The organism is Arthrobacter sp. NPDC056691 (assembly GCF_042791415.1).
In the GTDB taxonomy this organism is placed as follows: Bacteria; Actinomycetota; Actinomycetes; order Actinomycetales; family Micrococcaceae; genus Arthrobacter.
In genome coordinates this window covers 169,754-226,892 of record NZ_JBHTXX010000003.1, presented here as the reverse complement: position 1 = coordinate 226,892, position 57,139 = coordinate 169,754, and the positions used below count along the sequence as shown (strand labels likewise).

The following is a 57,139-nucleotide window of genomic DNA, read 5'->3' as shown; positions in this document are numbered from 1 at the left end:
TCGAGCGGTTCTCGACCCTCACCTCGGCCCGGACGAGGCAGCACTCAACCGTCAGCGCCGGGCCGTCGATGACGTTCAGCGTGACAAGTCAGCCCGTCCGGATTTGCGGGCACTGCTCCTCGATCCAGGCATTAATGCCGCACCCAAAGCCGTCTCAGTCTCCACTTGGAAGCGTGAGCTTGATGACAGCAAGAAAGACGCGATCGAAACCGCCTTGGGATCGCCCGATATCTTTGTTGTACAGGGCCCACCAGGGACGGGTAAGACCAGCTTCATTGCCGAGCTCGTCGAGCAGACCCTGAGCACAAACCCGGACGCACGGGTTCTTATCGCTTCGCAGACCAACGTTGCAGTGGACAACGCACTGCAGCGTCTGTCCGACGCCGGGCAGGCAAACATGGTCAGACTGGCAAGCGCTGACCGGAACCGTGTCGATGAGTCCGTGCGTCACCTCCTCCTTGATGCCCAGATGAAACGCTGGGCACGCGAAGTTCGAAAGAATGCGGAAGGCTACCTGGGAGCACGGGCGACCGAAGCCGGACTCTCACCATCGCATCTTCGTGCAGCTCTCGCCCTTCAGCAACTCTCAGCAAGCCTGTCCCAGCTCGACTACCTCCAGAATCTCCGACCGGAAGATGATGAGAAGCAGCGGTCTGAAATTGCAACCTCGCTGGGTGAACCGGTGTCTTTGACCTCAGTTCAGGAAAAGGTCGACGCCCTCGCTGACCTTCGAGACGAGCTACTCAAAGAGGCGCAGTCCGAGTTGGGAAGCGATCTGACTCTACTGGCTGACATGAGTGCCCGGGATGCCCTCAACGCAGTAGATGTCCTTATCGGTGAAAGCGTCGATGCGCAGCAGCTGCTTACGCGCCTGCAACTACAGGGCGAGTGGCTACAACGAATTTCGTCCGACTCAGGTCTCGCCAACGCGTTTCTCGACCAAACAAGTGTCATTGCGGGAACGTGCGTGGGCTATCTAAGGCACCCAGCGGTTCGCGACCTCGACATCGACCTGTGCATCGTCGACGAGGCCTCGCGGGCAACCTTGACCGAAGCACTGGTTCCGGTATCCCGGGCCAAGCGTTGGGTGGTCGTCGGTGATACTAACCAGTTGCCTCCGATCGATGAGGACATACTGCGCAACAAGGACCTGATGACCGACCATCAGCTCCTTCCTGAGGACGTGCGGGAGACGCTATTCCAGCGGCTGACGGACCGCCTACCGGACCATTCCCAAGTCATGCTAAGCCAGCAGTACAGGATGATCCGACCAATCGGAGACATGATTTCGACCTGTTTCTACAACGAGAAACTTCGATCGCCAAACGACCGCGGACTTGAGGGGTATCTCCTCGGATACGGCAAACCTGTCCTATGGCTTGATACCTCCTCCCATGGTCAGGACCGACGTGAAGCCGCCCCTCATGGCAAAGGCAGGAGCTTCGCAAACCGTGCGGAGGCTCGTATCGTCATTGGTCGGCTGGAAGTACTAAATGGCTCCGTTGACAAGAAGGTCGTCCAGCTGCCGAAGGGTAAGCAGCAACTTGATGTGCTCGTTATTGCGCCCTACGTCGCCCAGGTCGCCGACCTCAAGCAGCAGCTCGCGCCCCTACGCGACCGGCTGAAGCATCTTTCAATCACGGTAATGAGTGTGGACGCAGTTCAAGGCCGTGAATCAGACGTGGCTATCTTCTCAGTGACCCGGAGCAACTCAAATGCCGAACTCGGGTTTATTGGGCCGGACTACTGGCGGCGCATCAACGTTGCACTATCCCGCGCCCGGTTTGGCCTCACTATTGTCGGCGATGCAGGATTTATCCGAGGCACAACCGGCGCCCTGAAGAAAGTGCTGACATACATCCAGTCTCATCCGGATGACTGTGAACTTAGGACGGCGGAACGATGAGCCTAGCTACAGCAGATACGATTCGGCGCCGGTTCGGTGATCACCGCCCTGGTTTGCAGTTGATCAGCGTGGTCGACGCTGCCTTGCCAGTCACGATACTCCGCGTAGATGTCTTGGCGCAGGAGCTCAAGTCATTTCCCCTTCTCGAAGAGTTCATTCTTAGGTTTGTGCACGCGGGAGTCCGCGAGATCGACGAGATCGCAGGGCTCCTCGGACTGCAACGCGACCAGGTAGTGAAGACGGTTGCAGACCAGATCAGTTCGAACAACCTTACGCGAGCGGGCAACGGGCACCTCGGTCTTACTGCGCTGGGCCTCGAGGCTGCTCGCAATCTTGCCGCCGTCCAGCCCGTTCTAACTCAGCTCAACGTTCCCTTCGATAGACTCGTTTGGAACGCCCAGGATTATGCACGAGCAAGCCTGATCAGGAAGCGGGATGCCCAAGAGGCCGGCCTCGAAATCCTCCCTGCCAAGAAGACCTCACGGGTCGACCTCAATGATCTCTCCACCGAGCGCTTTAACGAGCTCGTCGAGTCACGCGACGACCGCACACGGCATGTCGAAGTCCTGCGGGTCCGGAAAATCGCGTCCCAGAACCAACACCTGTACATGCCGGCACAGCTGCTCATCTACGGCGACTCAGATTCTGGCGAGGTACAGCTGGGCCTTTGTATCGATGGTGATCTCCAGCCTGCGCATGGGCTGGAGCTTGCGGCCACTGACGCCATCATGAAGCTCGGCATCTCGGTCGCTCCTCCCGAACCCCGCCCTACCCTTGCGCCCGAGCTCGAGGAGCAGCGAGTAGCGATCGACCAGGTGGAGGTTATCAGGGTCGCTGGCGAACAGGGTGCCAAGAGCGACGAAGAATCCGCGCAGAGGCCGCTACGTGTGGAGGACATGGCGGTGCGCAGTGTCGACGTCCACGAGCATCCGCAGCTACTCAATGAAGCGCTCAACGGCGCGAAGAAGCGACTGCTGATCATCGCGCCGTGGGTGAAAGGTGGAGTGGTAAACACTGACTTCGTCGCTGCCCTTGAGCGGCGCCTACGCGCTGGCGTCGAGGTCCATATCGGTCACGGCTATGGTCATGACGACAGCGGGTCCGATGACTTCGCCCTTCGTAAGCTCAACAACCTTGCTGCCCGCTTCGACAAGCTGCGGGTCGTACGCCTTGAAAACACTCACGCCAAGATCTTGATCTACGACAATTTATGGGTCACTACAAGCTTCAACTGGCTCTCCTTTAAGGGTGATCCGGACCGGACTTACCGCATGGAAGAGGGCACGCTGGTCCGAATACAGAGCGAAGTCGACAAAGCGTTCAAGCGTTATACCGACGTGCTCGACTCGGACGGGGCGGACCCGCGTAGGCGAGCCTGACCGGATGCCGTGAGGTGCACCCTCCATGTCTGCTCGCTACGTCTGGCTAGACTCACCGCGATGAGAGCCGCCTAGTTGATTCTGCTCTGCCGACTTGCCAGTAGCTGGGACACTTCGGCGAGGGCTGCCCCGTCTGGCCCGTCCGGTCATATCCCGGGTTGCCTGGTGTGCAGGACCACCTGAGGGACTTCTCGCGTCCGCGACGTGGACTGTTGGGAGCCGGGGTCGGCATGGGGATTCCCGTTCGCCGCCCAGCCCCGTGGGTCAGAATCCGTCGGCGTACGCGTAGGAAACCAGGCCACGCCCTTGCCGCCGCACTGGACGCACTGCTGCGGAGCCCGGACGGTGGTCCGCACCAATGAGCACTTCATCGGGTGTTAATAGTGATGAGTCCGATTGAGAAACGCTAATGGCGCGGGCAGAGTAACTGCCTGGGCCAGGTTTTCGCTTTCCTACGCACGCCTTAGGCACCGAGGGCAGGACGGACCGAAGTCACTGCCGTATCCAAAGCAACCGCATATTACATAGCGATCCCCGCACTCAGGGTCCCGCTTCGTCACTGAGACGAACCATTCGCCCCTGGATATCCGAGTGCAGGAGCTTGGCGATTCTCTTTCGCATGTGGAGCCCAGGCCACACCACAGACACCACCCAAAACGGGCCGGGTCTACTCCTGGTGAATAACGCAGGGCGGAGACGGGGGCTGCGGGCTTTTTTGGGGAAGGGCTACTCCCCTAGAAGTAGCCTCCTCTGGGAGTCAATGCCTTCTACAGGGCTCTGGCAAGAGTATTAGCGTCCAAATAAAGCAAGGTTCTGAGTACAGTAGGGACTCATTGGGGGCTGATGCCCGCTGTAAGTAGCAATGCCGAAACGGGGCGGGATGAGCATCAATTGGACGCGGGACGAAATAATCCTTGCATGCGACCTGACCAGGACAAACAACTGGAACGGCTTAGACGAGAAGGACCGCCGCGTAGTGGATCTGTCCTTACTGTTAAATGAAAGCCCCCTCCATCCGGTGGAACTTCGGGATGACAAGTTTCGCAACCCTGCCGGAGTGGCCCGCAAGACATGGGACATCGCAACCCAGCATCCGGACTACACCGGCCAAAAGACCAAGGGCAACAAGCTCGACGCAATCGTATTGAACGACTTCCTCTCAGCACCCGCTAAGATGCAGACCGTGGCCGCTGCGATCCGAGCGGAAATACTTCGGGGCGATACTACACTCCCCAACCAGGACGATCCTGATACCGACATAGAGGCATCAGAGGGGCGCCTGCTGCTGGCCCGACACCTGAAGCGGGAGCGGAACCGCGGCTTGCGGAACCGAAAAGTCGAAAGCGTTAAAAAAGCAGGCCTACCTGTCGCCTGCGAAGTATGCTCGTTCAACTTTGGAGAAACATACGGCCAGCGAGGCCGGGACTACATCGAAGTTCACCACGTACTGCCGCTCCACGCTTCCGGCCCCACGACCACGCGCCTTTCCGATCTCGTTCTGCTCTGCGCCAACTGCCACCGCATGATCCACCGCGGCAATCCGTGGCTGCCACCGAAGGACCTCAAGTCGTTGGTTGGTGCGAACGCCATAGCTGCAGAACCTGCACCACTGCCTGCATGAGGCGGCTATAAGATTTGGGAACCCAGGCAGGACGAGGACGGAACACGCCATGAAGTATACGAACGAAGATCAGATTAAGCGCAAGCTCGGAATCGAGTCATGGAGGAATCTCTCCAAAAGCAACGTAATCAAGTTCGCAGCCATGATGCCTGACATGGACAGGGAGGTGGCTCTAAGAATCATTCAGCAATTCCCCGCGTTCACGAGGTTTGCCCTAGATATTGTGGATGCGATGGGGAAAGCACACGAAAAAACGCTCGTAGCCAACAAGCAGAGCACGGACCATGTCTATCAGGCACTTCAGGACACCAGAGAAATCCTGAAGGGGGAACTCGACAAGGACGGGTTGAGCCCGGAGGACAGAGAGAAGATTTTCGACCGACTCATGGAACTTGCAAGGATGGCATCCCAAAAGAACACTGAAGATAAGCAGTTCTTGGCAGATGCTCTGAATAAGATGGCAATCGTCGGTGGTGCTGCAGCAGCCCTAGCCGTAGCATTTGTCGGCGGCAAATTTATGGCTGAAAGCGGAGACAGGCCCGAAAGTTCCTCGAGCGACCCCGAAGTTCTCTGAAAGCTTGAGATTCAGGCGCAGATCGGCTTGCTGCTTCAGGACGTTCCCATGTGCGTCGGCCGAAGCGGTTCTGCCGCCACACGGTTTCTAGTCCAGCAGCAACCCGGGCGGCCTGTCGCCCCACCGGACCGGGCGGCGCTTCGGCTGGCGATAGTGCACCTCCGCGGCAGGCCCGAGATTAAGGCAGTCAGCGCGGCCATCGCTGGCACGAGTTACAGAGAGGCACGCCCGGCCATTGCCCGACGTGCCCTCTGCTGGCTCAAGTCAGAAATAGTTCAAGCACTTGGTTCAGTCGACGAGAACCCGCTGCTTGCAGGCATCCGAAGTATCAACAGCGGGCGCAGCCTTTCGGTTCCGGTGGTTCACCCAATTCGCCACAGCCAGAAGCGCCACGAGCCCGAACGTGCTCAGGAGCTGGGGACGGGAATCCTCGCCTATGAATCCCACCGTGAAGATCGCGGCGAGGATGACCAGACCGAAGCCGGTGAGCCACGGGAACCCGGGCATCCGCAGCGGAAGCACCGTCCCCTCGCGGTCGGCGCGGAGGCGCAGCGCGAGCTGGGCCAGGAGCGCGGACGTCCACACCAGCAGACAGGTCGAACCCACGATGTTCAGCAGGACGGGAAGGACCTTCTCGGGGAAGGCCAGCTCCAGCACAACAGTGACAACGCCGAAGGCGACGCTGGCCAGGACTGCGATAACCGGAACCCGGGCCTTGGACACGGAGGCAAACAGGCGCGGAGCCTCACCGCGCTCCGCGAGCGAGTACGCCATCCGCGAGGCGCCGTAGAGGTTGGCGTTGAGGGCGGAGAGCAGTGCAGCTACGGCTACCAGGGTGATGGTAGTGGCCGCACCGGGCAAGCCGGCCGCATCCAACACCGCAGCGAACGGGCTCTTCAAACCTGCCGAACCGACGGGAACCACGGCCGCGATCACGAAGATGGCACCGATGTAGAACACCAGGATGCGCCACAGCACCGTGCGGACCGCCTTCTTCACGCTGCGGGCAGGCTCGGCGGTCTCAGCCGCCGCCACGGAGACAATCTCGGTGCCGCCGAATGCGAAGGCCACCACGAAGAGCGCCGTGGCAATCCCGGCGAAGCCGCTGGGCGCGAATCCGTCTCCGGTGAAGTTGGACAGGCCCGGCGACTGGACGCCCGGCAGCCAGCCGAAGAGCAGGGCAGCGCCCACCAGGAGGAATCCGACGATGGCCGCCACCTTGAGCAGGGCGAACCAGAACTCGAACTCGCCGAAGTTCTTCACACTGGTGAGGTTCACAGCGGTCAGCACCACAATGAACACGAAGGCCATCAGCCACACCGGCAGGGCCGGGAAGATGGTGGCCAGCAGCCCTGCCGCACCAAGCGCTTCGGCCGCGATGACCACCACCAGCTGCAGCCACCAGAGCCAGCCCACCGTGGCACCGGCCACCGGCCCGTAGGCCTTGGCGGTATAGACGGAGAAGGCGCCGCTGTCCGGATTGGCGGCGGCCATCTCGCCGAGGGCCGACATCACCAGGATGATGAGGGTGCCGGCCACGAGGTAGGAGATCAGCACGGCCGGGCCGGCGGCCTGGATACCGGCGCCGGAGCCGATGAACAGGCCCGCGCCGATGGCGCTTCCGAGCCCCATCATGGTGAGCTGGCGGGGTTTGAGTGCCGCACCCAGTGCGCGGCCAGACGTCTTTGTCTGTTGTTCCATGGGGAGTCCTCTGGTTGTAGGTGGAACGGATGGGTTTTCAGGTCAGTCGATTTCTGAGGCTGCGTGGGCTTCGAGGAGCCGGAGCACGCGGTCGTTGGACTCGGCGTCGGCAATGGTGATCCGCACGCCGTCGCCCTGGTAGGCCCGCACCAGGATGCCCGCGCGGTCGAACGCGGCCACCAGCCTCGCGAGCAAATGTTCATCCGCACGGATCCACAGGAAGTTGCCCTGGCTTGGCTGCACTGCCCAGCCCCAGGCTTTCAGTTGCTCCGCCATCCGCGTGCGCTCCTGCTTGACGGCGGCCACCCGGGCTTCCATCTCCTCCCCGGCGTCCAGCGACGCGATGGCCGCCCTCTGGGCCAGCGCGCTCACGGAGAAGGGAAGGGCAGTCCGGCGCAGTCCCTCAGCGATGCCCGGAGCCGCCACGGCGTAGCCGACGCGCAGGCCGGCGAGTCCGTAGGCCTTGGAGAAGGTGCGCAGGATGCAGACGTTCGGGTACTGGCGGTAGAGCGCCAGTGAATCGGGGCCGCTGCCCGCTTCGGCGTATTCCACGTAGGCCTCGTCGATCACCACGAGGATGTCGGAGCCTACGGACTGCAGGAACGCCTCGATGCGTTCATGGCTGATCGGCACGCCGGTGGGATTGTTGGGGGTGCAGAGCAGGATGACCTTCGTGCGGGCAGTGACGGACGCTGCCATGGCATCGAGGTCGTGGCCCTCAGCGCTGTCCAGCGGAATGCGGACCGGTCGGGCCCCTGCCAGCTCAACCAGGATGGGGTAAGCCTCGAACGAGCGCCACGCGAAGATCACTTCATCCCCGGCGTCGCACAGTCCGGTGATGATCTGCTGGAGAACGCCGACGCTGCCGGGTCCCACCGCCACCTCTCCGGCCGTGACGCCGAGGTGGCGAGCAATCCGTTCGCGGAGTTCGACGGCGGCACTGTCAGGGTAGCGGTTCATGGAACCGGCCGCTGCGGCCACCGCAGCGGAGGCCGCGGGCAGCGGCGCGTAGTGGCTTTCATTGCTGGCGAGGGCCGCAACGTCCATGCCGGCGCTGCGCCGGCCCGGGACGTAGGCCGGAAGTCCGGCCACCGCGCCACGAAGAGTGGGAAGCGCGGAGTCCGGTGCGGTCAGGAGCTGATCACGGGTCATGAGCAACGATCATGATTGTGACCCGCCCCACAATGCAAGCTACCCTCAACCCATTGGGACTTCTGCTCAACTTCAACTGACTGTGGTGAAAATATGACCATCCCGAACCCGCGCACCCTGGATTCCCTCGACGGCAGGATCATCCTCGCCCTCGACAAGGACCCCGAAGCCAGCGCCCTGGCACTCTCGCGGACGCTCGGCGTCGCACGGAACACTGTCCATGCCCGGCTGGCACGGCTCGAGCGCAGCGGTGCCCTGCGCTCCTTCAGCCGCAGGCTGGACCCCGCCGCGCTCGGCTATGACCTGATGGCCTTCCTTTCACTGGCCATCAGCCAGACGCGGGCGGGTTCAGTGGAGAACGGGCTCGCGACGATCCCGGAGGTCATCGAGGTGCACGCCACCACCGGGGACGCGGACCTGATGGCCAAGGTGGTGGCACGCAGCACGGCCGATCTCTACCGCATCACCAACGAGATCCTTGCCATCGAAGGAATCCAGCGCACCAGCACTGCGATATCCGTGGTCGAACTCATGCCACCCCGCTACGACGGCCTCCTGAATCGGCTAACGGAGCAGGAATCCCGCCCTTCCACCTGAGGACTGGGTGCCGCAGGCCACAAGTGGTCATATTTTCACTCATGGCTGCCATCTCCTGCCAAATATCCCAATCGAACTCCACTCTCTTGCCTACCTGTGAACCAGGTCAGAAGATTCCTGCATGACTTCACTTACCGTCTCCGGCCGCGTGGCGCAGGTTCTCAGCAGCTATCTCAGCGATGTCTTCGGCGTGATGGGCAACGGAAACGTCTACTTCCTGGACGCCGGGGAAAAGCTGGGCCTCCGCTTCTCCCCCGTCCGCCATGAAGGCGCCGCCATCGCCGCGGCCGACGCCTACTACCGGACGTCGGGACGCCTCGCAGCCGGCACCACCACCTACGGCCCCGGCTACACCAACGCACTCACCGCCCTCGCCGAAGCGGTCCAGGCGCAGATCCCCGTCGTGCTGGTCACCGGGGACGCCCCGAGCAGCGGCGCCCGGCCCCAGGACGTGGACCAGTCGGCCATCGCCGCGGGCCTCGGCGCGGCCACCTTCACCGTCACCCTCGACGCCGCGGGCTCCATCACCCAGCAGGCTGTGGAATACGCGCTGACCAAGCGCACCGCCGTCGTGATTGCCATCCCCTACGACCTCGCGGCACTGGAGGCCGGGGACGAGGAACTTCCGGCGCCAACGGCACCAAAGGTGACGGACGACGTCGACGGCGGCCTTGCGCAGGTGGCCCGCCTGCTCGACGGGGCGAAGCGGCCGCTGATCCTTGCCGGCCGCGGTGCGCATCTCGCCGGCGCCGGCCCTGAGCTCCGCGAGCTCGCCGACCGCCTGGGCGCGCTGACCGCCGGCACCGCCCTGGCGCTCAACCTCCTGCACGGCGAGGGATACCTCGGCGTCGCGGGCGGCTTCGGCACGGACACCGCGGCCGGCCTCATGGGCGAGGCCGACGTGGTCCTCGTGGCCGGGGCAAGCCTGAGCCCCTTCACCATGCGGTTCGGGCACCTGCTCGGCCCGGACAGCACCGTCATCCAGATCGACACCGCCCTGCAGCCGACACACCCCCGGGTGGATACGTTCGTCAGCGCGGACGTGAAGTCTGCCGCCGGACACATCCTGAGGATGCTGGACGGCCTGGGCTCGCCGGACGCCAGCCGTACAGACGCGTGGCGCGCGGAAGCCCGCAAACGCCTGGCCGAGGGGCCGGCCCACCACCCCGGCTCCGACGAGACGCCGGACGGCCGGCTGGACCCGCGCTCCCTTGCCACGGCACTGGGTGCGGTGCTGCCGGAGCGCCGCACCGTGGTCCAGGACGGCGGGCACTTTATCGGCTGGGCACCCATGTACTGGCACATCCCGCGGCCGCAGGACCTGGTGATGGTGGGGACCGCCTACCAGGCCATCGGGCTGGGCCTTGCCGGCGCCGTCGGGGCAGCCCGCGCGGTGGAGAACGGCCGCACCCTGGTGCTGGCCGCCGGCGACGGCGGTTTCCTGATGGGCCTTTCCGACCTGGAATCGCTGATCGGGGCGGCGGCCAGCGCCGTCGTCGTGATCTACAACGATGCCGCCTACGGCGCCGAAATCCACCAGTACGGCTCCCAGGGCCTGACCGAAAAGCCCATGCTGATCCCCGAAGTGGACTTCAGCGGCGTCGCCCGCGCGCTCGGTGCCGAGTCGGCGATCATCCGTTCACTAGCGGACCTTTCCGCGCTCCAGGACTGGATCGACGCCGGCGCGAAGGGGACCTTCGTGGCCGACTGCCGGATCACGTCGAGCGTCCGGGCCCCGTGGCTGAGCGAGTGGATGCAGGCTAAGCAGGAGGCGAAGGCGGCCGTGGCGGGTTAACCCTCGTGCCGCCGTCGGCCTTCCCCCGCCTCCCGTTGTTTCGCACTACCACCGCCGGCGGATTAGGCCATGGACTTCGCCCTGTATCTCGAGGACGGGACCGGGGTCTTCTTCGTGTGGGCATCGTAGTCCGTCTGGCCGGCCGATGAGTCCCGGGCCGCGTTCACGAACTCGCTGGCACTGGATGTGACACCCCCATGAGTAAGAACCCGTTCACAGTCCGGACAAGTATCGCTACCCGACTGTTCATGTCCCGTGTGTTGACTGTCGGAGCAAGATGAAGGGGCCGGTTCCCTGGTGCCAGGCGTCGAGCCGTTTCCTTCTCCCTAAATATTGGCAGTAAAGGCTCTCATGACAAAAGGTATGTCCCGCCGCGGAATATTGAAGACAGGTTCGGTCCTAGGACTCGGCGCTTCGCTTGCAGCGGTCACTCCGGCCCAAGCCCTCGCTGAAGGTTCCCAACGCACGAAAAAGGGCCGGTACTTCTGGCTGAACGGGGACCATCACGTACATACCCTTTTCAGCAACGACGGTAAGTACCGCGTGGTGGACCATGTACGTCAGGCCATCCGTTACGGCGTCGACTGGCTTGTCCTCACCGACCACGGCAATGTGGCCCACTCCCAGCTCAGCACCGACCAGATTGTGCCTCTCATTGATGAGGTGCGTAGGGAGTTTGGGGATTCGATTCTGATCTACCATGGCCTCGAGTGGAACATCCCCGGGGCCGAGCACGCCACAGTCTTCGTGGCACCGGGCCGTGACGACGTCGCGGTCCTCAAGGAAGTCGAATCGCGCTGGGATGCCCGAGTAAAGGGCACGCGTGACGGAACAGCCGCCAACGAAGCCCTGGCGCTGGACGGGATCCGTTTCATGGCCGACGCCCGCGCCAAAGGCACGGTGGAGGACATTCTCATGATTCCAAACCACCCTTCGCGGCAGGGCATCGACTCACCACATGAGATCCGGGCATGGATCCGGGCAGCACCGGACGTGGTCATCGGAATGGAGGGTGCTCCCGGGCACCAGGCCGGCGGACTGCCCGCCCCACACGCCGGTGATCGTGCACGCGGCCTTTACGACGGCGCACCCGGCACCTTCTCCTTCAAGGGCTACCCTGCCGAGTCGTACCGCACCTGGGGTGGGTTCGACTGGATGACAGCCACCGTCGGCGGGGTGTGGGACAGCCTGCTCGCGGAAGGAAAGTTGTTTTCCATCACCGCAACCTCGGACAGCCACAACGTCTATCTGGACACCACTACGCGCGGGCCCGGAAGCAACTTCGACGCCAAGGGCCGCACCGACGACCCGGTCTACAGCGGCACGGTGGACCTCACAGAAAACGACTTCTGGCCCGGCTATTACAGCCGCACGCATGTCGGCGCCGAGAAAGTCAGTCACACATCAGTGATGCAGGGACTCCGTGAGGGCCGTGTCTGGGTGGACCACGGCTGCCTGATCGATTCCATCGATGTGACAGTGTCGGACCAGGCAAAGTCGGTTACCCTCGGCGGGAAGCTTGCGACGAAGCGCGGCAGGAAAGTCACGCTTACCGTCTCCATCGCCCCGGCATCCAAACCAAACTTCGCAGGATTTGTTCCTGAACTGGCCCGGGTTGACGTCATCCTCGGCACCGTGACCGGTCCGGTCACGGACGCCGACTCCATGCAGGCACCCGATACGCGCGTCATCACCCAGCTACCGACCAAGGATCTGACGCTGCGGAGCGGAAGTTTGACCTGGACGCAGGAAATCGACACACCGGCCGGGCACTACTACATCCGCCTTCGCGGTACGGACGGGAAGAAGTCCCAGCCAGGCTTCCTCGGCGCAGATATCGACCCGGCCGGCCCTGCCTTGGATGAGATCGGGAATGCAGATCCGTGGCAAGACCTGTGGTTCTACACCAACCCTATCTTCGTGGAGGTCAGCAACTAACCTCAACGCCTTATCCCTGCCGGCGCTGCGGGGATAAGGCGCTGAGGGCGCCAAGTCGTCGCGGAAGACCGTCGAGATGGCCCTTGATCTCCTGCTTGCCGGGCTCCGGCCCAGCCGCTTCCCGGCCCCGTTCCGTTCACGCGAAGGAAGGTGCGGGACCGCTGGTGGCCGGTGCTGTCCTCAATGTCCGGGCCCTGGCGGAACGTCGACGCCACGACCCCGACGCCGGGGTAGCCGCGTTAGTGCCTTTGATGTACCTCCGGCCGCCTAGAGGAATTCACAGGTCCACCGCCTAGCATGTCCACAATGAAAGCTGCCCGGGACGCCCGCTCTGCCGCCGTGGTGATCAATGCCGGATCACGCCGAGGGACGGCACACGAACTTGCGGTGGACACGATGCGCCAGGCAGGCGTGCCCATCTCCGCCGTGCACCCCGTGCTGTCCGGGGGCGAGCTGGCCGGGACGCTTGACCGGGTGCTTGCGGACGGGCACGACCTGGTGGTTGTGGGCGGCGGCGACGGGACCGTGTCCTACGCTGCCGGCCGCGTTGCCGGCACCAACGTTGTGCTCGGCGTTCTTCCGCTGGGCACCGCCAACGACTTCGCCCGCACGCTGGAGATACCGAACAACCTTGCCGAGGCGTGCGCCACCGTCGCGGACGGGAAGGTGGTGGACATCGACCTCGGCCGGGCGAACGGTGAGCCCTTCCTCAACGTAGCGTCCGTGGGCCTGTCGGTGGCTGCGACGGAAGCACTGAGCCCCCGCCTGAAGCGGTTCATCGGGCCATTGGCGTACAGCATCGCCACGCTTCGGGCCTATGCCCGGCACAGGCCGTTCCGGGCCCGCCTCGAGTTCCCGGGCGGGGACCACGAGCCGCTGGAGCTGGAAGACCTGCTGCAGGTGGCCGTCGGCAACGGCCGTCACTACGGCGGCGGCAACACGGTCTCCCCCACCGCCGGGATCGATGACCACCTCCTGGACATCTACGCCATCCTGGCCGGCCCGCTTCGGGAGCACGTGAATATCGCGCGGTTACTCAAGGACGGAAGCTTCATCGAACACGACCGGGTGTACCACCTGACCAGCCGGCATGTCCGGCTGGTCACTGAGCCGCCGCTGCCGGTGAACCTCGACGGTGAGATCGCGACCATCACGCCGGCCGATTTCACTGTCCAGCGCAACGCTGTCCACGTGGTGGTGCCGCAGAGCAGTAACAGCGCGTTGTTCGACGGGCCTGGCGCCGCGGACTGGCAGTCCAGCTGAAAGCCAGCACGATGCTGTGCCGGCGGTCCCTGAAGATCCCCACCGGGCCGACAGAGCGGACCTCGTGGCGGTCTCGTGAGCCACAGGAGCTCTGACTTTGGGAACGACATATCCAGCCTGGATGTTCAACTGAAACAGGGTCTGAGAGGGCCTGCCGCACGGTGAATATATCGGGTAACTTGGACGAAGGACTCTGGCATAGGCGCCGTCCTCCTACCCACCCCTTTGAATGGATCCGCTCCCCCATGTCTTCCGCCCTGCCCCTGCCTGCGCCCAAACGCTTCCCGCTCGCCGCGATGCTGGTCTTGGCCACCACCGGCTTCATGGCCATCACCACTGAACTCCTGACCTCCGGCCTGCTGCCGCAGATCAGTGTTGGCTTGAACGTGTCCGAGCCCGTGGCAGGCTACCTCGCCGCCGCCTACGCCGCCGTCATCGTGGTCACGGTGATCCCGGCCGCACGGCTGCTGGCCAGGGTTCCGCGCAAGACCCTGCTCGTCTCACTTGTCCTCACCTTCGCCCTGAGCAACGTGCTCGTCGGCCTTGCCCCCAACTTCGCAGCGGCCATGGGCGCCCGGCTCGTCGGCGGCCTGGCCCACGGCCTGCTCTGGACCACCATGGCACCGTTCGTCTCCCGGGTGGTCCCGGCCGACAAGGTGGGCAAGGCCCTGGCCATCGTCTTCAGCGGCAACAGCCTGGGCATGGCCATCGGCGCTCCCGTCGGCACGGCCCTCGGCACACTCCTCGGCTGGCGCGCGGCGTTCCTCTTCCTCGCCGGCTTCGGGCTCCTCCTGACGGGCCTGGCTCTTTGGCTGCTGCCCCAGGTCCGCCGGATCCCCGACGCCGTCCGCCCCTCCATGCGCATGGCCATCGCCCAGCCCGGCGTGAAGTCCGTGGCCATCGCCTGGCCTTTGCTGGTCCTGGCCCACTTCGCGCTCTTCACCTACATCGCGCCGTTCATCCGCGAGGCCGGTCTGCCCGACTACGCCACCAGCCTCTCCCTCACAGTCCTCGGCGCCTCCGGCCTCATCGGAATCTGGATCGCCGGCGTCACCGTGGACTCCCGGCCTCGCCGTTCGCTGCTTATCACGACGGCGGCCATCGCCGTCGCGATGCTCCTCCTCCCGCTCGGCGGCGGAACCATCCCCGGCGCCATGGTTCTCATGACGGTCTGGGGCGCGGGCCTGGGCGCGATCGGCATCTACAACCAGGCCGCCATCCTCCGCGCCGGAGGCGAGTACCGGGATGCCGCCAACGGCCTCACCGTCCTCACCATCCAGCTGGGCATCACCATCGGCGCGCTTTACGGCTCCGCCGCCCTCGTTCTGGCCGGCCCGCTCGTGGTGCCCGTTGCCGCTGCGGTGCCGGTCGTCGTCGCCTTTGTCATCGCGCTGGCCGGCAAGCGGCACGCCTACCCGGCCGGCCGCAGGGAGCGCGGCTGGTCCGAGCCGGACCCCGCGGAGCCGGCGCTCCAGCACTAAACTGCACTGAAAGGAGGCCGGAATGCCGGCCTCCTTTTATGCTCAAATCCTTCCTTCTCGGCTCACATCCCAGGCATCAGCCCGAGCTGCCCCATCATGGATGCGACGTCCGGATGGGCGCGGAAGGAGACGATCTTTCCGTCCCTGACCGAGGCGAAGTACGTCCCGGACCCCACCACCGACTTGCCCGTGGCCGGAATTTCCTTGTCGCCCATGTGGAGCGGCCCGGTGTTGGTGCCGGTGAATTCGATTTCCGCCGCCACTTCGTCGTCGCTGATCACCCTTCTGGTGGTTCTGGCGTGCATGTCCGGAAACGCCTCGAACCATGCGTTCATGTAGGCCTGGACCTCTTCCCGGGTGCGGAAGGGTGCAGGGGCCATGACGTCCTCAAAGGTGAAATCATCGGCCAGCAGGCCGGCGAACGCCGCCGTGTCGTGCTGGTCCCAGGCCGCCATTCCGCGGTCGTCGAGCTGCTCTACTTCAGCGCGTGACATCACACATCTCCTCCTTGAAATGTCCTGATGCGCCTCATCGTAGGCCGACGGGAGCCATAGTCAACGCTCAGTTGCTAAGGCCAAGTTGGGACGGGTCACCCGCCCTGCTTCACATCACCGTCGGCCTGCTGGGACGTTCCCCGTGAGCCGCCTGCGCGGCCTCGTAGCTGCTGTCGAACGGCAGCGTGTCCATCTCCAGCAGGGGGTTGTGGTCCTGCGTCGCCACCAGCTCGCGGGCGGCTGCTTCCGAGTCCACGCTGGGCATGGAACCGGGCAGGTGCCGCTTCGCGGACTCCGGCAGGAAGTAGATGGCAACCGCGGCGATGGCCGACGTCGCCATGAGGTAGAAAGCAGGCATCAGGTCGTTGCCTGTCGCCTGGATTAGCGCGGCGATGATGAACGGGGCGGTGCCGCCGAAGATCGCCACGGCGAAGTTGTAGGCGATGCCCATCGCGGAGTAGCGGTGCGCCGTGGGGAACAGAGCCGGCAGCGCCGACGCGAGAATGGCAACGAAGAACGCCACCGGAAACGCGATCATCGCCAGGCCGGCGAGCGTGGCGGGAACGGTTCCGACGGCGATCAGCAGGAACGCGGGGAGCGCAAGCACCACCGTGCTGACGGCCCCAATCCAGAGCACAGGGCGGCGGCCGATCCTGTCCGAGAGGCGGCCCGTCAGCGGGATGCAGAGGGACATGACCACCAGCACCGGAACAGTGAGCAGCGTCCCGTGGATCTCGTCGTATCCCTTGTTGGTGGTGAGGTACGTCGGCATGTAGGACGTGAGGGCATAGCCCACCGTGTTGCCGGCGGCCACGAGGATCATGGCCAGCACGATGTGGCGCCAGTGGTCTTTGAAGATCCCGACCGGGCCGACGGGACGGAGTTCGTCTCCGGTCTCGTGGTGGGCGGCGGCCACAGCTTCGGCCTCCTGGGTGGCCTTGAAGGCGGGCGATTCCTCGATCTTCATGCGAAAGTAGATGGCGACGGCGCCGAGCGGACCGGCAATCAGAAACGGGATGCGCCAGCCCCACGCCTCCATCTGCCCTTGGCCTAGGATCAGCTGGAGGGCGGACACCATCCCGGCACCCAGCGCGAAGCCGAGGTAGCTGCCCATGTCCAGGAAGCTGACGAAGAACCCGCGGCGGTGGTCCGGCGCGTGCTCGCACACGAACGTGGTGGCGCCGGAGTACTCACCGCCGGTGGAAAAGCCCTGGATCAGCTTTGTGATCACCAGCAGCACCGCCGCCCAGATGCCCAGCACCGCGTAGCCGGGAAGCAGGCCGACGACGAACGTCGCCGCGGCCATGATCAAGAGTGTCATGGCCAGGACCTTCTGGCGGCCGATCTTGTCGCCGAGCCAGCCGAAGAAGATGCCGCCCAGGGGACGGGCGATGAACGTGGCGCCGAAGGTTCCCAGCAGGAACAGATTCTGCACTGCCCTGTCCGCTTCGGGCAGGAACACCGGGCCCATGGTGGTGATCAGGTAGCCGAACACGCCGACGTCGTACCACTCCATGGTGTTGCCCACGATGGTCCCGCCGAGCGCTTTCCGCAGCGTGCGGTGGTTGACGACGTTGACGTCGGACACGCGCAGCCGGCGCTGCTGCAGATGGGGCTCTGTCATGGCTCGGTCACCGTTCCTGTCTTTCGGACCGGGCACGCGCCGCCGTTCGGCCGGCACCCCCAATCAGTGCCCAACTCTCCGACCATCTTCCCACCGGCGTTCTGGCACAACAACGAAAACCGCAGCACATTCACATGGCCCGGCTGCCGCCGTCGTCCGTTCTCCCTGCACCTACGGGGACCTACGCGTCGCTGACGCCTGCGCGGCAGTGACTGGGATAGGCTCGCATGCGGCCTGAACAGGCATCGACATCAACCGTAAGGGGCGGGGAATTCCTTGGATTTACTGGGCGGCCTGAGCCGCGACCAACTCGGCATCTTTTCTTGGGTTGCGGCCACCGTCTTCGCGCTTGCGGTCGGTGTTTGGCGTCCGCGCAGGCTTCATTGGACTGTGCTTGGCGCCGTCCTACTCTTCGCGGCCCTCAACGCCGGTGCCGGGATCTACGTCCTGAACCATGTCGGTGATCCGCGGTGGTCTGATGGAGAACCGCCGCTGAGCGCCCCGTCATTTTCCGGGACGCCCATGGTGGGGCAGTTCCTGGGTCCCCTGGACTCCGCTCTGAACTCCGTGGTGGGCGGGGTGAACGCGTTCCTGGCATTCAAGCAGGCCCTGCCCATAGCGCTGGGCTTCCTTGGCACGTCCGGCTGGGCCCTGATGGTGTCGTTCCCGCTGGGCATTCTCGCCACCGTCATCACTTACGTCATGGACAGGCGCCGGGCGGCGGACTTCGAAAAATACCGTGCCACCGTTGACCAGCTCAAAGTTGAGCTTGAGCAGGTCAAGCGGCAGATCTCGTCAGGGAATTCCTTCGGGACGGCACTCCCCGCTGGGGAACAGCCGGCCCGGGCTGACGCGCAGGGGATGATTCAGGTACTCCCGTAGATCCCGGGGCACCGGCCTCCCCGCTGCGCGGGATAATGGAAGCATGACCGATCGGGATCACGACAAGGATCTGTGGCAGGAGTTCGACAGGCTCCCGCCCGCAGGGCCTGACCGCGTCCAGGGATTGCCTGGCGGACTGCCGCAGGGTTTTGGGTTCCGCACCGGCGTGCGCAGTGCAAAGGTGGCCCTCGGATTCGCTGTGTATGCCCTGGCCCTTGGAACCGTGCTGGTCCTCACCGGCGTTGTCGTATTCATCACCCAGGGGCACTGGCTGATGCTCGGGCTGATGGTGCTGATCGAGGTGGTCTTCATCCTTGCGTTCAGCCGGCTGGTGCGGCTGGCCCGCATCCGGCGCTCCGCCCAGTAGCGGAGTCCCCTACCCGGCACGGGAGCAACGGCCGGTTGGCGGTACGGCCGGCAACGCCTTGGCTGAGAACAGGCTTTTTGGCGAACCGTGCCCGCGTCGGATATCCTCAGCGAAAAATCGTGCGGTCACAGCTTGGCCCACACCGAGCTGGGGGAACAGCACGTGACCACAACTTCATCGGGCCTGCCGTGTGCAGGCCGCCGGGCAGTGTCCGCTCTCTGCGTACTCTTGGGCCTGCTGTCCTTTTCCGCGCCCGTCCCAGTGGCGGTGGCCGACGAAGCGGCCAGCCCCGTCATTGAAGCGCCTGCCCCTGCTCCGGCGGTCAGCCTGGAGGGCAGCCCGACTGTCGGGTCCGGGCTTCGGGCCGTGTTTTCGGGCCCCCAGCCAGCCGGCACCCTGAGCTACCAGTTCCTGCGTGACGGCGAAGCCCAGATACCGGCAAACCCGTGGCCGTACTACGCGCCCCAGGACGCGGACTTCGGCAAGCGCATGTCCGTCCGGGTCACCGCCACGAGTCCCGACGCTGAGCCCATAGTCCTGACGTCCGAGGAGACGGAACCTGTCCTCGGCTACCTCTCGGCGACATTGGCCACCGACGCTATGCCTGTCCTGGGCACCGAACTCGGCGTGAAGGTTTGGACGTCCACCCGGCCTGTCCTCAGCCAGGCCGACGTCACCATCGCCACGGCGTGGTTCCGGAACGGGACACCTATCCCCGACGCCCCGGCCCGCTACACCGTGGCCGAGGCTGACATGGGCGCCCAGATCACGGCGGAGACGACCCTCTCCGCACCCGGGTACCGGACCTCGACTGTGGCCACAAGCTTCGGCACGGCATACCGGGGACTGATCCAGCCGGCGTCGGCCCCCGTCATCACGGTGGGCACCAGCACCGCAGCGCCCTACGCCGCATATCCCGGGCAGGTACTGAAGGCCTCTGCTCCGGCGGTGACCAAAAGCGCTTCAACCCCGTTTGCACCCGCACCAGGATCAGTCACGTACACCTACCAGTGGCGGCTTCAGAGCCCCCGCGGCGGCGTCAGCATGATCCCGGGAGCCACCGCATCCACGTACACCGTCCGCACCGAGGACGTTGGCAGACCCATCAGCGTCTACGCCCATCCCGTCTCCGCCAACTTCATCGGCTCAGGAATGGATAGCGGCAGTCTTCAGGTCTATGGCAAGTTCGCCGCCATGAGCGCGCCCACCATCAAGGGCACTGCCCTGGCTGGCCAGCTGCTCACCGCTGTCCCCGGACCGGTCCCGACTCCGGCTCCCGATGCGGTGAGCTATTACTGGTACCGCGACGGCGGCGAGATCAGCGGCCCCAGCACGGACCCCACCTACCGGCTCACCACTGTTGACGCCGGCCACAAGATCACCGCCCGGATCCAGTACGAGAAGGCCAACTACGACGGCGGTCTGAGCCCCGCGTCCGCGGCGGTGGCCCCGCCGGGCTACTTCTACCTCGGCGCCACTCCCCTGATCATCGGCACGGCAGCGACCGGCTACACCGTGAGCGCCCGGACCAGCCCCACCACGCCCACAGCCACTTCCGTCACCTACCAGTGGTACCGCGACGGCAAGCCGATCGCCGGGGCCACCCGAACGTCCTACCGGCTCACCGCAGCAGACCAGTGGCACCAGATCACCTACAGGATGACGTTCAAGCGCGCAGGCTTCGTCAATGCCACCCAGACGTCCCGCGCCATCCGGCCGCTGGCAGTGTTCACCAGGCTCCCCACGCCGGTGGTTCAGGGCGTCATCGTCCGCGGAGCGTTTACTCCCGGACAAATCCTGAGGGCTTCCACGGCCCTGCCCTCCCCGGTCCCGACGTCGGTCAGTTGGCAGTGGCAGCGTGAGGGCCGCCCCATCGCAGGAGCGACCTCCTCGAGCTACCGGCTGACCGCAAACGACCGGGACAAGTTCATCCGCGTCGTGGTCACCTTCAAGAAGCCCAACTACCTCAACACCGCGCGCGCCTCGGCCTCCCGGTGGGTGATCGGACCAAGCACTGTCTGATGACGGGTGACGGCGTGGGGGCCGCAATCCCCACGCGGCTGCTGTCCCTAGGGCAGGGACTCTCGGCATCACAACGCGGTAAATACGGGGCCTTCCGATAGGTGCCGCTCCGGCCCGGAATCTGAGCGGGTCCGACCCCGCGTTCCGGGGCTAACCGGTCACCGCGGCCCCAGCCCCCGGATGATCCGCCGTTCAGTGGCCACGGCGATGGCCGCCGTGCGGTTGTCCACGCCGAGCTTCTCGTAGATGTGCACCAGGTGGGTCTTCACCGTGGCCTCGGAAATGAACATTTCCTTGGCGATGGCGCGGTTGGACAAGCCAGTGGCCAGCCGCTCCAGCAGCTGGACCTCCCGCGGTGTGAGCGCGGGGGCAGGGCTGCTGATCCGTCCCATGAGCAGCGCGGCCACCCTCGGGGCGAGCGCCGTCTGCCCGGCCGCGGCGGCAAGCACCGCCTGCCGGATCTGCTCCGGCGGCGCGTCCTTAAGCATGTAGCCGCTGGCGTCGGCTTCGACGGCCGCGAGGATGTCGGCGTCGGTGTCGTAGGTGGTCAGGATGAGCACCGGCGGCGCGTTGTCCAGCAGCCGGATCCTTGACGTCGCCGTCACGCCGTCCATGCCGGCGCCCATTTGCAGGTCCATCAGCACCACGTCCACCCGCCCGCCCAGGGCGCTCAGCCGGGCCAGCTCCTGCAGCGCCGCCTCCCCGTGCGCCGCTTCGGCTGCCACGGAGATCCCGTCGAACTCGGTGAGCATCGCCCGCAGGCCTGCGCGGACCACGGGGTGGTCGTCCACCAGCAGCACCTGGATGTCCTCTGTCACGCCTGGTTCTCCGAACCGTCGAGCGGCAGCCGGACCGCCACCACCGTGCCCTCACCGGCCGCGGACTCCAGGTCCAGTGAGCCGCCCAGCACGGCCACGCGATCCTGCAGCGAGCGCAGCCCGAACCCGCGTCCGTCGGGCCGCGCGGCCACGGGCGGCTGGGCCCCGACGGGATCCAGACCGGCCGGGTCAAAGCCAACGCCGTCGTCGAAAATGTCCAGCGTCACCTCGTTGCCCAGGAATGCCAGGGTCACCACGGCCGTTCCTGCGCCGGCGTGCTCCCGCACGTTGGCCAGGCTCGCCTGCGCGGCCCGCAGCAGCGCCACCGTGTACGGCTGCGGCAGCTCAGCCGGCCCGCCCTCCACCTCCAGCCGGCACCGCAACCCGGAACCCCGGGCGGCGGCGAGCGCCCCGGTTTCGTCGCAGAGCCGGCGCAGCGCGTCCACCAGCGACGATTCCTGCAGCTGCGGCGAGGCCAGGCCGCGAACGAAATGCCGCGCCTCGGCCAGGTTTTCCGCGGCGGTCTGCTGCACCAGCGCCAGCCGCTCCCCTGCGGTGGCCGAATCTCCATCGCGCAGTGACTTCTCCGCAGCCCGGGCCACCAGCAGGATGCTGGACAGCCCCTGGGCGAGGGTGTCATGGATCTCCCGGGCGAGCCGTTCCCGCTCGGCCAGCACACCGGCGTCGTGCTGGGTCCTCGCCAGGTCCGCGCGGGTACGGCGCAGCTCATCGGCCGCGCGGCGCTGGTTCTCCGCATCCCGGTACAGCGCCCGGTACGCCAGGCCCGTCACCACCGAGAAGGCCGCGCCCACCACCGGCCCCAGCACCAAGGCGACATGCGGAACGGCCTGCCCGCTGGCCGCCCACTGCGAGGCGATCACCGCCGCCGTCAGCAGTGCGATGTTCACCAGGGCCACGGGCCGCGGCAGGACGTGCAGGTGCAGGAAGAACAGCGGGAACGCCAGCCAGGAGAAGTCCGCGCTGCCGGCCAGCAGCATCACCCACAGCACCGTGACGGTTCCCAGCCACAGCACCGCGTACCGCCGCGGGTCGAAGCCGGACGTGCCCGCGGCGAAGCGCTTCTCCACCAGCGTGCCGGCCAGGTAAACACCCGCCAGCACCGCCGCGAGCGCCGCCCAGCCGTAGCGGCTGCCATTGACACCGCCGCCCGCCAGCAGCCCCAGGGTGGCCACCCCGAGCAGGACGGCGAAGCCGACATGGAGGGTGACCCTGAGGAAAAGCAGGATCGCGGTCCCGGACGGCGGAGCAGACATTGTTTCAGCATATGCCGTGGATTTCCGGGCCGGATCAACCGATCGGTTGACTCCGGAATCAACCGCCCGTCCCGCGCGAATCATCCTTCTCCCCCATGTTGGCGGCAGGCCCACACCGGAGAGTGGATGCAGCGGCCATTCCACACGGCTGCCTCCGCCAACCGAAAGAAGTGTTCCTGTGTTTCTTGCCCTCCGCGACATCCGCTTTGCCAAGGGCCGCTTCGCCCTGATGGGCGGCGTTGTCGCCCTGATTACGCTGCTCCTGGTCATGCTTTCCGGGCTGACCGCCGGCCTCGGCGACCAGTCGACGTCGGCCATTGCCAAACTGGGCACCGGCACCGGCGGATCCCGGCCGGTGGACACCATCGTCTTCGGCGCCCCCGGCGCCGGCGAGCCCAAGGCGTCCTACACCGAGAGTGCGGTGACCGCCGGGCAGCTCGACGCGTGGAAGCGCGTCCCCGGCGTGGACGCCGCCGGGGCGGTCGGAATCAGCCAGGCCCGCCTGCAGGCCGGCGGTTCCGGCTCCGCTCCCGGCGGCACCGCGAACGTTGCGGTGTTCGGCGTGGCGGCCGACGGCGGGCTGGCGCCGGCCGCCGCCGCGCCCGGCACCGTGGTGATCGGCAGCACCGTGGCCAGGGACCTCTCGCTCACCGTTGGCGACACGGCCAGCGTCGGCGGCACCGACCTGACCGTCAGCGCCGTGGTGGAGGACCAGTGGTACTCCCACACCAGCGTGGTGTGGACCGCCCTTCCCGACTGGTCCCGGCTGGCCCACATCACCGACCCGCGGCAGCTGGGCACCGTCCTCGCCGTCACTTACCGGGACGGCACCCGCGTGGACGAGTCCGCGGGCAACACCGCCGCCCGCACCGTTACCGCGTCCCGCACCGGATCCTTCCAGGCCCTGGCTTCGTTCAAGAGCGAGAACGGCTCACTGCTGCTGATGCAGGCCTTCCTCTACGGCATCTCCGCGCTGGTCATCGTGGCCTTCCTCACCGTGTGGACCGTGCAGCGCACCCGCGACGTCGCGGTGCTGAAGGCCCTGGGCGGCTCCGGCTCCTACGTCCTGCGCGACGCCCTCACGCAGGCGGCGATCGTCCTGCTGGCCGGGGCCGGCACCGGCGGCGCACTCGGCATCCTGGGCGGTTCCTCCGCCGCCAAGGCCGCGCCGTTCCTGCTGACGCCCGCCACCACGCTGCTCCCGGTGCTCGGGATCATCGCCCTGGGCCTGGCCGGCGCCGCGCTGGCCGTCCGGCGCGTCACCAGGGTGGACGCGCTGATCGCCCTCGGCGGCAACTAACACCTCCCGCCCATCCCCAGCACTCGACAAAGGAAACCACAGCATGACCTTCACGTCCCCCGCCTCCCCGGCCCCCGCCGTCGTACCTTCCCCCTCCGATCCCCTCCCCCTGAATCTGGCCAATGTCACGCTCGAGTACCCCGACGGCAGCGGCACCATCAAAGCCCTCGACGGCGTCAGCCTGGCGGTGCGGGCCGGGCAGATGGTCTCGCTCGTGGGGCCGTCGGGTTCCGGCAAGTCGAGCCTGCTGGCCGTTGCCGCCACGCTGACCCGCCCCACGGCCGGCCTGGTGGCCATCGGCGGCACCGACGTTGCCGGGATGCCGGACAGGGAGCTCACCGCGCTGCGCCGCGACAGGGTGGGCATCATCTTCCAGCAGCCCAACCTGCTCGCGTCCCTGACTGCCGCCGAACAGCTCATCATCGGCGACCATCTGCGCCGGAAGCCGCTCAGGGCCGCCCGCCGGAAGGCCGCGGACCTGCTGGACCTGGTCGGGCTCGGCCCGGACGCGGACAAGCGCCCGCACCAGCTGTCCGGCGGCCAGCGCCAGCGGGTGAACATTGCGAGGGCCCTGATGGGCAATCCCGGCGTGCTGCTGGTGGATGAGCCGACGGCGGCCCTGGACCACGAGCGCAGCGCATCGGTCGTCCGGCTGCTGCGCAGGGTCACGGACGAATTCCGGGTGGCGACGGTGATGGTCACCCACGACACCGAGTTCGTGCCGCTCACCGACGCGGTGGCCACGATGCGGGACGGCAGGCTCAGTGCGCCGGTGCCGGCGTGACAGTGTTCCCGTTCCCTACGCCGTCTTCCCCTGCAATCAGGAGCTTGAGCGGGGGTGCATGATCCGCATCTGGTCCCAGGTCCGTTCGGACGCGGCGATGTTCCTGTTTGAGCGCTCACGGTCCAGGGAGGCGAGTTCCACCGCGATGGCCTGCACCGCAGCGACGGCGCCCGTCAGCGATGGGAAGAAGCCGGCGCCTTCGGTGGGGACTACCATCCGCTGCTCGGCGTGCTCGGCGACGGGCGAGCCGGCGCTGTCAGTGATAGAGGCGATCGTGGCGCCGGCGTTATGGGCGATCTCCATGGCGCGCACGGTGCTGTCGTAAACCCTCCACAGACTGATCGCGATCACGAGGTCCTCGGAGCTGACCCGCGCGAGGGTGTTCGTCAGTGCTGCCACGTCAGCGTCGAGCAGCCGGACGTTGTAGCCGGCGATGACCGCGTTGTGCTCCAAAGCCTTGCCCGGGATCGCGTAGCTTCCGGCGGCGACAATCAGGGTCTGCCGCGCCCCCGCGATCGCTTCTGCGATGGACCGGACAGTTCCCGGATCGAGAGTGCGCTCCAGGTGAGCCAGGTTGGCCCGGTCGGTGGACACGGCGGCCTGGGCAGGGCTGCTGATGTGGCCATTGTGTTCGGCCGCAACTTCCAGGGCGCTCAGCGACGCCAGGAACCTCGAGCGGAGCTCGAACTGGAAGTCGGCCCAGCCCTTGAATTCGAGTGCCTGCGCTGTTCTGGTCACGGTGGAGGCGTTCGACGCCGCCGCTGCCGCGATGTCGCTGACTGAGCCGTAGGAGGCGAGGCGTGGCTGTGACCGGAGGATGCCGATGACCTGCATCTGCCGCGCAGCCAATTTCCGTCCCTGAACGCGGCTGTCCAGCCACTCGGTGACCGAAGAGGAGTTAATTTCTTGATTCACCTATTGACCTACCTCACACTCTGGCCTTAACTTCGATACATCGCATCTGCACAGACTTGTGCATATTCCTCAAAATGTACAACTTGGCCCACTTTGGCAGGAATCACCATGTCTCTCACCGCACGCTTGGATCGTCTGGCTCTCAGTCGTCCACACTACAAGCTTCTCCTCATCGGAGGCCTCGGGTACTCCTTTGACGGCATGGACGGGGCCGTGGTCGCCTTCCTGCTCCCGCGCATCCAGGAACTGTGGGGCCTCAGCAACGCAAGCCTGGGCTTGGTCGGCTCCGCCGCGCCGCTTGGCTTCTTCTTCGGCGCCATCCTCTCCGGATGGATGGGCGACCGGTTCGGCCGCAAGAAGGTGATGCTCTGGGCGCTTGCCTTCTACTGCCTGATGTCCGTGGTTGCCGCCATGGCCCCCAACTTCGAGGTCTTCCTGATTGCACGGATCTTTGCGGGCCTGGGTGCCGGCGCCGAAAGCGTCATCATCGCGCCGTTCCTGTCCGAGTTCATTCCGCCGAAGCGTCGCGGCTGGTTCATCGGAACGCTGGCAGGTTTCTTCTCCTTCGGCTTCGTTGGGGCGGCCCTGATTGGCCGCTTTGTAGTCCCCATGGGCGAGGACGGCTGGCGCTGGGCCCAGGTGATGACGGCCATCCCGATCCTCCTCCTGCTGTGGTGGCGCCGAAGCCTGCCTGAATCGCCCCGCTTCCTCATCAGCCGTGGCCGCATGGCTGAAGCAACAGAGGTGGTTGAGCGTTTTGAGCAGAGCGTCGTGAAGGCAACCGGCAGGCAACTCACACCGCTGACTCCGGGAAGCGAAGAGATCACCAAGCACGGGCAAAAGATCAGCATCTGGAACGCACTCAAGTTCATGTGGTCCAGGGCAATGCGCCGGCGGACCGCTGTCATCTGGCTGATCTGGTTCGTGATCACGTTCTCGTACTACGGCTTCTTCTCGTGGATCCCCACCCTGCTGGTGGGCCGCGGCATCACCGTCACCAAGAGCTTCGAGTACTCAATCATCATTTACCTCGCCCAGATTCCCGGGTATTTCTCCGCGGCATGGCTGTGTGACCGGATTGACCGCAAGAACACCATCGCCCTTTACCTGGCCGGATCGGCGCTCAGCGCGTTCTGGCTGAGCCAGTCCAACGACTCGGGGATGATCCTGGTGGCCGCGGCAACCTTGTCCTTCTTCCTGAACGGCACCTACGCCGGGGTCTACGCCTACACGCCGGAACTGTTCCCCACCTGGATGCGCGCCACCGGCGTCGGACTGGCCAGTGCCGTGGGCCGCATCGGCAGCATCCTGGCACCGTCCATCATCGGCATCTTCTCGGTGGCCCTGGGCTTCGGCGGAGTATTCGTGATGACAACGGTGGTGCTGACCATCGGCGTCCTTGGCGTGGTCATCTTCGGCGCCTCCACCGCGGGCAAATCCCTGGAGGACATCAATGCCCGGGCCGAGCATGATCCGGCACCCGCAGCGACAGGACGGCGATGAGCGCAATGACGGACTCCAGGAAAGCAGACACAGTGTTCCAGCAGACCTTCGATGCAATGCGGAAGGACCCCGGCGTCATCCTTTTCACGGCCCTCCAGTGGATCCCGGAGCGGTCCAGCCTTCGGCGGCTCTTCACCAGCCACCCGGCCGACTACCCGGTGGGCGGGGAGAAAACCGTGGAAATCTCGCCGGGCTGGTTGGGAACGGTTATCCAGGACAAGGAGCCGTTCCTGGCCGCTGACCTGAACGCCCTGCGTGAAGTCTTCGCCGATTCCGAACTCATCCAGCGGCTCGGCTGCGGCGCGGTCATCAACGCTCCTGTCCTCGACGAGGACCGCAACGTGGTGGGCGTCCTTGCCATGCTGGACGCCGAAGGCCGCTACACGCAGCAGAGCGTGGAAACCGCCGTCGCCGTCGTCACCCGGAACCTGACCGGCCTCACCGAAGCCTTTGCAGCCCATCCCACCGAAGTCCACGGGAAGGACACCATCTAAATGAGCCCCACCCCGAACACCCTGAGTCCCACCGAAGAAGCGGCCGGCAGCGCCGGGCTGGTGATCCGCAACGCCAGCGTATTGGATGTCGAGGCAGGCACCTACTCCGTTGCCGACGTCGTCAGCGTTGACGGAAAAATAAGCCGCATCGATCCTGACGCCGAAGCGCCCTCGGGAGCCCGCGTGCTGGACGGCACCGGAAAGTTCGTCATTCCCGGGCTTATCGACTGCCACGTCCACGTGGTCGCCTCCAGTGCGGATTTCCGCTCGCTAACATGGACACCGGCGTCGTACGTGTACGCGCAGACGGCCCGGATCATGGGCCAGATGCTGCGCCGCGGTTTCACCACCGTCCGGGACCTCTCCGGGGCCGACTTCGGCCTGGCGATGGCGCAGCAGGAAGGCCTGCTGGAAGGCCCCAAGATCCACTTTTGCGGACACGCACTGAGCCAGACCGGCGGCCACGGCGACATGCGCCTCCCCGGCGAAGACCATGAGCCCAACGGCCGCGGGTGCTGCGGCATCGGCCGCGTGGCCGACGGCGTGGACGCCGTCCGGGCGGCGGCGAGGGATGAACTGCGCAAGGGCGCCCACCACATCAAGATCATGGCCTCCGGCGGAGTTTCGTCACCCACGGACCGCATCGACTCCACCCAGTACTCGATGGAGGAGATGCGGGCGGCGGTGGAGGAGGCCGAGGCCGCCAACCGCTACGTCGCTGCCCACGCCTACACCGCGCGTGCCATCAACCGGGCCCTCGAGGCCGGCGTCCGTTCAATCGAGCACGGCAACCTGCTCGACGACGAGAGCCTCCGTCTGTTCCTCGAAAAGGACGCCTTCCTGGTCCCCACCCTGGTCACCTATTGGGCGCTCAAGGAGGAAGGCAGGAGCTTCGGCCTCACGGAAGAAATGTGGGGCAAGGTGGATTCAGTGCTCAGCAGCGGCCTCGAAGCCATCGCCCGTGCGCACGAAGCCGGCGTCAAGATGGCTTTCGGATCCGATCTCCTCGGCGGCATGCACCGCCACCAGAACGAACAGTTCCGGCTTCTGGGGAAGGTCCAGCCGGCTATCGACGCCATCCGCTCGGCAACCACGACGGCGGCCCGGCTGCTGAGGCGCGAAGGCCAGATCGGCGTCGTCGCACCCGGCGCGGACGCCGACATGCTGGTGCTCTCCGCTGACCCGCTTGCCGATATCGCGGTGCTGGCCGACATTGCCGACCACTTGGACGTCCTGGTCCAGAACGGGCGGGTGGTCAGCCACTAACGGGACGCGGTGGGCCGCCCCGCCGTTGGGTCGCACGGGGGCAACGAGAAAGCCGTGGATACCTTCGACAACGAGGGTATCCACGGCTTTGACGTCAGCGACGGCTACTCGCAGGCCACGCCGTCGTGATCGCGGTCCAGTCCTGCACGGTAGCCCGCTGACCCGGAGTACAGCGGGGCGGCACCTGCTGCCCGGGCGGCAGCGCAATTGGCGTAGTAAGCGGCGGCAGGAGCCGCAGGCGCCTGCTGTACGGCCGCCTGCTGTGCGGCCAGCGCATCTGCTGCGGCCTTGTCCGCCGCAGCTTTGTCCGCCGCAGCTTTGTCCGCCGCGGCCTTATCGGCGGCAGCCTTCTTGGCTGCAGCTGCTTTATCGGCGGCAGCCTTCTTGGCTGCAGCTGCTTTGTCCGCGGCGGCCTTCTTTTCTGCTGCCGCCTTGACAGCCGCAGCCTTGACGGCCGCAGCTTTGTCCGCCGCGGCCTTGTCGGCTGCCGCCTTTTCCGCCGCCAGCTTTTCCAGGGACTTGACGCCGAGGTGAACGATGGAGCCCTTTGCCACCTGTGCACCTTCCCCGGCGTCCTGGGACATCACCTGCCAGTTCTTCTTCAGGACGATCGTTTTGCCGTCAACGATGTCCACGGAGTCGACCTCGAACCCGAGATTTTCCAATTGATCCGTGGCCTCGTCCAGGGTCAGGCTCACCACGCCTGGAACAGTGACCGTCTCTGGAGTGGCCGTGGCCGTTTCTATCGGCTGCGGTGCCACCTGGCTGGCCGCCTGTTTGCCGCCACCGCACCCAGTCAGCATGAGGCCAGCCAGCACAAGTAGTGTCAATGTCTTTTTCATTTTTCCCCCTTGGAAAGTTTGAAACTGTGGAGTGATGGAATGGGTCTAGCGTTCGCAGGCCACGCCGTCGGAGTCGCGGTCCAGAGCCGGCCGGTAACCCGGTGACCCCGCGTACAGCGGCGCGGCTCCTGCGGCCCTCGCCTCCGAGCAGTTGGCGTAGTAGGCAGCTGCCGGTGCCGGCATAGCGGGAACCGGTGCCGGCACCACAGGTGCGGGAGCAACAGGAGCCGGGGCCGGCGCAGCGGCAGCCGGAGCGGGCGCTGCCGGGGCAGGCGCGGCCACCACGGGTGCAGGTTGGGCGGCGGCAGGTGCCGGTGCCGCGACGACTGGCGCCTTCGCATTTGTTGGCGCCAGCTGCCCCGAGCAGTTGGCGAGGATCCGCGCCATCGCGTCGTGTTCCGCCTGGGTGACCCACAGGCTGTAGGTCGCCTTCACCGAGATCTGCCGGGCAACGTATTCGCACCGAAAGCCCTTGTTCGGCGGCAGCCAGGTGGCGGCGTCGCCGTCGCCCTTTTGCATGTTGGTGGGGCCGTCCGTCGACTGGAGGTTCAGTGGGTCGTTGGCGAACGCAGTCCGCTGTTCCGCGGTCAGCTGCTGTGCGCCCTTCTGCCAGGCGTCGCTGAGGGCAACAACGTGGTCGATCTGCACGGCGCTGCTGGTGGCGCTCCCCCGCAGGAAGCTGATGGAGGTGCCGGTGTACGGGTCCGCCAGTGTCCCGGAGCGCACCTTACAGGGCACGCTGTTGGTGTAGCTGATGCCCGTCAGGTCGCGCTTGAGCATGTCATTGCGTGTGTCGCAGCCGTTGCGGTCAACGTCGGCCCACGCCTGCCCGAACAGGCCCCGGTCATAACCCGTCTTCGGCGCCCGACCCTTGACGGGAAGGTTGGCCAGCAGGTCGATGGCCTTGGTGGCGTAGGCAGGCTGCGACTTCGGCGCCGCCACGCTGGTGCCCTGCGCCACGACGTAGGGGCTGTCAGGATCCAGCGGTGCGCCCGTCGCCTGCACAGTTAGAGCGGACGACGGCGCCGGTGCCGCTTTGGCAGTTACGCTCGCTTCGGCGGACGCTGGCGAGGCAGCGGTCCCCGAGGGGGCGGCCTGAGGCGTCCCGGTGGTTGTCCGCGGCAACGCGACGGCACCGCCGATAAAGAGGGCAAAGGAGACGGCAAGGGCGATGGCCCCCGCCTTCCGCTTGGCCGGGAGCCACGCCCATGAACGGCGGCCGGTCACCAGGACATAGAGGCCGGTAAGGCAGGCCGTGATGGCCAGGAAGACCAGTGCGCCGCCGAGGCCGCCGCTGAACGCCCCCATGATCACGAATAGTGCAGTGATGCCCCCGACAATGAAGGTGGAAACGCGTGGCTTTTTGGGCGGTCGCGGGCCCGGTGCCGCACCGCTTGGCCCTGGCCGGAAAAGAGTCTCATAGCTCGACATTGGTATCCCCATTAAGAAAGGCCCGGCATATAGCCGGGCCTTTTGTCTAAAGCCGAAATGTTGCTAATGAAAAGCCTATTTCTCGGCATCGCGGAAAAACGAAAACTGCGTCGATCTTGGGACAACGCTGATCCGGTCTTGAGCCAATCTTGAGGGTGCGCGTCGCAATGGGTCTTCAGTGCTTAACGCTTGGAGCAGGAAGCGCCGACGTCCCGGCCCAATAGCGGCACCAGCGCCTCAGTCCAGCTCCGCACCCACGGCGATTGCCGCCGTCGTTCCCCTACGCCGCCTTCCGCTCCCGCCACAGCAGCGACACCACGAACGTCACGGCGCTCAGGGCCAGCATCACCAGCACCACGCGGCCCCAGTTCTGCTGGTTCACGCCGGTGCCGTAGAAGATGCCGATCATCACGGTGGCGCTGATGGCGCCGACATACCGGCAGGTCTGGAAGATCCCGGCAGCCACTCCCCTGTCCTCCGCCGCGGCGGAGACGTACAGGCCCTGGTTGGAGGCGATGCTGACCGACCCGTACGGGATGCCCATCAGGGCGGTCAGCAGCAGCACCAGCGGTGGGACGAACGACAGGGTCAGGAGCCAGAGTGACGCTGCCGCAATGGCAAGAAGTACGACGCCGGCGATCAGCACCCGCCGGACGCCGAACCGGTCGATCCCGCGGACGGCAAGCGGGGTGACGACGACGGACATTGCCGCCAGCGGCAGCATCAGCAGACCCACCACCCCGGGGTTGTAGCCGGCGGCCTCCTGCAGCAGCTGCGGCAGGCCGAAGAATGCGAAGTAGTAGACGCCGCTGAACACCGTGAAGCCCAGGTACACCAGCAGCAGCGGCCGGTTCCTGCCGAGCAGCCGCAGGTCCAGGAACGGCCGGTCGAAGCGCAGCTCGCGCCAGGCGAACAGCACTGCCAGGACCATGGCGCCGCCAAGCAGCCACCAGCGGTAGCCGGGCAGCGCATTCAGCAGTCCCATGAGCAGCAGCACCATGCCGCCAGTGAAGGCGAGGATGCCGGGGATGTCGGAGTCGCGGAGCAGGGTGGCGATGCTGCCCTGCTCCTTGTGCTCGTCCCATGGGGCGGCCTTCCGGACGATGAGCAGGGCGGCCAGCGCCAGGGGCACGTTGATCAGGAACAGCGCCTGCCAGCCGACCAGGCTCACGAGCAGCCCGCCGACCACCGGGCCCACCGCCGCCCCGGAGGTGGTGGCCATCTGGATGCGCCCGAGCGGCCTGGTGGAGGTCGTGTCGGCCAGCCGTGCCAGGGTGCCGACCATGACGAGGGCGCTCGGGTACGCCGTCGCCGTCCCAAGGGCCATGAGCGCCCGGGCGATGCAGACGAACACAAAATTGGGTGAGAACGGCGCCAACGCGCAGGACACGACCACCAGTGCCATACCCAGCATGAAGAGTTTCCGCGGCCCAAAGCGGTCGGCGAGGCGCCCCATCAGCGGCTGGCCGGCGGCCGAGGTGATGTAGAAGGCCGTGATCACCCAGGTAACCGTGGCGACATCGAGACGGAAGTCTTCGCGCAGCACAACCAGAGCGACCGCAATCATCGAGGAGTTCAGCGGGTTCAGCGCCGTACCCAGGCTGAGGCCGGCGACGGCGAGGCCGGTGCGCTGGTTGGTTTGCTGGCCGGTGCGGGGAGAGTTGCTCACGGCAACAGTCTTCCGCATCGTTCGGTTGCTCGCCGAACTCTAGGTCTGCCGCGCCGTGCACACCTGCGAACGCAGTTGATGTTCATAATGACCAGGTGATCAAATTTATCAGGGTCCTCCACGGCATTCTATTTGTAGCCGGTTACCTCGCCATCGCTGTGCTCGCCTCCGTTATCAGCTACTACGGCAAGCCCGAATTGGGGCTGGGCATTATCCTGAGCGCCACGCTGATGTGGGTAACGCTGGGTGTTACCTCGGCCGTCGTGAATCACCGACACAAGAGGGCGCTTCATTCAGCAAAGGCCGTCGACGCTGCCGCTGCTTCCGGTCGCATGAAAACTTATAGTGCTCATGCCTCCGAAACGTTTGAGCACGATGCCCATACCGTCTGGTCACTAATCCGGCCGGCCGAGAGCGCGGTGCTGCTGTCCGATGCGCAAAAGGCATTCACGGTTCCGGGCACGCCCCTCGGCGTTGGGGAACAACAGTGCTTCATTCGGCGGGACGGTTCGGTGTCCATCATGGAAGTCATCGGTGAGGAGAGCCCATGGTGGTCAACTACCCGATCGATCACGCCGGGTGAGACGAATAGCCGTTCCACCTACCGGATCGAACCGACAGCCTCCGGCTGCACTCTGACTGTAAGCGCCGTTGTCGAGCTCCCGATAAACGCAGAAATTGCAGGTGGTGCCGACGAATGGTGGCAGTCGCAAATAGGGCCATATCTGAAACGGGTCAAGGAAGTCTTGTCCGCCCGCGAAAGCTGAAGGATAAGGAGCCTGATCCCCTTACCGTCACGGCTCTACGAGACCGATGAGTTCGACATGGTGCTCCGTCAGTAACGGTCATGAGGCCGTGGTTATATGGACCCGGTCTTTATCGCGTCACGAAAGGGCAGCCCTGCCATGGAAGTACTGAGTCAGCTCAGCGTCGACACATTCAAAACCCTTGTTTGGGTCGCGGCCGCTGTCATTGGCGGATTGTTTGTCATTGGTCGCCCCACAATCTCTGGGCTACACATTGCTTCGAGGACGGTTAGTGCGATCTTGGCCGCGGCAGTCTCATTCGTTGCCCTTAATCTGGCAGTGGTGTTCTATATTCTGGCGCACCTCACCGACCCGCGCTGGTCGATCGGGAAAGATCCGAAAATCGACAGTCCGAAACTGTCTGCTGGACCATTTTTTGAGCCGATCACCAACACCTTGAATGACGTCCTTGGTACCGTGACTGGAAGTCTGAATAATGCAATTTCGATCAAGAATGCGCTGTTCACCATCCCTGACTTCATTGTGTTGGCAGGCTGGGGGCTGCAGCTACTCTTGCCGCTGGTGATTGCCCTTCACTTCATTGGACGGGCGATCAAAAGGAGGCAGGCTCGGCAGATCGCCCGCAACACCCAAGACCTGGCTGACATACGCTCTCAGCTGGGCCTTTCACCTTTCGATGAGAAAAAATTTGCTGCTCTGAGGTGAGGCTCCCTACCCCAGCCGCCGCTGCCGGAACATAGGAAACTGTTCCCGCACCCGCGCCACGGTGGACAGCGAAACCTCCACCGCCCGTACCCCCGGCTCCAGCCCAAGATCCGCCTCCAGGTACCCCATCGGATCCATCAGCAGGCTTCGTCCCACCGAAACCGGCGGGGCCTGGCACACGCCGGCCACGTACACGCTGTTCTCGATCGCCCGCGCAGCATTCAAAGAAAGCCACTGCTCCGTCTTGTGCGTGCCCGGCACCCACGACGAGCAGACCAGCAGCACCTGGGCACCGGCGTCGGCCAGCGACCTGGCCAGCTCCGGGAACCGCAGGTCGTAGCAGGTCATCAGGCCGAACACCGCTCCCCCGGCCTCGAACACCACGGGCTGGGTGGACGGGCCCGGCTTAATGTACGTCGACTCCCCGAAGCCCTGTGCGTCGAACAGGTGGATCTTCCGGTACACGGCCAGCCGCTCACCGGAAGGGCTAAACGCCACCAGCGTGTTGTACGCCCGCCCCTCCTCGTCGGACCTTTCCACCACGCCAGCCACCAGCGTGATGCCGTGGCGGGCCGCGGTGGCCGCAAGTTCCCGGCAAATGGGCCCGTCCAGCGGCTCGGCCATAGCCGGGAACGAGGCGTCCACGATCTTCTTCTCGTACGTGGCGTACTCCGGGAAGGCCACCAGCGTGGCGCCGTCGGCGGCGGCCGCTGCGGCGGACCGGTCGATCGCGGCCAGGTTCTCCCCGATGTCTGTTCCGGACTCCAGCTGCCCGAGCGCTATTCTCACCTCAGTTTCCTCCCGTGAGCTCCCAGAAAACCCTAGGCGGCGGCCTCCACGTTCGCCTTCTCCGTCGTCGTCATTTCCGGCGGCGCGGCCCGGAAGCCGCGCGTTATCAGCGCCAGGACCACGATGCCCAGCGCCAGCCAGGACAGTCCCAGCGTAATAGCGTTGCTGTCCAGCTGGGAAAGCAGGTAGGCACAGACGATGGCGCCCACCGCCGGGACCGCCACGTAGGAGACGGCGTTCAGCTGCTCCCCGGCACGGCGGCGGCGCACGTAGTGGAACACCACGGACACGTTGACCAGCGTGAAGGCGGTGAAGGCGCCGAAATTGATGAACGACGTCGAGGTGGCCACATCCAGGAAGATCGCAATCAGGCCGACGATGCCGGTGACCACCAGGTTCACCACGGGCGTGTGGTACTTCGCGTTGAGCCGGCCGAAGACCGCCTTCGGCAGCACCGAGTCGCGGCCCATGGCGTAGATCAGGCGCGAGGCGCTGGCCTGCGCGGCGAGGCCGGAGGCAAACTGCGCCACCACCAGGCCCGCGAGGAACACCGCGCCGAACACCTGCCCGCCGATCTGCAGCGCAATGGCGCTGGCCGCGGAGGCCGAGTCCTCGAACACGCCGCCCGGGTGCACCAGCTGCGTGACGTAGGAGACGGCCACGAAGATGCCGCCGCCGATCAGCGCGATGAGCATGATGGCGCGGGGCACGTTCCGGCGCGGGTCCACGGTTTCCTCGGTGAGGGTGGTGACGGCGTCGAACCCCAGGAACGAATACGCCGCGATGGCCGCGCCGGCAGAGATGGTGGCGAAGCTGGACGTGCCGTTGACGAACGGCTCCGTGCTCACCAGGCCGCCCCCGCCGGAGGCGGACACCACGCTGCCGACGGCCAGCGCCACGAAGATCACGATCACCAGCAGCTGGAACGCCATCAGCAGGTAGTTCGCCTTGTCCGCCACCTTGATGCCCAGGATGTTCAGCACCGTCGTGACAAGAATGAAGCCCACGATCCACAGCCACATCGGCACGCCCGGGAACTGCGCGCTCAGGTAGGAGGCGCCGATCAGCCAGATCACCATGGGCAGGAAGAGGTAGTCCAGCAGGATCGCCCAGCCCACCAGGAAGCCCACCCGGGGATCGATGGACCGGCGCACGTACGTGTAGGCAGAACCGGCCACCGGGTACGCCACCGCCATCCGGCCGTAGCTGTGGGCCGTGAACAGCATGGCCACCATCGCCACGAGGTAGGCCGACGGCGCCGCCCCGCCCGTGGTCTCGGCGATGAGGCCGAAGATGGCCAGGACAATCAGCGGGGTCAGGTACGCCAGGCCGAACAGCACCAGCGAGGGCAGCTTCAGCGTGCGGGTCAGGGTTGGTGTGGTCACGTGGTTTTCCTTAGGCGTTGAAGGACGGGGGCGTCCAGGTCGCCGGATTGATCCGGCCCTGGTAGACGGGCAGTTCGACGGCGGCCTCGCCGTCCCGGAACTGGGACCAGGGACGGTTGAGGTTCTCCGTCCCGTGCGTGCGGACGTGTTCGACGGCGGCCAGGTCCAGGTCCGCTGTGAGCAGCACCGGGGCGTCGCCGTCGGCTTCCGTGATGGTGTTGCCCTCGGGATCGACGATGATGCTGTGGCCCTTGCCGGTGGGGCCGGCGCAGTTGACGCTGACCACGAACACCTGGTTCACGATGGCGTTCGCCTTGGCCAGCACCAGCTCCTGCCGGCGGTCCGGCGTGGTGGTCTTGACGACGTTGAGGATCACCTCGGCGCCCATCCAGGCGAGCTGGCGGGACACCTCCGGGTACCAGGCGTCGTAGCAGATGTTCAGGCCCACCCGGCCGACGCCCGGCAGGTCCACGGTGGTGAACCGGTCGCCGGGGTCGTACGGCTCGAACGGGCGCCAGGGGAAGATCTTCCGGTAGTAGCCGGCCAGCTCGCCCTCCGGGGACAGCACCAGCTGCGTGTTGAACAGCTGGCCTTCGGGGCCGCGCTCGCAGACGCTGCCCGGCACCAGCCAGATACCCAGGTCCGCGGCGAGCTCTTTCAGTTCCTTGGTTCTTGGTCCGTCGAGCGGCTCGGCCGCGTCCTGCAGTGCTTCGGTGCGCTGCCGGTCCGGGTTTCCGTCGCCGAAGAGGTGGAGCTCCGGGAACACCACGAGTTTGCTGTCCGGTTTGGTTTCCAGGGCAGCTGTGATCTCGTCCGCGAAGGCCGAAACGGGGTCGCCGATGAGCCGTGGCGCGGCCTGGGCAGCGATGAGGGGAAGGATGCGTTGCATGGGTTTGTCTCCGCGTTGGGGTGTGATCTGCACTATATTAGATCAGAATGATCGAATTATGGGAAGGGGCCGCGGGTGGGCCGTAGAGTAGCGGGTATGACCCGTCAGTTGGAGGACACCTCCTCCCCCGCCGGCGCTTCCCCCATCGGCGCCGGAGCCCTGGCCGGAATCGACCGCCGCAGCGCCATCGACGCCGTCCGGCTGCGCATCGGCATGGCCATTTCGCTGGGGCTGCTGAAGCCCGGCGAGCGCCTCCCCGACCAGGAGGACGTGGCGCTGGGCCTGTCCGTCAGCCCGATCACGGCCCGCCGCGCGCTGGCGAGCCTTGCCGATCAGGGCGTGGTGGTGCGCCGCCGCGGCCGGGCCGGCGGAACGTTCGTGGCGGACGAGCCACCGCGTTCCGTGCTCGCGGAACTCACCGCGTCACCGGCAGAGTCCCAGGCCGTGAACCGACTGGTGGACCGGCGGCTGCTGTTCGAGTGCGCGGTAACCCACTACGCGGCAGTTAATGCCACCGCCGACCAGCTGGACGAACTCGAGCGGCTGACCCGGGACATGGCCGTATCCACGGACTGGTCGGCCTATCACCAGGCGGACGAGCAGTTCCACCAACTGGTGGGCACGGCGTCATGCTTGGGGACCGCCGTCGGGGTTTATCACGAGACGCTGGCCGAGCTCTACGCCTACTTCATCCCCTACCCCATCGAGCTGCTGCACAAGTCAAACTGTGACCATGTGGAGCTGGTGGCGGCGCTGCGGGCGCACGACGTTCCGGCCGCCGTCGAAATTTCACGCAAGCACGTTGACATCCTGCACCGCACCATGTTCATGGGACTGGCCGACGGCGGATCGGGACCTACGCCCGCATGATCAGCTTCCCTTAACCTGGGCCTTTTTGGCCTGCCGTGACGTCCATCCCTGCCGGTGGAGCCGCTCGAAGCCGTCCAGGAGCAGGTCGAGCGCAAACTCAAACTCGAACTGGTCGTCGCAGCCATGCCCCACCACGGAGCCTCCGTCATGGCTCGCGGCGGTGGCCACCTGAAGGATGTTCGGGTAGCGTGCCGCCATCTCCTCGAAGACTGCGGCCTGCGCCTCGGGTGACAGCTCAATGGATTCTCCCCTGCCCGGGCCGGCAGAATCGTCGAACAACTCCTGCGTGAATCCCCAGATGCGGCTGCCCATGGCGTGCATGACGTGATGGGTGAGGTCCACTGAGAAGCCGCCGGCCAGGAACATGGCGATGAAGGAATCCATGTACCCGAGGACGGCGGGGGTCTGGGTGGTTCGCGATTCCAGGACCTGCCGGGCCCACCTGTGCCGCTGGAGCACGGCCCTGGCCGAAAGCACCCTCAGCCTGACGGCGTTCTTCCAGTCCGCGCCGCCCGCCGCCGGGTCGATCTCGGAGATGATCGCTTCGACCATGCCGTCGAGGAGCTCCTCCTTGTTGGCCACATGCTTGTAGAGCGCCATCGGCACGACGCCCAGCTCCTGTCCGAGCCTGCGCATGCTGAGCTCGTCGATGCCGGCCTCATCCGCCAGCGAAACGGCGGCCTGCAGCACACGGTCCCGGTTCAGCCGCACCCGCCGCTGCCCGTCAATCTGCTGGGTCACGAACCCTCCTTTCGCTGATTCAAATTTACGCCATTGACAGGTGTACTGCGTACACCTTAACCTCCTTCCATGAGGTGTACGCCGTACACCAATGGGTACGAGGAGCTTCCCATGAAGGCAAAGCAAGCAGGCGCGGAGATCGACCCGCGTCCCACTGACTCGGGCAGCAGCGGCCACCCGGGCAGGACGATGAAGGCGGCTTCCTACCGCCGGTTCGGCGCACCCGAGGTGGTCCGAATCGAGGACATCGCCAAGCCGGCACCGCGTCCGGACGAGGTCCTCATCAAAGTCCACGCCAGCACGGTCAGCGCCGCCGACCACCGCGCCCGCAGCCGCTCCGTCCCCGCGGGCCTGAAAATCCTGACAGCCCTTGGACTCGGCATCTTCCGGCCACGGAACCGGGTTCTGGGGATGGACGTCGCCGGCGTGGTCGAGGCCACGGGCTCCGCCGTGACCAAGTTCCGGATCGGTGACGAGGTGGTCGCCATGCTCGGCGCCAGGTTCGGCGGCCATGCCGAATACGTGACGGTTCCACAGGACGCAGCCATCACGGCCAAACCACGCACCATGGGTTTCGAGGAAGCCGTCACGATCGTTTTCGGCGGCCTCACCGCCCGCGGCTTCCTGGCCCGCGCCGACGTCAAGCCGGGCGACACCGTCCTCATCAACGGCGCCTCCGGCGCGGTGGGCACAGCCGCGCTACAGCTCGCCAAGAACCTGGGTGCCCATGTCACCGCCGTCTGCAGCAACGGAAGCCGGGACCCGGTGGCCTCGCTGGGCGCCGACCGGGTGATCGACTACACCGCTGAGGACTTCGCCGCCGGGGACCGCACCTACGACGTGATCATGGACTGCGTCGGCAACGCCCCCTTCAGCCGGGTCGCCAGCAGCCTGAACCCGGGCGGGAAACTGCTTCTCGTCGTCGCCGATCTGAAGGGGATACTGCGGGCGTCTGCCAACAGCCGCAGAAGCGGAAAACTGGTCACGGCCGGGGACCTGAAGCTCGGGTACACCGCCGAGGACCTCGCATGGCTCGTCCGCCTCGCGGACGCGGGCCGGTACAGGGCCGTCATTGACCGGGCCTATCCCCTTTCCGAGATCGTCCAGGCGCACCGCTTTGTCGATGCCGGACGCAAAAAGGGAAACGTCGTCGTCCGCATCGCCGGCGAATAGGAGGTTCCCGTGAACACCATCGGAAATACCACCGCCCAAACCCCGGGTCACACCGGCAACCGCCGGCCCCTCACCCGACAACGACGGCGATACGGCTGGCTGGTGCCAGCCGGCCTGATCTTCCTCACCCTCATCCCCGTGCTCGCCGGAGCGGCACGCCTCACCGAACTGACCGGCGGTGCCGCCATCACCCCGAGGAACGAGAGGTTCTTCGCCTCGCCCATCCCGGTGGTCACGCACATCGTCAGCGTCACCGTCTACTCCCTCCTGGGAGCCTTCCAGTTCAGCCCTTCCCTTCACCGGGGCAGGCGCAGCTGGCACCGGGCAGCGGGACGCATCCTGATGCCCGCCGGTTTCCTGGTGGCACTCTCCGGACTGTGGATGGCCCTCTTCTACAAACTTCCACCCAGCGACGGGCTCCTGTTGCTCATCCTCCGGCTGGTCTTCGGCAGCGCAATGCTGGTGAGCCTGGTCCTCGGAGTCCTTGCCATCACGCGCCGGGACTTCGCCAGGCACGGCGCCTGGATGACCCGCGCCTACGCCATCGGAGTCGCGGCCGGAACACAGGGCATCATCCTCATCATCCCGGAACTCCTGACCGGGCCGCCCGACGTGACAACCCGGGCCGTCCTCATGGGGGCAGCCTGGATGATCAACCTGGCGGTGGCCGAATACGTCATCCGCCGCCGCTCCCGGTCCCGGTCCGCATCAGGCTAGTCCCCATCCCGGGACACTGTTGCAGTCCCCTGCGTCGGAGTAGGATCCGGGCACCATCACGACGTGCAAAGGGTCGGGCACTGCAATGAAGCGATCTGCGAAGCACTGGACAATATTGGTGGCGGCCAGCCTTCTGGCCCTTTGCGGGAGCGGGATTGCCAACTCCGCCGAACCTCTACCGGACCCCACTGGCAGAACGAGCCAAAGCGTTGCTTCACCGATGAGCGGGTATCCATTCCCGGGAGACGCCACCAACCGGGCCCTGCTGAACACCTTGGTCCGGAAGGCGCCGTCGGGCCCTGAATTCCAGGAGTCCGCATTCGAATACCCCGTGGTCGATGAGCAGGGGTGCACCACCCGCGAGCGCGTCCTGATCGCTTTCGCCAGCGACCGGACATTGGCCTCGCCCTGCACGGTGCTCCATCCTCAGTGGGTGTCCGTCTGGGACCGCAATGTCCTGGTGGACCCCGCCGAGGTGGACGTCGTCCATCTGGTCCCGCTGGAGGAAGCCTGGCACTCGGGCGCCTGGGCATGGACCGCGAAGCAGCGCAGAGACTTCGCGAACGATCTGTCCAACGGCCTGGCGTTAAGGGTCCTGACGGCCACCACGAATGCCGAGCGCGGCTCGTCAGACCCGGCCCACTGGTTGCCGCCCTATGACGGGGGCAACTGCAACTACGCCGCCGAATGGGTATGGATCAAGGCCCGCTGGAACCTCACGACAGATCCCGCAGAATACGAGGCGCTAAAAACGCTTATCGACACAACAGACGCGGGTACCTGCGGCGAGAAGCCGGCCTATGTTCCGCCGCTCGGGCTCAGCCCCGGAGTTGGCCCGGCGTCGATCATCGGAGGCATCGGGGCTCCCTCCGGCACCCTGTACAGCCTCATCCGCGTGCAGGCATTCAACGCGGACCATCGGGTGGTGCGGGAAACCCGGGTGCGGCCTGAGGGTTTCTACGAACTGACAGGTCTGCCGCCGGGCGGCTACACGGTCAAGTTCCTCGGCGGCACCAGCGGCACCTCTGCCCAGTGGTACAGCGACCAGGGCCCGGGCGGCCCGCCGGAGGTGATCACAGTGAAAGCGGGCAGCATTGCCAGCGGCATTACGGTTGCCATGGTCGCGGCTCCCGGCGCGGCGGCATCGGTTCCGGGCGACGGCGGCTGACCCCTTTTCCGGCCGGACCCCTGGGCGGATCATTAGCTATGGCTACGGGGACAGTGCCCTTCGACTTCAGCGGCAACGGGGAGACACCCGAGCACCCGGACGCGGAGCGGCCGCCGGACCACGTGGTGGTCTTCGTGCACGGCATGGGGAAGGCTCTGAAGGGCGGCACGCTTCAGGAATGGGCGCAGCCGCTCATGCAGAGCCTGTACGACCTCTCCGTCGACGTGGCCGGGGACAACGAGGACCCGCCGCTCACCATCGATCAGGCCCACGCCGTGGGCGAGGCGCCTGAAGTCGTGGTCAGCGTTCTCCGCGACTACACCAGCGACCGGCAGCCGGACTACGTCCGCATCCTCATGACCGAGGCCTCGTGGGCATCCGACTTCACGCCCGCCAATGCAACATCAACCTACTGGTGGGCGTTCGCCACCGCCTGGCTCGTCTATGACCGGTTCCTGGAACTGGTCTTCTGGAACCTCTACCCCGGCGGGCGCAATTGGGGCAGCCTGAAGTGGCTGGCGAAGCGGGTCATCCAGGTGGGCCTGTACGCGGCCGTTGCGGTAGTGGGCATCTTTCTCCTGGTTGCCGCGCTGCTGGTGCTGCTGGTCCTCGTCATCCTGGCCCAGGTGCCCGGCGCCCGGCGGTGGCTGGGCAAGCTCGTGACCCTGTTCGCGGATTTCCTCGGCGACCCCGAGGTCTGGAAGCGCAAGCCCCTGCAGGCGGCTGCCATGCGGCAGAGGGTGAGCGACACGTTGCTGCGCTGGGACCATTCATCCGGCGTCGATGTGACCGTCGTGGCGCACAGCCAGGGTGCTGCCATCACGGGGCAGCTGCTTTTCCAGAACGCGGGCAGGGCCCGGGCAACCAACTTCGTCAGCGTCGGCAGCGGCCTGAGCCTGCTGGGCTACGCCGAATGGGGCGGCCGCAGCGAGGATCCGGTGGCTGACTGGCTCGCCAACGCACCCGGGACCCGGTGGATCAACGTGTGGGGAAAGTTCGACTTCGTTCCGGCCGGCCCCATTGGCACAAAGGCCTTGGGAGACGACCCGGTTTTCAGGAAGATCTACGACCGGAAGAGCGCCGGCACCGGCGGTCCCGGCCCGGAGGAACATCCTGTCTACAACCGGTCCGCTTTGATCAAGGACCACATCACGTATTCGAAGAACCGCATCGAGGTGATCGACCCGCTCGCTTCGCTGGTCCTGCTTCCCGCCAGGCCCCAGGGAGAGGTCCAGTTCGGGCCCGATCCAGGCGACAGGCGCCTCCGGCCGCACCGGGTCATGGTCAAAAGCCTCGGCGTGACCAGGCTCCTTGGAGCCATCAGCGGTCTTTTGGCAGCCCCGGCCATGCTGTCCTGGCTGGGGGCCCAGCCCTGGGCAAGGACACTCGTGCAGTGCGGGCCTCCCGGCGCCGGCCTTGATCCGTGGTGGTCGTCGTGGCTGTGCTCAGGGGGCCGCTACGACTGGACGGCCGCCCCGTCGCCGGACTGGTGGATCCTGGGCCTCGTGTCACTGCTGCTTGCCGGTGCGCTGATCAGCTTTCTCAACGGTCCCGTCTGGGGGATCCTCCACGGCCTGCTGGAGCGCCGCCGTCGGCCGCCGCGCCGGCGGATCGATGACAGGGCCGCCCACCTTCGGGGGCTGCTGGATCAGATGCGGGGTCGGCAGGTCACGGAGAACACGGACGAGCGGGTCGGCCGGGCCGCCGGTAATCCCTGGGTGAAAGTAGCCGTGTACCTGGTCACGGCTTTCGTTCTTGCCGTCGCGGTTCCCGTGGCTCTTCTCCGGCCCAGTCCGTTCTGGCTCGCCGTGTATGCGTTGTCCGTAGCGCTGTGGACATTTTGCTTTACCGGCACCGGAATCAGGCCGCTCGCGGCACGATTCGGCTTCCGGGAAGAACCCCCGACGGCGGACGGCAGGACAGCGGACAGCGCCCGGGAGGGCGCACCTCCCTTACCCGAACGGTTCCGGCCCCAGACGAACCCGTGACGGCCGACGGCGGTGCTGCCGCCGGGTAACAGGCCGGGGTCCCGTTAGCCTTGGGCTACTTCCGCCGCACCGGTGCCGCGCCTGGCCGCGGCACGGCGACGATGGTCAGGGCGTACCCAAGCTTCGAGCACACCGAACCAGCGCGCGGTCACGCGCCGGGAACCGCTGTTTCCCCTGTATACGCGCGGTTTTCAGGAGTAAGCTATGGCCGTCGGCAGGAAGTCCTGCGACTCCTTGCCGCGAGGCCGGCTCTCCATCTGAAGAGCCGGTAACCAGCGTGAAAGGGAGACTAATGACTACCGCTTCACACCCCGCCCACCACCACGCGTTGGGGTTGTCCCTTCACAACACCGCCTTGGGTCTGGGTGCGGTTTTCCTGCTGGTTGGCGTACTCGGGTTCATCCCGGGAATCACCAGCAATTACGGCGCCATGAGCTTTGCCGGCTATGGGTCCGGGGCAATGCTGCTTGGAGTATTCCAGGTATCAGTGCTGCACAACATCGTGCATATGCTGTTCGGCGTGGCCGGCATTGCAATGGCCCGGACAAACCAGATGGCCCGCTGGTTCCTGCTTGGCGGCGGCGCTGTGTACGTGGTCCTGTGGATCTACGGCCTGCTGATCGACATGGACGGGGGCGCCAACTTTGTCCCGTTTAACACTGCCGACAACTGGCTGCACCTGGTCCTCGGCGTCGCCATGATCGGGCTGGGCCTCTGGCTCGGCAGGGATGCCATGGAGAGGACGAGGGGAAGCGCTACCCCATAGCGCCATCCGCGTTTCGCTACAAACCGACGACGGCGGCCGTCCCCCGGGCGGGAAACCTGCTCTGGGGGCGGCCTCCGTCATTGTCAGTTGCGCGATCCTGACCTGGGATCGCTTTTTCGGTCCAGCCACTGATCAAAGGAGATCGTGATGCTCGGAGAACAAATCGGGGAACTCACCGGCCAAACCATCAGCACGCGGGTTCTGGAAGACACCGGCCGCGGTCCGCGCACCGAAGTGACCGACCACCAGGTCGGCACCCTCTGCGGTGCCCAGGTTGACGTGACGGTCACCTACATGGGCACGATCCGTCCCACCGGCACCGTCGCCGGCAACGGAAACGGTTTCGTCGTCACCTCAAGCGGGCAGACGGCCACGTTCACCGGCCACGGGGTGGGCCGTTTCACCGGTCCGGGTCAACTCACCTGGCGCGGTGCCCTGTTCTACGAAACCACGTCGGACGAGTTGAGCAGCCTCAACGGGATCGCCGTCCTGTTCGAGTACCAGGTGGCCGACGGCAAGTCCGAAGGCCGCCTGTTCGAGTGGAAGTAGCGACGGTCCGGAAGTAACAACGTTACCGATCCCACCGGCGTCGGTATCGAAGAGGCCCGGATGCAATCCGGGCCTCTTCATTGCTCCCGCGCCGTGCCCTTGGAATACTGCCTGCATGCCTTCTCTTCCCATTGCTTCCGCCGAGGACGTCATCAACCAGCCGGCGCGGATCCAGTTCGACGCCTTCCTTGACGAGCACCGCAGCAGGCTCAATGCCTCCCTTGACGGGCTGACGGAGGAACAGGCACGCCGGTCTTTGGTGCCTTCCCGGACCACGCTGCTGGGACTGGTCAAGCACGCGACCTTCGTTGAGAAGGTCTGGTTCGACGAAGCCATCACCTGCCGTTCCCGCGCGGACATCGGCATCCCGGCAACACCGGACGAGTCCTTCATCCTCGAGGACGGGGACACAGTCGCCGGCATCCAGGCCGCCCACCGCGACGCCTGCGAGGCATCGCGGCATGCGGCGGCTTCACTGCTCCTCGACGACCTGGTCCACGGCAACCGGCGCGGCCCGCTGCCGCTGCACTGGGTGTACCTGCACATGCTGCGCGAACTCGCGCAGCACTGCGGGCACGCGGACATCCTCCGCGAACAGATCCTCAGCAGCTGAAAGCGAGCAGCAATTGAGCTGAGTGCGGCCCGCGTGGGCGCCGTTATTGTCAGGCGGGCACGCCGGCGAAACGCTTGATGACGGAGTCGAATGTGCGGTCGGGCAGGACCCGGCTGAGCCAGATCATCGGGGTCGCCCCGATGCCGACGCTGTAGCGGGTGCGGGGCTTGCGGGCCGTGGCCGCCTTCGTGATGGCGCGGCCCACGACCTCGGGCGGCGAAGCCAGCCGGTAGCCCGGCTCGGAGCTCGCGGCGAGCGTCCTGGTCATGGCCTCCGCCTGCATGCGGTAGGCGCCCTGGCCGGAGGTGGCGCGCAGATTGTCGGCGGCGATAGCACCCCACTCGGTGCGGATCCCGCCCGGTTCAATGAGGACGACGTCGATGCCGAACGGCTCGAGCTCCAGGCGCATCGCATCACTGAGGCCCTCGACCGCGTACTTACTGGCGTGGTACCAGGAGCCCAGCGGTGTCGCGAAGCGCCCGCCCATCGAGCTGATGTTGATGATCCTGCCACTCCCCTGGGTCCGCATGTATGGCAGCACCAGCTGCGTCAGCCGGGCCAGGCCGAGCACGTTGACGTCGAGCTGGGCCTGCGCCTCGGTGAGAGGTACTTCTTCCAGGGAGCCGTAGGAGCCGTAGCCGGCGTTGTTCACGAGGACATCGATGCGCCCCTCGTCCGCGATGATGCGCTCGACGGCGGCGCGTGCCGACTCTTCATCCGTGACGTCGAGGGCGATCGTCCGAATGCCGGCCTGCTCGAGGGCGGCCATCCTGTCAGTCCGCCGCGCCGCGGCGTACACCGTGAAACCGGCGTCCTTGAGGTCGCGGGCGGCGACCTCTCCGATGCCGGAGGAGCCGCCGGTGACCAGTGCAACCTTCTTGTCCATGTCGGGTTTTCCGTTCTCTCGTTCTGCTTCAGTCCAATAAAGGACCACTGGTCTCTAATCTAAGAGACCGGCAGTCTTTAGTCAAGAGACCTCTGGTCTGTAAAATGGACGCATGAGTACTTTTCAGCGCGCCAGAAGCGAGGACCAGCGGGAGGCGAGGCGCCAGGTCATCCTGCAGACGGCAGCGACGATGCTTGAGGAGATGCCGGTCTCCGCTGTCAGCCTCAACGAGCTCAGCCGCCGCGTCGGACTGGCGAAGTCGAACGTGCTGCGCTATTTCGATTCGCGCGAGGCGGTGCTGCTCGACCTGCTCATCCAGCTCGCTGAGGAGTTCTTCACCCAGATCGGGAAACAGTTGCCCCACGTCGTCAAAGCCGATGCGTCGATCCGCGCCAGAGCGGGAGGGGTCGCCACGGCCCTGGCGAGCGAGATCGCGGCAAACCCGATGCTGTGCGAACTGCTCAGCGTTCAGGCGGGCGTCCTCGAGCACAACGTCTCCGCAGAGACGGTGGCGAAGTACAAGCGGGACGGCTACGCCAGCCTTGCCGGGTTCACCGCCGCACTCCGCCAGGCCCTCCCCGAGCTCAGCGAGGAGGATGCAGCAGAAGCAACGAGAACCATCACGCTGTTGGCCGGCGCCCTCTGGACCCATGCCCACCCACCCCAGGCCGTCCAGGACGCCTACGCCGCGGACCCGTCCCTCATATTCTTGCCCGCCGGCTTCGCCTCGTCCCTGGAGCGGACAATCAGCATCGTCCTCATGGGGCTCCTGGCCGACTGACCAACAACCTCAACTGCCCAACCGACCTGAGGGTGGAGTTTTTGTACAGCTGTCGCGGGCTGGAGGCCCTTTTCCGGCCATTATCTGTACAAAAACTCCACCCTCACCCCACCGCCACAACCCGCCGTTGCTACAAATAGTCGCCGGCATGTTCGCGGGCGATTTCCAGCAAGGTGGACTGAAAAGCCACCTCCGCCGGGGCATAGACCTTGTCCTGGCGTTGGGCCAGCAGCACCCGCCGCAGGGGTGCGGCGGAGCCGAGGCTGATGACCCTGACATCGGGGTGCTGCAGGGCGACGGCGGTCTTGGGCACCATGGCCACGCCCATTCCGACGCTCACCATCGCCTGGGCTTCCTGGTAGTCGTTGGCCAGGAAGCCGATGGCTGGCTCGAACCCGGCCTCGTGGGCGGAGCGCTGCAGCACTTCCACCACCGGGTGGGCCTCGGCCCGCACGATCCACGATTCCTTCCGCAGCTCCTCCATCCGGATCTCGTCGCGGCCGGCGAGCGGGTGCCCGCGGGCCATCAGGAGGACGGTGCTTTCCTGGAAGACTTCCGTGATCCGGATGGAATCGTCGTGAAAGCGATTCCAGGGGTAGTCCCAGAGCAGGCACAGACCGGTAACTCCGGACTGCAGGTCCGCCACAAGTTCATCGAAGCGTGCACTTCGCAGGGAGAGGCCAATGGCCGGGTACCTCTTCTTGAAGGCACGGATAACTGTGGGCAGGAATGACCCGGCGAGAGTGGGAAACGTCCCCACGGTCAGGGAACCGCGTTTGAGCCCGGCGATTTGGTCCAGGTCCGACTGGGCGGCCCGCATTTGCCCGACGATCTTGCGGGCGTGGCCGGCGAGCACCTGGCCTGCCTCGGTGGGCACCACACCACGGGAGCGGCGGTTGAGGAGGGGCTGGCCGACTTCCTGTTCAAGCTTTCGCAGCTGCTGGGAGACCGCGGAGGGCGTGTACATCATCAGCTCGGCCGCGGCAGTGATCGATCCCTGCTCCACGACCTCCACCAGCAGGGCAAGCCGCCGGATATCAAATAAATCCTGGCCTTCATCGTTAAGCAATGGTTCACCCTTCTTCTGCAATGGTTCATTCTATGCAGCCGCCAGCTCCGGCGCGGGAAAATGCAGACGGTCAGAGGGTCCGGGAGGCGGTTCGGACCGACATTATCCTCCTCCAAATCAATGAATGAAGGAACACTACACCACCCAAAGGAAATCCAACATTGTCTTCATTTGTGATCTGGCTCAATCTCGAACCAGGCCCGCGAACACATTGGGCGCAGAGAAGCTAAGGAACCGACCATGAAGATCGAAGCGGAATGGATGCGCGGAGGCACCAGCAAATGCTGGGTCTTCGAAACCGGACAGTTGGGCCAGACCGGAGCCAGCCCGGATGTGCTGCTTCCCCGGCTGTTCGGCAGTCCCGACCACCGGCAGATCGACGGCGTTGGCGGGGCTACGTCGACGACGAGCAAGGCGATGATCCTCAACCGTCCCGCAGGCGACGATGTGGACGTCGAGTTCACCTTCGCCCAGGTGGGCATCGAAGAGGCCGCCGTGGACTGGGGCAGCAACTGCGGCAACTGCTCGGCGGTGGTGGGGTTGTACGCCATCGAAAAGGGCTGGGTGGTGCCCACCGGCGACGTCACGCGGATCGTCACCCGCAACACCAACACCGGCCAGATCATCATCCAGCGGGTGTCCACGCCGTCCGGTGCCCTGCCGATCGTCCCGCAGGCGGAGATGCCGGGCGTGCCGTTCCCCGGATACCAGGTGGGCCTCGGCTTCCAGGACCCGGCCGGCAAAACCACCGGCCAACTGCTTCCCACGGGATCAGCCACGGACACGATCACCGCAGGCGGAACCCGCTGGACCGTCTCCATGGTCGACGCCGGAGCACCGGTCGTAATTCTCCGCGCCGAAGACCTTGGCCTTGACCCCGAGCGCCACCAGAACTGGTCCGCCGGGGTGGAGCTGCAACTCGAGACCATGGAGCACATCCGCCGCCAGGCAGCAGTGCGCATGGGGCTCGCAGCCACCACCAGCGAAGCGGCGCGCGCCGTCCCCAAGGTGGCGATCGTGGCTCCACCGGCCCAGGCCGACCCGGAAAGCGACGTCAGCGTCATGATGCTCTCGATGGGCAGGCCCCACCCGGCGCTGGCCATCACCGGAAGCATCGCCCTGACCCTCGCCGCCCGCACCCCGGGCACCGTACTCAACGACATCACCGGCGACACGGTTCAGCCCGCCCTGCGGCTGCGCACACCGGCCGGGGTCATCGAAACCTGGAGCGAGGAACGGGACGGATCGCTGCTCGTCGGCGTCGACCGGACAGCCCGCACTCTCGCCACCACCGTCATCCACCTCCCGGAGGCCCTCGGCAGCGCCGTCGATGCCTCCCTCGCCAGCGCCTCTTAATGACCAGCGCCACTCAATGAGGAGACAGCACCATGACTAAGACCGCAGAACAAACCGCACCCCTGGACAGCGACACCCGCGACGACCGCTCCCAACGTCCCAACCGCCGCCGCCGTATCCTGCTGCTGACGGTAGCCGCCGCGACTATTCTGGGTCTGGCCGCCCTCCTGTTCGGAGGTGCCCTCTTCAACCCCGCGGCCGCCTCGGAATCGGAGCCGACCATGACCGCCACCCAGATCATCCCGCTAGTCATCTTGGTGGTGATGTTCGTCGTCGCCACCAAATGGCCGCTGAACATCGGCATCATGGGGCTGGTGGCATCCTTCGGCGTCGGCTACTTCATGCTCGGAATGACCGACAAGCAGATCCTTGAGGAGTTCCCGGCCAGCATCGTCCTGACGATCATCGGCGTCACCTACTTCTTCAGCATGGCCCAACGCAACGGGACCATCGACATCATCGTCCAGACCTGCGTCCGCCTGGTCAGGGGTAAAACTGCGCTCCTCCCCTGGGTGTTCTTCCTCATGGCTGCCGCGCTGACGGCACTGGGCACCTTCTCCCCCGCCGCCGTCGCACTGCTGGCTCCGGCAGCCCTCGGACTTGCCTACGAGTCACGCATCCACCCGGTCCTCATGGGCGCCTTCGTCATCAACGGCGCCCACGCCGGCGGCTTCTCCCCGCTGTCCGTGGCCGGCGTGCTGGTGCACGACATCGCACTGAAAAACGGCTTCCCCATCTCGCAGGGCGCGCTGTTCACGGCCAGCTTCGCCCTCAACCTCATCCTCTCGGCCCTGACCATCGCGCTGTTCGCCCTACTGGGCAAGCTGCGCGACAACCACGCCAACGAATACGCAGGCCTGGACGCAACCCGCACCGGACGTCCCCGCGGCCAGCAGATCTTTACGCTGGCGCTGATCGCTGTGATCCTCGTGTGCACCCTGGGCTTCCACATGCCCATCGGCTTCGTCGCCCTCTCGGCCGGCCTCCTCCTGGCATTCGTCAACATCAAGGAGCACAAGTCCTTCGTCGGCGGCGTGTCCTGGTCCACCGTCCTGCTGGTGGCGGGCATGATCACCTATGTCTCCCTGCTCCAGCACGTCGGCGTCATCGACACCCTCGCCGAGCAGGCCCTCGCTCTCGGTGCCCCGCTGCTGATCGCTCTGGTCCTCTGCTACGTCATCGGCGTCGGCTCCGCCTTCGCCTCCTCCACCGCCCTGCTGACGGCATTCATACCCATGGCGGGTCCACTGCTGGCCACCAGCTCATTGAGCGCCTCCGGGACCGTCGCGGCTCTGGCCATCGCGGCCACCGTCGTGGACGTCTCCCCCTTCTCCACGGACGGCGCACTGGTGGTGGCCAACGCCCGCGAAAACGACCGCCAGCGCGTGTACAAGCAGCTGATGTTGTACGCCGGCGGAGTGGTCCTCGCGGCTCCCGCCCTGGCGTGGGCCCTGCTGGTACCCACCGGCATCATGTAATCCACCCAAGGCAGAGCACTCAAAGGTTGCTGCCTGTCGGTGACCGCTGACGGGCAGGATTGCCGGATTCACCTCCGGCAAGCGGACGGGACGGCCCTGCACTCCATCGCAACAGGTAGCCCGAAAGCCGGGCGCAGGACCGAACCCGTACGCGCACCAAAGGCAGGGCGGCTTTCACAGCCGCCCTGCCTTTTTGCTTTCCAGAAGGGTCCCGGCGGTGCGCCGGGCGCACGGGCCGGGACCCCGCCGTCGGAATTTGCTAGTTACGGGATAACCGCAACCGCGTCGATCTCCACCAGGAAGTCGCCCAGGAACGAACCCACCGTGGTCCGCGCCGGGTAGGGGGCAACAACGTACTTTTCGTAGACGGCGTTGAAAACGTCGAAGTCCCGCCCGGGATGGTGCAGGTGCACGGTGGCCTTGACCACGTGGGAGAAGTCGAGTCCGTGGGCGCCCAGGACTTCGCCCAGGTTCTTCATAGCCTGGACGGTCTGTTCCTCGATGGTGCTCCCCACCCGCTCATCGGTGACGGGGTCATGTGGTGTCTGGCCCGCCGTGTAGAGGAATCCGTTGGCTTCGATGGCCTGGGAGTAGGGGCCGGCCGGGCTGGGTGCGAGGCGGGTGGTGACTTGGTGCCGTGTCATGATGTGGGCCTTTCGGTTGTGCCTAGAGAACTTTGGAGAGGAACGCCTTGGTGCGCTGGTGCCGGGGGTTGTCCAGCACTTCCTCCGGCGGACCGCTTTCCACCACCACGCCGCCGTCCATGAACACCACCTGGTCGGCCACCTGCCGGGCGAAGCCCAGCTCGTGCGTGACCACCACCATGGTCATGCCGGCTTCAGCCAGGGACTTCATGACGTCCAGGACTTCGCCCACCAGCTCGGGGTCCAGCGCGGACGTGGGCTCGTCGAAGAGCATCAGCTTCGGCTTCATGGCCAGTGCCCTGGCGATCGCGATCCGCTGCTGCTGCCCGCCGGAGAGCTCCTGGGGGTAGGAGTGCCCGCGGTTGCCCAGTCCCACCCGGTCCAGGAGGGCCTGGGCTTCCACCACCACGTCCCTGCGGGGGCGGCCCAGCACGTGCACGGGGGCTTCGATGATGTTCTCCAGCACGGTCATGTGCGGGAAGAGGTTGAAGCGCTGGAACACCATGCCGGCGTTGAGCCGCGAGCGCGCCGTCTGGTGTTCCTTCATTTCGTAGAGCTTCCCGTTCCGCTCTGCGTAGCCCACCATGTGCTCATCCACGTACAGTCGGCCGGCATCGACTTTCTCAAGGTGGTTGATGCAGCGCAGGAACGTGGTCTTGCCGGAACCGGACGGGCCGATCAGGCAGGTCACGGATCCCTTTTCAACCCTGAGGTCGATGCCCTTCAGGATTTCGATAGCGCCGAAGTTCTTCCGGACTCCCCGGGCCTCCACCATGGCGGTAGTCATTATGCTGTCCTCGTCTTGGGTTTGCGGATCCGTCGCGGCGCTGCGTCGAAGCCGCGGCCGTAACGGCGTTCAAGTTTGTCCTGGAAGAAGCTCAGGACGGTGGTCATGAGCAGGTACCAGAGGCTGGCCACAATAAGCAGCGGAATGGTCTGGTAGTTGTTCGCGTAGATGATCTGGGCCGAATACAGCAGGTCCGAGATTGCCAGGACGCTCACCAGGGACGTGCCTTTCAGCATCGAAATGACCTGGTTTCCGGTGGGAGGCAGCACCACCCGCATGGCCTGGGGCAGGATCACCCGGTTCATGAGCTTGCCGCCGCTCATCCCCACGGCGCGGGCTGCATCGTATTGGCCCTTGTCCACGGAGCCGATGCCGCCGCGGATGATCTCGGCCATGTAGGCGGCTTCATTCAGGGACAGCCCCAGCAGCGCTGCACCCACCGGCGAGATCAGCACATTCGCGGATCCCAGGACCATGGACGGGCCGCCGAACGGAAGCCCGAACGCGATCACCGGGTACAGGGCCGCAATATTGTACCAAAAGATCAGCTGGACCAGCAGCGGAGTGCCGCGGAAAAACCAGATGTAGCCACGGCTGATGGTGCTCAGGATCGGATTGTCCGAGAGCCGCATGATGGCGAGCAGCGTGCCCAGGGCAATGCCGACGGTCATGGACACCACGGTCAGCAGGAGTGTCAGTCCGGCACCGGCCAGGATCTGCGGGGCGAACACATACTGCACCACCACGTCCCAGCGGTACCGTTCGTTCACTGCCACATCCCATGCTGCACTGAGCGCCACCAGGATGAGGATAATTGCCAGGGCCAGCCGGACCGGGTGCTTCAGGGGCACCACCGGAATGTCGTCACCGGCCGCCGCTGTGGCAGGCTCCCGGGTGTCAGGTACAAGCTTTTGCATGGTTGTCACCTTCTTTGTCAGCGCATTCATTACTGGGCGAAGTTGACGCGGGCGTCGGTGATGGCGCTGGACTCCAGGCCGTACTTCCCCAGCACCTTGGCGTATGACCCGCTCCTGATCACTGCATCCAGTGCCTTGGAGACGGACTTCACCAGGCCGGATTCCTTCGGCACGCCCACGCCCACCGGGGCGAACTCGTACGTCGCGGCCACCTCGATCTGCGGGTTCTGGGTGGCGGCGTAGTTCAGGATGGGCGAGTCAGCCAGCACGGTGTCCAGGCGTCCGCTGGTGAGGGCGGAGATGGCCTGCCGGGTGTCCTGGAATTCACTGCGCTGGATGCCTTCCTTGCCGGCCGCGGCGCATTCCTTGTCGTAACCAGGCACGTCCACGGTCAGCTGGTAGGAGCCGGTGAGGAGCCCCACCTTCCTGCCGCACAGGGCGTGCTGGTCCTTAATTCCGCCGGGATTGCCCTTGGGGACGGCAATGGCGGTGCCGATCTGCATGTAGTCGACAAAATCCAGGACTTCCATGCGCTTGGTGGTGGGCGTCATGGAGGAAACGGTCATGTCGTAACGGTTGGCGGCCAGACCGGGAATGATGGAGTCGAAATTGGCCACCTGGATCTCCACTTTGACGCCCAAAGCCTCGCCGATGAGGCGGGCCACGTCCGGGTTGGTTCCAGTCATCTCCTGCGTGCCCTCGCGGTAAAACTGCGTGGGCGGTTCGTTGGTGGGAATGGCCACGCGCAGCACCTTTGATGCCTTGATGGACGCAGGCAAAAGTTCGACGGCGGCCGGGTTGGCTTCCAGCGCAGGGACGCCGGTTCCCGCCGTGGCAGGGCTGCCGGACGGGTCCGACGGCGATGCGTTGCCGGCCGGGCTGCATGCCGTCACCGTCAGCATCAGCGCTGCAGTGACGACGACGGCCGGCAGGCCTGGTTTGATGCGTTGGATTGATGCGGGCTTCCTCATCAGGGGGTCCTCATTTCTGCAAGGCCCAGGCGGGCCTCCGGGATTACGGTGGGTTGGGTACGGGCAAAGGCTTCGCTGCGGTGCCGGATCAGGTCACGGCCTTCTGCCCGCAGTTCCTCGACGCTGGACACTCCGAGGAGCATCATGGTCCGGGTGATTTCGGCGTGGAACAGGTTCAGGACGTGGGCCACGCCCGCCTGGCCGGCTGCAGCCAGCCCGTAAAGGTAGGGCCGCCCGATCGAGCAGGCATCGGCACCGAGGGCCAGCGCCTTGACCACGTCGGAACCCCTGCGGATGCCGCCGTCGACGATGATTTCCATGCGCTGGCCAGTCCTGCCGACGATGTCCTGAAGGACGTCCAGCGGTGCGGCCATGTGGTCCAGCTGCCGTCCGCCGTGGTTACTGACCTGGATGGCGTCGATTCCCATGGCAGCCGCCAGTCCGGCGTCGTTCGGGTTGACGACACCCTTCAGCACGATTGGCCCGTTCCAGCGTTCCCGCAGCTCACGGATGTCGTCCCAGTCAGTGGGCTCGTAGGATCCCGCGAGGAGCGTCCGCCACATGTCCGGCGAGCTGGCGAGCGGACCCTCGGGAATTTCCGCGTCCAGGTTGGGGAAGGCAATGGCGTCGTTCGCTAGGAACCCGAGTGCCCAGGCCGGGTGCAGCGCTCCCTCCAGAACCGTCTTGGGCTTGATGGACGGCGGCGCGGTGAACCCGTTGCGGTAATCGCGTTCGCGGTGTCCGATGGCCCGGCAGTCGACGTTGACCAAAAGGGCTTCGTAGCCGGCGGCGGAGACCCTGTCCAAGACGGCCTGCAGCAGGCCCCGGTCCGGGGTGGGCTCCAGGTTGAACCAGCGCCGAAGCCCCGGCGCGGCGGCGCTGACGTCCTCCATGGGGGTGGTGCTCAGGTGCGCCAGGCCGTACGGGATGCCGGCGGCGGAGGCGGCCCGGGCGACGGCGGATTCACCACCGGGGTGGAACAGCCTGGTTCCGCCGGTGGGCGAGAGTGTTACCGGCATCGCCACTGGGCCACCCAACAGGGTTGACCCGAGGTCAAGGTCCTCCACCGATCCCCATTTGGGCAGGAAGGACCAGTCGTCGAATGAGGACAGGTTGCGGCGCAGCGATACCTCGTCCTCACCCCCGCCCTCGATGTATTCGAAGATGCTCTTGGGCAGGCGCCTGGCCGCCAGCTTCCGCATGTCCTCAACGCTGTAGCAGCTCCTGGCGAGGCGCTCGGAGACCGACCGGGCCGGTCCCTGCACCGAGGCCAGCGCCCTGATGTCCTTCAATTTCATGATGTGTCCTTTACGTTCCTGCTGGGATAACCCGTCCAGCGGCTTCCCCAATAGTGACGCAGATCTCTCCCGGTCTATATGTAAGTTCCTCCATAAGATATGGACTTCACTTGTGATAACTTCCATAGATGGACGCAGCGCGGTTACCGGACCACCTTCAGGCAGAGCGGTCACAGGCAGGGCGATCCCAGGACAGATCCCAGCCCGACCGATCCCAGCCGGGCATGCAGCAGGCTGTAGTGCGGTTGTCCGATTGCATCCAGCTCATGCAGGCAGATCTGGTCCACGCCAACCCCACGCCCGAGAACCTCGGGCACCCCGTCTCGGACGTCCTGATGTACGACCCCTTGGACAGCTGGTCCAGCGTGGATGACCGGATCATCCTGGCCGTCGGGTGCACTTACGGCTCACCGGATTTCAACCAGCTCCTGCACCGGGCAGCCAACAGCAACGCGGCAGCCGTGATCGTCAAGGCGCACGGCGCCAGGATGGAGGAGCTTCGTTCCGCCGCGGTCCTGCACAGCCTGGCCGTGCTGGTGGCCCCGGACCATGCCGACTGGACGCGCCTGGTGGCCCTGGCCAGGGCATCGGTGATGGGAGCGGCCGCGGACTCGGTCTCCGGGGTCCGGCTGGGTGATCTCTATGCCTTCGCCAACGCCGCGGCCTCCATCACCAACGGCGCGGCCAGCATCGTGGATCCGCTCGGCCGGATCCTCGGCTACTCCACGCTTCCCGGGCAG

52 protein-coding genes (2 of these 52 cut by a window edge) are annotated in these 57,139 nt (G+C 65.7%); 31 read left to right on the top strand and 21 right to left on the bottom strand.

Features of this window, described 5'->3' with window-relative positions:
• From ACFRAU_RS04610 to ACFRAU_RS04595, 4 genes are all read left to right on the top strand, one after another.
• Nucleotides 1-1,906, top strand: the 3' portion of a protein-coding gene (locus tag ACFRAU_RS04610; RefSeq protein ID WP_377999002.1) for an AAA domain-containing protein. The gene continues 1,505 nt to the left of window position 1, outside the view; the window shows 1,906 of its 3,411 coding nt (coding positions 1,506-3,411); its start codon lies beyond the left edge, outside the window; it ends in the stop codon at nt 1,904-1,906.
• Nucleotides 1,903-3,285 (top strand): hypothetical protein, encoded by a 1,383-nt coding sequence (locus ACFRAU_RS04605; RefSeq protein ID WP_377999001.1) that lies wholly within the window; start codon nt 1,903-1,905, stop codon nt 3,283-3,285. The genes ACFRAU_RS04610 and ACFRAU_RS04605 overlap by 4 nt, the downstream gene beginning before the upstream one ends.
• Nucleotides 3,286-4,165: 880 nt before the next feature.
• Nucleotides 4,166-4,906 carry an HNH endonuclease gene (locus tag ACFRAU_RS04600; protein ID WP_377999000.1) on the top strand — a complete coding sequence of 247 codons (741 nt, stop codon included), beginning with the start codon at nt 4,166-4,168 and terminating at the stop codon, nt 4,904-4,906.
• Between the two features lie 49 nt (nt 4,907-4,955).
• The gene (locus ACFRAU_RS04595) at nt 4,956-5,480 is read left to right on the top strand and encodes a hypothetical protein (RefSeq protein ID WP_377998999.1); all 525 of its coding nucleotides are present in this window, start codon (nt 4,956-4,958) and stop codon (nt 5,478-5,480) included.
• 288 nt (nt 5,481-5,768) lie between these two features.
• On the opposite strand, the gene ACFRAU_RS04590 is transcribed toward ACFRAU_RS04595, so the two are convergent.
• Both ACFRAU_RS04590 and hisC read right to left on the bottom strand, forming a co-directional pair.
• Nucleotides 5,769-7,181 (bottom strand): amino acid permease, encoded by a 1,413-nt coding sequence (locus tag ACFRAU_RS04590; RefSeq protein WP_377998998.1) that lies wholly within the window; start codon nt 7,179-7,181, stop codon nt 5,769-5,771.
• Between the two features lie 42 nt (nt 7,182-7,223).
• Nucleotides 7,224-8,333 carry a histidinol-phosphate transaminase gene (gene hisC / locus ACFRAU_RS04585; RefSeq protein WP_377998997.1) on the bottom strand — a complete coding sequence of 370 codons (1,110 nt, stop codon included), beginning with the start codon at nt 8,331-8,333 and terminating at the stop codon, nt 7,224-7,226.
• A gap of 93 nt (nt 8,334-8,426) precedes the next feature.
• Here hisC and ACFRAU_RS04580 point away from each other — a divergent pair, with 93 nt between their 5' ends.
• From ACFRAU_RS04580 to ACFRAU_RS04560, 5 genes are all read left to right on the top strand, one after another.
• On the top strand, nt 8,427-8,930 hold the full coding sequence (locus tag ACFRAU_RS04580; protein WP_377998996.1) for an Lrp/AsnC family transcriptional regulator: 504 nt from the start codon (nt 8,427-8,429) through the stop codon (nt 8,928-8,930).
• A 121-nt stretch (nt 8,931-9,051) separates the two neighbouring features.
• Entirely contained in the window at nt 9,052-10,725 is a 1,674-nt protein-coding gene (locus ACFRAU_RS04575) for a thiamine pyrophosphate-binding protein (RefSeq protein ID WP_377998995.1), read from the top strand.
• Between the two features lie 351 nt (nt 10,726-11,076).
• Nucleotides 11,077-12,663, top strand: coding sequence for a PHP domain-containing protein (locus ACFRAU_RS04570; RefSeq protein ID WP_377998994.1), 1,587 nt, complete (start codon nt 11,077-11,079; stop codon nt 12,661-12,663).
• A gap of 306 nt (nt 12,664-12,969) precedes the next feature.
• A complete protein-coding gene (locus tag ACFRAU_RS04565) occupies nt 12,970-13,926 on the top strand; it encodes a lipid kinase (protein WP_377999080.1) in 957 nt (318 codons plus the stop codon).
• A gap of 245 nt (nt 13,927-14,171) precedes the next feature.
• Nucleotides 14,172-15,407, top strand: coding sequence for an MFS transporter (locus ACFRAU_RS04560; RefSeq protein WP_377998993.1), 1,236 nt, complete (start codon nt 14,172-14,174; stop codon nt 15,405-15,407).
• A gap of 62 nt (nt 15,408-15,469) precedes the next feature.
• On the opposite strand, the gene ACFRAU_RS04555 is transcribed toward ACFRAU_RS04560, so the two are convergent.
• Together ACFRAU_RS04555 and ACFRAU_RS04550 are read right to left on the bottom strand one after the other, a co-directional pair.
• Entirely contained in the window at nt 15,470-15,901 is a 432-nt protein-coding gene (locus ACFRAU_RS04555) for an ester cyclase (RefSeq protein ID WP_377998992.1), read from the bottom strand.
• Between the two features lie 109 nt (nt 15,902-16,010).
• On the bottom strand, nt 16,011-17,525 hold the full coding sequence (locus ACFRAU_RS04550; protein ID WP_377998991.1) for an MFS transporter: 1,515 nt from the start codon (nt 17,523-17,525) through the stop codon (nt 16,011-16,013).
• Nucleotides 17,526-17,915: 390 nt separating this feature from the next.
• Between ACFRAU_RS04550 and ACFRAU_RS04545 the strand changes: the two genes are divergently transcribed.
• The 3 genes from ACFRAU_RS04545 (at nt 17,916) to ACFRAU_RS04535 (ending at nt 20,796) form a co-directional block, all read left to right on the top strand.
• Nucleotides 17,916-18,407: a hypothetical protein gene (locus ACFRAU_RS04545; protein ID WP_377998990.1), complete on the top strand. Its 492-nt coding sequence runs from the start codon at nt 17,916-17,918 to the stop codon at nt 18,405-18,407.
• 43 nt (nt 18,408-18,450) lie between these two features.
• Nucleotides 18,451-18,774: a hypothetical protein gene (locus ACFRAU_RS04540; protein WP_377998989.1), complete on the top strand. Its 324-nt coding sequence runs from the start codon at nt 18,451-18,453 to the stop codon at nt 18,772-18,774.
• A gap of 162 nt (nt 18,775-18,936) precedes the next feature.
• A complete protein-coding gene (locus tag ACFRAU_RS04535; RefSeq protein WP_377998988.1) occupies nt 18,937-20,796 on the top strand; it encodes a hypothetical protein in 1,860 nt (619 codons plus the stop codon).
• A gap of 158 nt (nt 20,797-20,954) precedes the next feature.
• Here ACFRAU_RS04535 and ACFRAU_RS04530 read toward each other — a convergent pair whose 3' ends face one another.
• The gene (locus tag ACFRAU_RS04530) at nt 20,955-21,614 is read right to left on the bottom strand and encodes a response regulator (protein WP_377998987.1); all 660 of its coding nucleotides are present in this window, start codon (nt 21,612-21,614) and stop codon (nt 20,955-20,957) included.
• Nucleotides 21,611-22,888, bottom strand: a complete 1,278-nt coding sequence (locus tag ACFRAU_RS04525; RefSeq protein ID WP_377998986.1) for a sensor histidine kinase — start codon at nt 22,886-22,888, stop codon at nt 21,611-21,613. The genes ACFRAU_RS04530 and ACFRAU_RS04525 overlap by 4 nt, the downstream gene beginning before the upstream one ends.
• A 178-nt stretch (nt 22,889-23,066) precedes the next feature.
• Between ACFRAU_RS04525 and ACFRAU_RS04520 the strand changes: the two genes are divergently transcribed.
• The gene (locus ACFRAU_RS04520; protein WP_377994932.1) at nt 23,067-24,188 is read left to right on the top strand and encodes an ABC transporter permease; all 1,122 of its coding nucleotides are present in this window, start codon (nt 23,067-23,069) and stop codon (nt 24,186-24,188) included.
• A gap of 43 nt (nt 24,189-24,231) precedes the next feature.
• The gene (locus ACFRAU_RS04515) at nt 24,232-24,972 is read left to right on the top strand and encodes an ABC transporter ATP-binding protein (RefSeq protein WP_377998985.1); all 741 of its coding nucleotides are present in this window, start codon (nt 24,232-24,234) and stop codon (nt 24,970-24,972) included.
• A 36-nt stretch (nt 24,973-25,008) separates the two neighbouring features.
• Here ACFRAU_RS04515 and ACFRAU_RS04510 read toward each other — a convergent pair whose 3' ends face one another.
• Nucleotides 25,009-25,887 carry a MurR/RpiR family transcriptional regulator gene (locus ACFRAU_RS04510; protein WP_377994934.1) on the bottom strand — a complete coding sequence of 293 codons (879 nt, stop codon included), beginning with the start codon at nt 25,885-25,887 and terminating at the stop codon, nt 25,009-25,011.
• 108 nt (nt 25,888-25,995) lie between these two features.
• Between ACFRAU_RS04510 and ACFRAU_RS04505 the strand changes: the two genes are divergently transcribed.
• The 3 genes from ACFRAU_RS04505 to ACFRAU_RS04495 are packed head-to-tail and all read left to right on the top strand — an operon-like array spanning nt 25,996 to nt 29,150.
• Entirely contained in the window at nt 25,996-27,390 is a 1,395-nt protein-coding gene (locus ACFRAU_RS04505) for an MFS transporter (RefSeq protein ID WP_377998984.1), read from the top strand.
• Nucleotides 27,387-27,884 carry a GAF domain-containing protein gene (locus ACFRAU_RS04500; protein WP_377998983.1) on the top strand — a complete coding sequence of 166 codons (498 nt, stop codon included), beginning with the start codon at nt 27,387-27,389 and terminating at the stop codon, nt 27,882-27,884. Before ACFRAU_RS04505 ends, ACFRAU_RS04500 begins: the two co-directional genes overlap by 4 nt.
• Entirely contained in the window at nt 27,885-29,150 is a 1,266-nt protein-coding gene (locus tag ACFRAU_RS04495; protein WP_377998982.1) for an amidohydrolase family protein, read from the top strand.
• 104 nt (nt 29,151-29,254) lie between these two features.
• On the opposite strand, the gene ACFRAU_RS04490 is transcribed toward ACFRAU_RS04495, so the two are convergent.
• From ACFRAU_RS04490 to ACFRAU_RS04480, 3 genes are all read right to left on the bottom strand, one after another.
• Nucleotides 29,255-29,992, bottom strand: a complete 738-nt coding sequence (locus tag ACFRAU_RS04490) for an excalibur calcium-binding domain-containing protein (RefSeq protein ID WP_377998981.1) — start codon at nt 29,990-29,992, stop codon at nt 29,255-29,257.
• Nucleotides 29,993-30,037: 45 nt separating this feature from the next.
• On the bottom strand, nt 30,038-31,423 hold the full coding sequence (locus ACFRAU_RS04485) for a DUF1524 domain-containing protein (protein ID WP_377998980.1): 1,386 nt from the start codon (nt 31,421-31,423) through the stop codon (nt 30,038-30,040).
• 280 nt (nt 31,424-31,703) lie between these two features.
• A complete protein-coding gene (locus ACFRAU_RS04480; protein WP_377998979.1) occupies nt 31,704-33,110 on the bottom strand; it encodes an MFS transporter in 1,407 nt (468 codons plus the stop codon).
• A gap of 77 nt (nt 33,111-33,187) precedes the next feature.
• Here ACFRAU_RS04480 and ACFRAU_RS04475 point away from each other — a divergent pair, with 77 nt between their 5' ends.
• Nucleotides 33,188-33,859, top strand: a complete 672-nt coding sequence (locus tag ACFRAU_RS04475; RefSeq protein ID WP_377998978.1) for a hypothetical protein — start codon at nt 33,188-33,190, stop codon at nt 33,857-33,859.
• Nucleotides 33,860-33,997: 138 nt separating this feature from the next.
• Nucleotides 33,998-34,564, top strand: a complete 567-nt coding sequence (locus ACFRAU_RS04470; RefSeq protein WP_377998977.1) for a hypothetical protein — start codon at nt 33,998-34,000, stop codon at nt 34,562-34,564.
• Between the two features lie 6 nt (nt 34,565-34,570).
• Here ACFRAU_RS04470 and ACFRAU_RS04465 read toward each other — a convergent pair whose 3' ends face one another.
• Genes ACFRAU_RS04465 through ACFRAU_RS04455 form a run of 3 tightly spaced genes read right to left on the bottom strand, consistent with a single transcriptional unit; the run spans nt 34,571 to nt 37,627 of the window.
• Entirely contained in the window at nt 34,571-35,353 is a 783-nt protein-coding gene (locus ACFRAU_RS04465; protein ID WP_377998976.1) for a carbon-nitrogen hydrolase family protein, read from the bottom strand.
• Between the two features lie 32 nt (nt 35,354-35,385).
• Entirely contained in the window at nt 35,386-36,738 is a 1,353-nt protein-coding gene (locus tag ACFRAU_RS04460; protein WP_377998975.1) for an APC family permease, read from the bottom strand.
• A gap of 10 nt (nt 36,739-36,748) precedes the next feature.
• Entirely contained in the window at nt 36,749-37,627 is an 879-nt protein-coding gene (locus ACFRAU_RS04455) for a carbon-nitrogen hydrolase family protein (RefSeq protein ID WP_377998974.1), read from the bottom strand.
• A 96-nt stretch (nt 37,628-37,723) separates the two neighbouring features.
• Between ACFRAU_RS04455 and ACFRAU_RS04450 the strand changes: the two genes are divergently transcribed.
• Nucleotides 37,724-38,497, top strand: a complete 774-nt coding sequence (locus ACFRAU_RS04450) for a FadR/GntR family transcriptional regulator (RefSeq protein WP_377998973.1) — start codon at nt 37,724-37,726, stop codon at nt 38,495-38,497.
• Here ACFRAU_RS04450 and ACFRAU_RS04445 read toward each other — a convergent pair whose 3' ends face one another.
• Nucleotides 38,498-39,238 carry a TetR/AcrR family transcriptional regulator gene (locus tag ACFRAU_RS04445; RefSeq protein ID WP_377998972.1) on the bottom strand — a complete coding sequence of 247 codons (741 nt, stop codon included), beginning with the start codon at nt 39,236-39,238 and terminating at the stop codon, nt 38,498-38,500.
• 111 nt (nt 39,239-39,349) lie between these two features.
• Between ACFRAU_RS04445 and ACFRAU_RS04440 the strand changes: the two genes are divergently transcribed.
• The 7 genes from ACFRAU_RS04440 (at nt 39,350) to ACFRAU_RS04410 (ending at nt 46,212) form a co-directional block, all read left to right on the top strand.
• Nucleotides 39,350-40,411 (top strand): NAD(P)-dependent alcohol dehydrogenase, encoded by a 1,062-nt coding sequence (locus ACFRAU_RS04440; protein WP_377998971.1) that lies wholly within the window; start codon nt 39,350-39,352, stop codon nt 40,409-40,411.
• 9 nt (nt 40,412-40,420) lie between these two features.
• Nucleotides 40,421-41,128, top strand: coding sequence for a DUF2306 domain-containing protein (locus tag ACFRAU_RS04435; protein ID WP_377998970.1), 708 nt, complete (start codon nt 40,421-40,423; stop codon nt 41,126-41,128).
• 220 nt (nt 41,129-41,348) lie between these two features.
• Entirely contained in the window at nt 41,349-42,296 is a 948-nt protein-coding gene (locus ACFRAU_RS04430; RefSeq protein WP_377998969.1) for a DUF1524 domain-containing protein, read from the top strand.
• 38 nt (nt 42,297-42,334) lie between these two features.
• A complete protein-coding gene (locus tag ACFRAU_RS04425) occupies nt 42,335-44,284 on the top strand; it encodes a hypothetical protein (RefSeq protein WP_377998968.1) in 1,950 nt (649 codons plus the stop codon).
• A gap of 292 nt (nt 44,285-44,576) precedes the next feature.
• A complete protein-coding gene (locus ACFRAU_RS04420; protein WP_377994952.1) occupies nt 44,577-45,050 on the top strand; it encodes a DUF4383 domain-containing protein in 474 nt (157 codons plus the stop codon).
• Between the two features lie 147 nt (nt 45,051-45,197).
• Nucleotides 45,198-45,599 carry a hypothetical protein gene (locus ACFRAU_RS04415; RefSeq protein ID WP_377998967.1) on the top strand — a complete coding sequence of 134 codons (402 nt, stop codon included), beginning with the start codon at nt 45,198-45,200 and terminating at the stop codon, nt 45,597-45,599.
• Nucleotides 45,600-45,714: 115 nt separating this feature from the next.
• Nucleotides 45,715-46,212 (top strand): DinB family protein, encoded by a 498-nt coding sequence (locus ACFRAU_RS04410; RefSeq protein WP_377998966.1) that lies wholly within the window; start codon nt 45,715-45,717, stop codon nt 46,210-46,212.
• Nucleotides 46,213-46,261: 49 nt separating this feature from the next.
• On the opposite strand, the gene ACFRAU_RS04405 is transcribed toward ACFRAU_RS04410, so the two are convergent.
• A complete protein-coding gene (locus ACFRAU_RS04405; RefSeq protein ID WP_377998965.1) occupies nt 46,262-47,098 on the bottom strand; it encodes an oxidoreductase in 837 nt (278 codons plus the stop codon).
• A gap of 112 nt (nt 47,099-47,210) precedes the next feature.
• Here ACFRAU_RS04405 and ACFRAU_RS04400 point away from each other — a divergent pair, with 112 nt between their 5' ends.
• Nucleotides 47,211-47,879, top strand: a complete 669-nt coding sequence (locus ACFRAU_RS04400; protein ID WP_377998964.1) for a TetR family transcriptional regulator — start codon at nt 47,211-47,213, stop codon at nt 47,877-47,879.
• Between the two features lie 130 nt (nt 47,880-48,009).
• Here ACFRAU_RS04400 and ACFRAU_RS04395 read toward each other — a convergent pair whose 3' ends face one another.
• Entirely contained in the window at nt 48,010-48,948 is a 939-nt protein-coding gene (locus tag ACFRAU_RS04395; protein ID WP_377998963.1) for a LysR substrate-binding domain-containing protein, read from the bottom strand.
• Nucleotides 48,949-49,188: 240 nt separating this feature from the next.
• Between ACFRAU_RS04395 and ACFRAU_RS04390 the strand changes: the two genes are divergently transcribed.
• A complete protein-coding gene (locus ACFRAU_RS04390) occupies nt 49,189-50,304 on the top strand; it encodes a PrpF domain-containing protein (protein ID WP_377998962.1) in 1,116 nt (371 codons plus the stop codon).
• Nucleotides 50,305-50,336: 32 nt separating this feature from the next.
• Nucleotides 50,337-51,782: an SLC13 family permease gene (locus ACFRAU_RS04385; protein ID WP_377998961.1), complete on the top strand. Its 1,446-nt coding sequence runs from the start codon at nt 50,337-50,339 to the stop codon at nt 51,780-51,782.
• A 263-nt stretch (nt 51,783-52,045) separates the two neighbouring features.
• Here the strand turns inward: ACFRAU_RS04385 and ACFRAU_RS04380 are convergent, their stop codons facing one another.
• Genes ACFRAU_RS04380 through ACFRAU_RS04360 form a run of 5 tightly spaced genes read right to left on the bottom strand, consistent with a single transcriptional unit; the run spans nt 52,046 to nt 56,399 of the window.
• Nucleotides 52,046-52,426, bottom strand: a complete 381-nt coding sequence (locus ACFRAU_RS04380) for a RidA family protein (RefSeq protein ID WP_377998960.1) — start codon at nt 52,424-52,426, stop codon at nt 52,046-52,048.
• Nucleotides 52,427-52,448: 22 nt separating this feature from the next.
• Nucleotides 52,449-53,213, bottom strand: a complete 765-nt coding sequence (locus tag ACFRAU_RS04375; RefSeq protein ID WP_377998959.1) for an amino acid ABC transporter ATP-binding protein — start codon at nt 53,211-53,213, stop codon at nt 52,449-52,451.
• On the bottom strand, nt 53,213-54,130 hold the full coding sequence (locus ACFRAU_RS04370; protein ID WP_377998958.1) for an amino acid ABC transporter permease: 918 nt from the start codon (nt 54,128-54,130) through the stop codon (nt 53,213-53,215). The genes ACFRAU_RS04375 and ACFRAU_RS04370 overlap by 1 nt, the downstream gene beginning before the upstream one ends.
• A gap of 29 nt (nt 54,131-54,159) precedes the next feature.
• A complete protein-coding gene (locus tag ACFRAU_RS04365; protein WP_377998957.1) occupies nt 54,160-55,101 on the bottom strand; it encodes an ABC transporter substrate-binding protein in 942 nt (313 codons plus the stop codon).
• Entirely contained in the window at nt 55,101-56,399 is a 1,299-nt protein-coding gene (locus ACFRAU_RS04360; protein ID WP_377998956.1) for an alpha-hydroxy-acid oxidizing protein, read from the bottom strand. The genes ACFRAU_RS04365 and ACFRAU_RS04360 overlap by 1 nt, the downstream gene beginning before the upstream one ends.
• 239 nt (nt 56,400-56,638) lie before the next feature.
• On the opposite strand from ACFRAU_RS04360, the gene ACFRAU_RS04355 reads away from it, so the two are divergent.
• A protein-coding gene (locus tag ACFRAU_RS04355) for a PucR family transcriptional regulator (protein WP_377998955.1) crosses the window boundary here: on the top strand, nt 56,639-57,139 show its 5' end (the start). It continues 1,092 nt past the right edge of the window; 501 of the gene's 1,593 nt are visible here — the first part of the coding sequence; the start codon lies at nt 56,639-56,641; its stop codon lies off the right edge, out of view.

Bases quoted from the DNA above. Each gene is read 5' to 3' on its own strand.
- ACFRAU_RS04525 (WP_377998986.1), bottom strand. From the start codon at position 22,888: ATGTCTGCTCCGCCGTCCGGGACCGCGATCCTGCTTTTCCTCAGGGTC.
- ACFRAU_RS04540 (WP_377998989.1), top strand. From the start codon at position 18,451: ATGACCGATCGGGATCACGACAAGGATCTGTGGCAGGAGTTCGACAGG.
- ACFRAU_RS04550 (WP_377998991.1), bottom strand. From the start codon at position 17,525: ATGACAGAGCCCCATCTGCAGCAGCGCCGGCTGCGCGTGTCCGACGTC.
- ACFRAU_RS04470 (WP_377998977.1), top strand. From the start codon at position 33,998: ATGGAAGTACTGAGTCAGCTCAGCGTCGACACATTCAAAACCCTTGTT.
- ACFRAU_RS04580 (WP_377998996.1), top strand. From the start codon at position 8,427: ATGACCATCCCGAACCCGCGCACCCTGGATTCCCTCGACGGCAGGATC.
- ACFRAU_RS04440 (WP_377998971.1), top strand. From the start codon at position 39,350: ATGAAGGCAAAGCAAGCAGGCGCGGAGATCGACCCGCGTCCCACTGAC.
- ACFRAU_RS04505 (WP_377998984.1), top strand. From the start codon at position 25,996: ATGTCTCTCACCGCACGCTTGGATCGTCTGGCTCTCAGTCGTCCACAC.
- ACFRAU_RS04555 (WP_377998992.1), bottom strand. From the start codon at position 15,901: ATGTCACGCGCTGAAGTAGAGCAGCTCGACGACCGCGGAATGGCGGCC.
- ACFRAU_RS04400 (WP_377998964.1), top strand. From the start codon at position 47,211: ATGAGTACTTTTCAGCGCGCCAGAAGCGAGGACCAGCGGGAGGCGAGG.
- ACFRAU_RS04360 (WP_377998956.1), bottom strand. From the start codon at position 56,399: ATGAAATTGAAGGACATCAGGGCGCTGGCCTCGGTGCAGGGACCGGCC.
- ACFRAU_RS04590 (WP_377998998.1), bottom strand. From the start codon at position 7,181: ATGGAACAACAGACAAAGACGTCTGGCCGCGCACTGGGTGCGGCACTC.
- ACFRAU_RS04575 (WP_377998995.1), top strand. From the start codon at position 9,052: ATGACTTCACTTACCGTCTCCGGCCGCGTGGCGCAGGTTCTCAGCAGC.
- ACFRAU_RS04600 (WP_377999000.1), top strand. From the start codon at position 4,166: ATGAGCATCAATTGGACGCGGGACGAAATAATCCTTGCATGCGACCTG.
- ACFRAU_RS04385 (WP_377998961.1), top strand. From the start codon at position 50,337: ATGACTAAGACCGCAGAACAAACCGCACCCCTGGACAGCGACACCCGC.
- hisC (WP_377998997.1), bottom strand. From the start codon at position 8,333: ATGACCCGTGATCAGCTCCTGACCGCACCGGACTCCGCGCTTCCCACT.
- ACFRAU_RS04495 (WP_377998982.1), top strand. From the start codon at position 27,885: ATGAGCCCCACCCCGAACACCCTGAGTCCCACCGAAGAAGCGGCCGGC.
- ACFRAU_RS04515 (WP_377998985.1), top strand. From the start codon at position 24,232: ATGACCTTCACGTCCCCCGCCTCCCCGGCCCCCGCCGTCGTACCTTCC.
- ACFRAU_RS04455 (WP_377998974.1), bottom strand. From the start codon at position 37,627: ATGCAACGCATCCTTCCCCTCATCGCTGCCCAGGCCGCGCCACGGCTC.
- ACFRAU_RS04390 (WP_377998962.1), top strand. From the start codon at position 49,189: ATGAAGATCGAAGCGGAATGGATGCGCGGAGGCACCAGCAAATGCTGG.
- ACFRAU_RS04375 (WP_377998959.1), bottom strand. From the start codon at position 53,213: ATGACTACCGCCATGGTGGAGGCCCGGGGAGTCCGGAAGAACTTCGGC.
- ACFRAU_RS04490 (WP_377998981.1), bottom strand. From the start codon at position 29,992: ATGAAAAAGACATTGACACTACTTGTGCTGGCTGGCCTCATGCTGACT.
- ACFRAU_RS04480 (WP_377998979.1), bottom strand. From the start codon at position 33,110: ATGCGGAAGACTGTTGCCGTGAGCAACTCTCCCCGCACCGGCCAGCAA.
- ACFRAU_RS04595 (WP_377998999.1), top strand. From the start codon at position 4,956: ATGAAGTATACGAACGAAGATCAGATTAAGCGCAAGCTCGGAATCGAG.
- ACFRAU_RS04450 (WP_377998973.1), top strand. From the start codon at position 37,724: ATGACCCGTCAGTTGGAGGACACCTCCTCCCCCGCCGGCGCTTCCCCC.
- ACFRAU_RS04565 (WP_377999080.1), top strand. From the start codon at position 12,970: ATGAAAGCTGCCCGGGACGCCCGCTCTGCCGCCGTGGTGATCAATGCC.
- ACFRAU_RS04410 (WP_377998966.1), top strand. From the start codon at position 45,715: ATGCCTTCTCTTCCCATTGCTTCCGCCGAGGACGTCATCAACCAGCCG.
- ACFRAU_RS04430 (WP_377998969.1), top strand. From the start codon at position 41,349: ATGAGCGGGTATCCATTCCCGGGAGACGCCACCAACCGGGCCCTGCTG.
- ACFRAU_RS04365 (WP_377998957.1), bottom strand. From the start codon at position 55,101: ATGAGGAAGCCCGCATCAATCCAACGCATCAAACCAGGCCTGCCGGCC.
- ACFRAU_RS04370 (WP_377998958.1), bottom strand. From the start codon at position 54,130: ATGCAAAAGCTTGTACCTGACACCCGGGAGCCTGCCACAGCGGCGGCC.
- ACFRAU_RS04485 (WP_377998980.1), bottom strand. From the start codon at position 31,423: ATGTCGAGCTATGAGACTCTTTTCCGGCCAGGGCCAAGCGGTGCGGCA.
- ACFRAU_RS04560 (WP_377998993.1), top strand. From the start codon at position 14,172: ATGTCTTCCGCCCTGCCCCTGCCTGCGCCCAAACGCTTCCCGCTCGCC.
- ACFRAU_RS04380 (WP_377998960.1), bottom strand. From the start codon at position 52,426: ATGACACGGCACCAAGTCACCACCCGCCTCGCACCCAGCCCGGCCGGC.
- ACFRAU_RS04420 (WP_377994952.1), top strand. From the start codon at position 44,577: ATGACTACCGCTTCACACCCCGCCCACCACCACGCGTTGGGGTTGTCC.
- ACFRAU_RS04405 (WP_377998965.1), bottom strand. From the start codon at position 47,098: ATGGACAAGAAGGTTGCACTGGTCACCGGCGGCTCCTCCGGCATCGGA.
- ACFRAU_RS04605 (WP_377999001.1), top strand. From the start codon at position 1,903: ATGAGCCTAGCTACAGCAGATACGATTCGGCGCCGGTTCGGTGATCAC.
- ACFRAU_RS04500 (WP_377998983.1), top strand. From the start codon at position 27,387: ATGAGCGCAATGACGGACTCCAGGAAAGCAGACACAGTGTTCCAGCAG.
- ACFRAU_RS04425 (WP_377998968.1), top strand. From the start codon at position 42,335: ATGGCTACGGGGACAGTGCCCTTCGACTTCAGCGGCAACGGGGAGACA.
- ACFRAU_RS04415 (WP_377998967.1), top strand. From the start codon at position 45,198: ATGCTCGGAGAACAAATCGGGGAACTCACCGGCCAAACCATCAGCACG.
- ACFRAU_RS04570 (WP_377998994.1), top strand. From the start codon at position 11,077: ATGACAAAAGGTATGTCCCGCCGCGGAATATTGAAGACAGGTTCGGTC.